This window comes from Streptomyces sp. NBC_00440 (assembly GCF_036014215.1).
GTDB lineage: Bacteria > Actinomycetota > Actinomycetes > Streptomycetales > Streptomycetaceae > Streptomyces.
In genome coordinates, this window is sequence record NZ_CP107922.1 from 115,344 (window position 1) to 172,117 (window position 56,774).

Genomic DNA, 56,774 nt, shown 5'->3' on the forward strand with positions numbered 1-56,774 from the left:
CCAAAGCCGACGTCGAGGATGGCCCGGTTCAGCCCGGCCTTGGCCGCCACGTTCCGCCCGGGCGAGTCCTGGGTACCGCGTGCGGAGCGGGTCATGTTCTTCACCCGCAGATCCTCCACCGCGACGTGCGCGAACTGGGTCACAAGCTGCTTCGTCAGCAGATGCTGCGTCGAGGCGCGCCGCTGCGCGACCAGCCCCGTCAGTCGCCGGACCTGGTCCCGGGCCTCCCGCCAGCCCGCGCTCTGACGGTGCACGGGCAAGCCTCGCACGTGGCGGCGGGCCATCCTCCGCTGCCACTTCGTCAGCTGGCGCACCGCGTTGTCCAGATGCCGCGGGTTGTCGAACCGGGTCAACGACACGACGGACTGAACGGTTCCGGCGGGAGGCTCAGACGCTCCCAGCAAGGCCACAACCAGGCCTCTGGGAAGCGGTCGGCGGGGATCGGTGGCCTGCCCGCGTCGACAGAGAGCGGGATCGCTGCCCTTACGACGTGCCCTCTTCTTCTATCGAACACCAGCCACTGGAGTCGCCGAACGCGTGTGTGGATAATGTGTGCACGGCGCGGCAAAAATGTGGGGGAAGGTATGGGGAAGGCAGAAGAGCGCAGCAACTTGTACCACCAGTTCCTCGGCCTGGCGGACCAGATCCATCGGCTCGTGAGTACGGTTCGAGCTCCGGGGCAGAGCGAGCCCGCCCGCTGGAAGCTCAGCGAGCCGGAGATGAAGACGGTGCTCCACCGCCGCGATTACGTCCTCGTCCCGGGCGCGATCCCCTCCACTGACACTCTCCGCGAGTGGAACGCCCACGCGGCCGCCGTACTGCGGGCTGCGGCCTCGATCCACCACTGAGATACATCCCCTCGCCAGGGAGACGGAGTAATTGGTATATCGGGCCCGCATCTGTGCTTAGACCGGCGCAGAACGTCCCGGTCGCGGCCTCAGGAACGAGGGCGACGTTCTCCTGTCACGCTGAGAGCAGCTGTACGGTCCCGTCGCCAAGAATGAGCAGTCCGGTGTTCCGTGAGGCTGCCTCATACCGGGCGTGCGGGATGCGGATGGCGGACTTCGTCAGGAGGTGGCCGATCTCCTCGGCGTTCGGAGAGCCCTTGCTGATGTCCCAGCCCAGGCATGGGTGCGGTTGTCCGGGCTGGGGCCACGTCCATGCAGGGTAGATATCTGACTTGTACCAAATGGACATCGCGCGCGTCATGATGGCGCTGCGCAGCGGAGTGCAGGCTCGTCGAGCCCACAGTTCAGCAAAGGGCTCCTCCATGGCCGTAACCTTGTCCTGTCGCCACAGCGGTTCCCGTCCGTCCCTGAGGTGCCAGCCGGTCTCACGGTTGAGAAGAACTCTCATTTCCTTCGTGGTCATCCAATCCCCGCACGAGGACTCAATGAGATCCAGGCGCGCCCCGGTTGGCCTGTGGATCAGGCGCAGCCGGCGCCTGTTGTGGTCGATCAAGCGCAGCCCGGGGATGCCGGACACGCGTTGACCGCTGTAGAGGACCGGCATGATGCGGGACGCGATCCGTGCGGCTGTGTTGGTGTGGATTTCCAGCGCCTCCGGCCGGGAAATGATGCAGTTCAGGTAGCCCTGAATCCCGGGCAGGCAGGGTGTTTCCGGGTGCTCTACGGGGTGGCGCAGACGTGCCGAGCTCATCAGACACGTGACGAGCAGGGCCTGGAAATTCTCCTGCATCGCATCGGCCGAGTCGAGTCGGATTCTTCCCGAGGCAGTTCGTGGCGCCATACGAGAATCGATGTAGAGGAACTCCCGGGCCGCGTGGCGCAGTTCCCGGTCATTCGTGTGCGGAGACATGAAAGCCAATCAGCGGCATGACTGCCCCGGGCAGCGGCCGACTGAGGACATGGCTCGCCGAGAGAGAAAGTAAGCGGAACTGGGCTTGCACCCTTGAGACAAACCGCCAGTCCGCCCGGGGCGGACCGCACGCCTTCGGGCTGTTCCAGCCCTTGGGGAAAACCGTAGCGCAACACGAGGAGGTGCACAGGCAACGACTCGCACGGCCAAGCAGCAGAGGCAGTAGACGGCGGGCGGAGTAGCTGACATCCACGGTGGGCCGCGCCCATCAGCTGCAGCCGGGGCCCGCACAGGGCGACTTGCAGAGAACCACCGGGAGGCGTCTTCACCGAGCCCGGAGATCACGGGCTGCAGGTCCCGCCCACCCGGATGCAACCGCCGTACCCAGCCGAACAACGCGCCCTGACCCGCGGTCAGGGGGTGAGGTCCAGGACCCGCACCGGTTCTCCGGCCCAGCGGTCGGGTGCGGTGGTGGCCACGATCGCCCCGTCCGGGCGGTCCGGGGTGGGCTGTGCCGCGTACTGGCTGTGCGCCGCAGCCCACGTCTCCTGCCGCGCCAGAGCGAGAGCGGCCCCGAGATCAAGATCAAGGACCGTGATGCCGGGCAGCGACGCCAGGTGCTCTGCGGTGCCGGGCCGGGCACGGTCGGCTTCGACGAGCGCGCACGCCGGGGCGTATAAGAACCAGCTCGCCTCGGCGTGAGCACGGTGGATCAGCCGGGACGCCAGGACATTGCCCTGGCCGGCCGCGGCCATCGCGGTGTCGTCGAGCACGATGTGCATGGCGTCGCTCACCGGCCGCTCACCTGTGCCAGGCGCCGGTCCAGCTCACCGTCCAGGTCGTGCTGCTCGGCCGTGGTCGGGGCGTAGCCGTTCCACTCCTGCAGCGCGGCAAGCGCCTGCTCGGCGCGCTCGGCCCGCTCGGCTGGGGTCAGCAGTGTCTCGGCGAGGCGGGCCAGGTACGCGCGCAGCGACAGCCCCTCCGCCGCTGCGATCGCGGCCAGCCGGTCTTTGGCTTCCTCGGGGATACGGACGTTGGCATCGGACATCGTCGTGCTCCTTCCCATCCCGCAAGGGTACGGGTACGTACCCGTACCCATTGGTCAACGGGCGCGAAAGCTGTGACCAGGGCCCCAGGCTTGTCACACGTGGAGGGGATTCTTCTGGAAGCCCTGCCGTGTGCAGGCGTGGGCTGGAACGCTGTCGAATGATTTCGTCGGCGTCGTTACCGGACCGGCCCTGTGTGCTGCCCAGCTTCCCGTCGTGGATCTCCGACGTGCAGTGGCTGGACCTCGTGCTCCTCGACCAGCTCGCCGGCGCCGCGGGAGACACGATCAAGGACGGCCCGCCGCTCCCCGATGCCCCGTATCAGACGGCTGCCGACGCCATCAACAACCTCGCCGCTGACCTCGATGAGCCACCCGCCACCGTCCAGGATTCCGTGTACCTGAAGGCAGTGCCCGCCTGGGAAGTCGACGCACTATGGCAGGTTCTCCTCGTCCTCCGCGAAGCCCAGGCTGATACCCCCGGCACCACCGGCCTGCGCGAACTCCTGGAAGAGATCGGCACCTACTCCAGTCCCACCCGATCCCCCAAGGAAGCCATCGCATCTCTCGAACGCGTACTGGCCGTCCTGCTGCTCGACATCCCCGCCGTACGGACGCTCGCCACCGCGCTCATCCTCAAGACCCCCTGGAACTCGGCGGCCGCAGCCGCGGCCGCGCAGATCCACCGCGCGTGGTCATCCGCCGGAATCCACCCCGGCCCGGCCGCCGGGACCTGACCGTGTCCGCCCGCGATCGTGACAGTCATGAGACCCGGCATAGAGGGGGCTGTGGTTCTTGACGGCGTTCGGGTGTCAGCGCGGGGGCGACCCGCGACCGCACCGGTAGGTCGGTGCGCAGCGCAGCGTCGACGCCAGTTCGAGCAGTGCGTCGGGGCGGGCGGTCAGGCAGTTGTAGAAGTCCTCCGGCGCCGGGATACGGCGGGTCACCGGAGTCAATGCGACGTTGGCTGCCGCCTACTGGTCTGCACTGCCTCCCAGCATGAGTCACAAAGCGTGCGGGCCCCCCACGCCGTAGCGGCAACAGTTCTCCCGGCGCGCGCACACGGGCCGACCTGCGCCGGGGCGCAGTCCAGCAACTGCGTCCTGCGGGGTGTGGGAGTGCTCATTCACTGGCCTTCCGCTTGTGTTGTCGGACGAGGCTCTGGTCCTGAGAGAACGACGAAGCGGTGGTACGCCTGGCCGCCTGCGGGACGGTTGGCCGAAATTCGCTGCACAAGATGGTTGAGATAGATGTAGAACAGAGGACGTGAAGCGTTGCACTACATGTGCAGCGCTCAAGATGGAATGAGGGATCACGTTGGCTCACGTCCGTCCACTCGCCAACGGCCTGCGCACTGACCACCCGGTGCCGGGTCTTCCGTTCGTCGACGACTCCCACATCCCCCTCGACGAGGGGCCCGAGGCCATCGAGGCTGTCGGCCGTCATGATGGCAGCGGCATGTGGGGCCGCTTCGACCACAACGCTGAGAACGGCGGCTGGCACGCCTTCACCACCGATCCGCTCCAGCACAGTCTGGGCTGGTCGGTGCGCTACCACCCCGATCACGGCCGGACCGTGCTGCTGATGAGCAACCGCGACACCTCCTTCCTGCACAGTCAGTGGTCCGGGGATCAGCTGCTGTTCCGTGCCGGCGGCTACTGGTGGGACGGTGCGACCTGGTACCGCCCGGGACAGGTCTGGGACCCGGTCGCACAGGAACACGAGCGGCGCAGGTCCCGTGCCGCCGTTACCGTCAGCGTCGCCGACATGCTCGACGGCCGGGCCGACCCCGCCCGCGCGTACGTCGGAAAGGTCACCACTTACGACTCCGAGGCCCCGGGCCCGGAGAACTGGCTGGACCACCTGGCGCTGTGGGTCGAGCACCGCCAGGAGCAGAACAGCGCGCTCCCGCTGGAGCGGTGCGTGGTCGACGTCGCCAGCCCCGAGCTGACCGGCGGCCAGCTGCTGGGCGCTCCGGAGATGGCGGAGCTCGGTGGTATCACCGCCTCCACGCTGCGGTCCTACATCTCGCGCGGCAACAGTGAGGTGCCCGACCCGCAGGCAGCGGTCAACGGCCGCGACCAGTGGGCGAAGGCGGTGGCCGACGACTGGGTGGAGGCACGCCAGCGCTCCCACGAAGGAATCACAGCCACCATGTCGGCCGGTGACCGCGACAACTTGTCGCCCGGCGCGGCCGAGGTACGCGACCGGTTCGCCGCCGACTTCCAGAGCACCCTGTGGGGGCGGCCGGACGTACGGAAGCGGTGGATCCTGCGCCAGCGCAACGAGGCATCCGTGCGCGAGGTCTCCGACGCGCTCGCGTGGAACGTCGCGGTCAGCATGGACCGGGTTCTGCCCACCGACATGCTGGGCCCGGTCGTCAGAGGCGCGGTGCTCAACAACTTCTCCGAGTCCGTCGAGCTCCGTGCGGCCAGCGCGAAGCGGCGGAAGGAGAAGCAGACGAAGGCGAGCTGGTGGCATCTCACCCTGACCATCCCGGTGGCGAAGATGCTGGACTGGTACATCCGCCACTACCCCAGCTCCGCCCACTGGCATATTGGCGAGATCATGCGTGAGGCCCGTGATCGGTGGGACGTCCCGCCCACGGCTACGCTCCGTACACTGCGTCAGGCCCTCGCTCTCGACGGTGAGCTGACCGACGAGCAGCGCGCGACGTACTTCGCGCTCCTCGCGCCTCGCGAGGACATCGACTGACGCGACGCAGGCCGCCCTGGAAGTGTCATGAGCGCGGAACCCGGCTCCCCGTACTCCGCGCTCATGGCGACAGCGGGGCCCCCAAAATCGTGCGGTCGCGCCCGCACATCTCCGAGATGATGGACGGATGATTGCCCAGATCTCGAACCGAAGAGTCCTCAATTTAGGTGAATCACCCGACTCGCCACGGGAACAGCTTGACTTCCCGCCGATCCTCAACGGCGTCGACTACCTGGCCAGCGTCGTGGATCTCCTGCGTGCCAATCAGGTAGGCCCGCGTGAACTGAAGTACGCGGTCATCCACCTCAATGCCGCCGCTGAGGTGCTCCTCAAAGCCCGGTTGCAGGACGAGCACTGGAGCCTCGTCTTCGACGATCCGCGCAAGGCCACCCGCAGGGCGTTCACATCTGGCACTTTCACCAGCTGCACGATGGCCGACGCCGTCACCCGGCTCCGGGAGATCGCTCACGTCGCCCTCACCGCCGACGAGCAGAACGTGCTCAAGCGCCTGGGGCAGGATCGCAACGCCCTCCAGCACTACGGTCTCACCCATAGCGCCCGCGCGGTGGAGTCCCGTACTGGGCAGGCCCTGGACTTCCTCGTCCGCTTCCTCAAGGAGGAACTGCTCTTCGGCGACCGGTATGAGGCAGGGCGGAACAACGCGGTTCCGTTGCGCCTGGTCATGGACATCTCGAAGGGGGTACAAGACATCAGCTCCTTCCGCACCGAACGCAGGAAGCGGCTCCGCGGCGCGCTCAAGGAAGTGACACGCCACACGCTCACCTGCCACGAATGCGGTGAACTGGCCCTCGTCGTCGGGGATCGCTGCTACTTCTGCGACTTTCCCATAGGGAGTTTCTCTCCGGAGCACGCGGCCGACATGGTGTTGTTCTTCGAGACCGTCACCCGGGGCGGGCCCGATCCGCAGACAGTCATCAGCCATTGCGTGCGCTGCCTGCGACGCGCCTGGGTTCCCGCCATCGCTACCGCCGCCGACAGCGCACCCCGCCCCTTCTGCTTCAGCTGCGCCGCGCCCGTCCCGGCCTGGACCGTGGCGCTGCGCCCGCCGGCGGTCCGGTGAGGCAGCGACGAATCGGGGTGATCTCGTGGGCGGCGAAGAAGGCGACGGCGCGGTGCCAGAACGTGACCGCGGTGACGGCCTTCTCGTCCTCCAGGGCCTCGGTGTACGCCAGGCGCGAGTAGTCGTCGAGTGTCGAATGCAGGTAGGTGTATCCGACCTTCCCGGCCCCCGGACCGGTGCCTTCGGAGGCGCGGGCGGCGTCGGCGCCGACGCCGTGCATGTGCAAGCCGCCTCCTCGTACTGCTCGGCGACAAGTACCACGGAGCCCCCGGCGGCGCCGTCCAGGGCGGCGCCTGCGGCGTCCGCTCCGAGCACGACCGCAAGCGCGGCCGCACCCAGTACGCCCCCAAGCGGCAAAGGATCACCACCAGCGTGCCGCACAAGTCGCTGTTCGGGCCCTGGCGGTACGCGATCGGCTGCGTCGACCGCCTCGGGCTCATCCACCGGGCCGAGATGATCTGGGACAAGCCCAACCCCATGCCCGAGTCCGTCGCCGACCGCGTCGTCCGCGCCCACGAGACCGTCTTCCACTTCACCCGCAGCCCGCAGTACTGGCACGACCCCGAGCACGCCCGCCTGCCCAGCGTGTGGACCGTGCCCACCACCCCGCTCAAGGTCCCGGCCGAGCTGGAGGACGCCCGGCACTTCGCGGCCATGCCTGCTGGACGCGGCTACCGCGCTCGTGGCAGCTTTCGCGCCGAGTCAAGACCCTGGGCTTCGCCTCGGGCAGACAGCCCGCGAAAGTCCCTGCTACTTCGGCGGAGTGCGCCCGGTAAGTGCCTGCCATCGCTCACTCGCTGCTTCCAGCTCAGCGAGGGCTGCCTTCCTTCGGGGGTCCCGGCCCTGACGGTCGAGGACCTGCGACAGATGCTCACGGGCCGCGTCCAGAGAAGCTGTGTCCTCCTTCGACGCGGCCAGTTCTTCCTGTGCCCGCGCGAGCCGCTCCTCCCGATGGGACCGGAAGACGTCCTCGTCCGCCACCGCGTTCTGGATCTCGACCGCGAAGTCACGTACCTGCTCCTCGTCGAAGGGCTTCGGCCCGTCTGCCACCCCATCGGCCGAAACCGGCAGCGGCAGATGCGGGTACTTCGCCCTATGCACCCTGCCATCCGGCTGGGTCAGGTAAATCGAATGGGTCTGCCGGCCTGACTCGAAACGGGCCGTAAGGCCAGCGAGCGGAATCGACCCGGCCCTCGAAGAGACCACCAGCGCGTGCTCGTGCAGTACGAGTTCACCGATCGGCTCCTTCAACCGCGGGCCCAGGCGCGGGGTTCGCAGAGCCGTGACCTTCTGCTCCAGCACACGTAGTCCCCGCTCGTGCTCGGCGCTCTCCGACCTCTCCCGCGCCCGCGCAGCGGCCACCAGCCTGCTGGACTCCTTCTCCACCCCTCGCACTTCCTGCCGTGCGCCGGCCAGGTCCGCGCGCTCCTCCGCGTAGCACGCGCTGAAAGCGAAAGCCCACCCTCCGGGATACCGGCTCCGCCGCCAGGCCACCAAAGACGCACTGCCCAGCAGTACAAGCGCAACGACACGCACGGCCTCCACCGAACCCCCTCCTCAGCCATCGTCTGTGGCACTCGCTCTGTCATACCGCCCCCGATCAAATGGCATGAGCAATTGAGCCAAGAGCACCAGCCGGAGGCCAGCTCACCGCTCAGTTGCCTTGCAGCCGTGTCAGCTCCATAGGTGGTGTTCGGCCCAGAGAGTCAGCAGGCCGGCTGCGCCGGTCCCGGCTCCATAGCACAGGCCGCGCAGCATGTGTCCTGCTATCGCTCGGCGTTGGGCATGAATCCAGCGGTACGTGCGTGTCGTACGGCTCGGCCGGCCGGGTAGCGCGGGCGGGTCGCGGTGTTGACCACGGGGGTCTCCTTCGGGATCTGGGCAGGACGGAACTGGCGCCGCGGTGATGAAGGTGTCAGTGGTGGGCGAACGGCGTGGGGAGAAGTTCCTTCGGCAGGTGATCGCGTGCCATGAAGGTGCGCAGTTCGTTGCTGTCGGCGATCTCCTGGGTGATGCCGGGCGACTGTTCGGCCGCGAGGGAGATCGGCCACGGCAAGTGCTGCTCCGAGGCGTAGCCGAGGGGTCGGCCTGCTGCTCGATGCGCGTGGCGAGCCGGCGCAGGAAGTCGGTCTTGTCGTGGGTGCTGAGCATGTCGCGGAGCACCTGCGCTTCGGCGCGCAGGGTTTCTTCGAGCATCAGGAATCCCCTTCCCCGGTTCGGGGAGATCCAGGAGAGCGTGCAGGGCCTTGATTCCGAGATGAATGTTGACTTTGGCGGCGCCCTTCGTGATGTCGAGACAGTCGGCGATCTCATCGGTGGTCATGCCCTCGATGTACTTGAGGCGGACACACTCCGCCTGCTTCGGGGAGCGCTCTTCGAGGCAGGCCCGTGCCCGGTCGAGCCGGTCGTACCCGCGCAGTTCCAGCAGATCGTCGCCGGTGGGCGTCCGGCTGAGCCCTGTCATCTCGACCGGCACTTCGTGTGCGGCGAGGCGGGCGCGGCGCCGGTAGTAGTCGATGCAGGAGGTTCGGACTATGGCCCGCGCGAGGGCCAGCGGGTTCGGATGCGCCTCGATGACGGTCCATTCGAGGTTCATTTTCAGTGCGGCGTCCATCACGGCCTCGTCGGCGTCGTGCAGGTTGCGCAGCCGGCCGATGGCCATGCGTATGAACTCATCCATGTTCTGGGCCAGGAAGTCTGTGAACTTCTCCGTCCTGCGGGGCCCTTGGGGAAGTCCGTCGGGTTCAGTCAATTCGTGGCCCTGCTCGTACGGTCCGGTCATCACGCCCCCCGGGCCGGGGGCCGGGTGACCGGGCGGTGGTGCCGGGGCGCGTTGCGCACAGCGGAGCTGGACTCAGCGCGAGCCTGCGAGGCGGTGCGGACGGTAAGGAACCTTCGTGTTCCGTTGCCCGCGGCGGTCAACCGGTAGGGCGCCGGGATGTACCAGCGTGTACCAGGCCCTGGAAAGCCTCACGGACTCCTCCTCTTCTTCCGGAGTACGCCCGGCGTGCGTCGTTGCGCGCCGGGCTCGTTGCATCCCCTACACCGATAGGAGGGCGCCCGGGAGTTAACCGTGGGACGAACATTCTCATCTGTTGAGTGATCAACCGACTACGTGCAGCCACATGACCAGCACCTCTACCACCGACCGTGACGCTAATCACACAGATTGCGTGCATGCCTGCCGTGCGGAGAGGGAGGCGCCTTCATCAACGGACCGCCGCGCCGATGTTGACCACCGCCGTCGAGGAGCACCTCGCAGCCGGACACCGGCCAGGCGACGGCTTCACTCACCGTTCAATGAAGACGACCTGCTGGTGCTCCGACCCGAACGAAGTGAATGCACCTCGACATCGAGGCGTCTGGCCCGTTGACCGGGCTGCGGAGTTCCTCCCGCGGGGGCACGGTGGAGGTATGGATGAGGCAACCAGGACGTTCCGGCCCGGCGAGAAGGTCCCCGTCAGCGGGATCTACGAATGCACCTGCGGCCAAGAGCACCGGGCGTTTACGAGCACCGACGTCAGAGGGCACACGTTCCCCCCGCCGCCATCGGGCTGCTCCGGGGCCGGCTGGAGCCTGAAGGCCCCCGCCCACAAGTAACCGGCGCCCGGAGTGGACCGGGATGCCTGCTCCCGCGTTCATTCGTACGCTGGAGGTCTCGGGGCCTGGCGTGGAGGTCTCCTATGCCCCGTCCCATCTGGACCGGAGCGGTCAGTTTCGGACTGGTTACGATCCCTGTTTCTGTTATGTCCGCAACGGAGGATCACCGGACCGCGTTCCACCAGTACCACCAGGAAGACATGGGCCGGGTCCGCTACGAAAAGGTCTGCTCTCTCGACGGCGAGGTCCTCGGCCCTTACGACATCGGGAAAGCCTACGAGGTGGCACGGGACCGGCTGGTGCCGATCACTGACGAGGAACTGGACCAGATGCCGCTGCCCACCGCGCAGGCCATCGAGATCGCGGCTTTCGTGCCGGCCGACAGCATCGATCCGATCCGGATCATGGACGGCTACTACCTCGCGGCGAAAGGCGCGGTCGCCGCCAAGCCCTACACCCTCCTGCGCCAGGCCCTGGAACGCTCGGAGAAGGTGGGCATCGCGAAATTTGCGTGGCACGGGCGGGAGCGCCTGGGCATGCTGCGGGTCGTGGACGACGTGATCGTGCTGCACTCAATGAAGTGGCCAGACGAGATCCGCCAGCCCGAGGACGTCGGTACCGCTCCTGACGCGGACGTGAGCGACGACGAGATCGACGCGGCCATCCAGCTCATGGAGACCATGGCCCAGGAAGACATCAGCTCATTCACCGACCGCTACGAAGAAGCGGTCCAGGAGCTGATCTCCGCCAAGGCCGAGCACCGCACCCCCGAGCCTGTCGAAGAGGCTCCCCGGGCCGCGAGCGTCGTGGACCTCATGGAGGCACTGAACGCCTCCGTCAGCGCCGCTCGAAACACCCGCGGCGAGGATGCGACCGTGCACGACATCAAGCACGCCCCCGCAAAAAAGACCAGCGCGAAGCAGAAGACCACGGCCAAGAAGACAGCGAAGAAATCAGCCGCCCGCAAGCCGAAAAGCGCCTGACACCAAAGCCATGCCACCCTCCTCGATGTCCGTGGTGTGGCTCAGCGGCCGAGCCGGACGGTGCGCCAGCGCCGCCCGCTGCGACTGATCATGCCGAGCTTCTCCATCTGCTTCAGCTGATACGCGACCGACCCCGTACTGGACAGCCCGACCTGCTTGCCCAGCTGCTGTACGGACGGACCCTCACCGTGCTCGGCGATCCACTCCCCGATCGCCCGCCGGATCTGAACCTGCCGCTCACTCGGCGGACGATTCCTCACGACACATCCGCCCTTCGCTCCGTCTCGCGGACCAGGCGGCGCAGCTCGAAGCGGGCTGCCGGCGACCGCCCAGGGCTCGTACGGAAGAAGGGGTGCTGCTCGATCCACAGGGACAGCCGCAGCAGACGCCGCCGCAGCGCTGTGGGATTCCGTGGGCGGGCAACGGACAGCTCCGCATACGTACGAGACCACTCACGCTGCGCCTGCACCAGTTCATCGGGGAAGGACTCCATCACGGAAATAGAGCACATGTTCGATTTGCTCGGCATGTCGCCACCACCACGGGCGACTCACGAGCGCCGGCCCAACCGTGGTGGCCGATGGGCCCGCCGAGCACGTCGACCCGACGCGGGGCGCCCGGTATGACCGTCCGCCGGAGCTACTCGGTGCGTCGGGTGCGGGTGACCATCCCGATCAAGGGATGCAACGGCCACAAGTCGCGCGCATCCACGCCGGCCGTGTTTTCACCCGGCCTTGCGTCGGAGAATAGTGCGGACCGTGTTGCGCGAGTGCCCGGACAGCTGGGAGATCTCCACCTCGCTCAGCCCGAGATCCTTGGCTTCAAGCACGAGGTCGTCACGTCTGGCGACCGCGTTCCGGTAGGCCGTGAGCCGATCCCGTACATCCGTCTCGCTGCGCTTCGGCTGCAGATACACGCTGGCGCTCGTCTCGACCGCCTGCGGGATGCGAAGTTGGGAAGCGTCCCTCCCGCTCTGGTTCATGCGGGGCAGAGTAGAGGGCGGGCCGCGCCACACCGAGGAGCGCCACGCATTGCCTGTGCAACCCTGCACACTCCTGTGCAATGTTGCACAGGAGGTGTTACTCCGTGCGAGTGACCGGAGGCGTGCGGCGCGCCTTCGATGCTTGAGTCGATTGCCCTGGTCTGCGACATCTGGTCCGTCAACCAACGAAACGACGGCGAGGTGCTGTGCGGCTGAACAGCACCGTGACGGACCACAGTTGTGTCCGTACGGTTCAGCCTCTCGTCCGCAGGAACGGAAGATCATTGCCCACACCACGCGTTGTTGCGGCCATCGATGTCGGCACCCATGCCATCGGTGGGGGCTGGGCTGTCATCTCGGCAGCTAACGACGACCCAGCAGGCCGAACGATCCATCTGGCGAACCAGTGGGAGGCACAGCCCGATCCAACCGCGAAGAACCTCTCGGCCGTCCTTCTGGACGCCGACGACGGGATGATCGCATGGGGATACCAGGCCCGCCTGCTCTGGCTCACCCGGGGGGCCGAGCTCAGTACTCAGGGCGCCCACTATCACCAGGGCTTCAAGATGGACCTGGGAGCCCAGGACGAGGCTGCGGCGCCCGTTGTGACGGTCCAGGACGAGCTATGCGCCGAGACCTCTTCGCTTCTGCAGGAGAGCCCTCGCACCGACCGCGTGACCCTGCACTTGATGACGATCCTCCTGCGCCAGGTCGTGAACGCGACGCTGGAGCAGATCAAGGCGAGCGGGTACGACGAGTACGACGTCCGCTGGACTCTGACCTGCCCCGCCTGCTTCACCGACTACCAGAAGTCCCTGCTGCGGGACGCAGGGAAGAACGCCGGCCTGCCCGCGGAGGACGGCCGGGTCCTGCTGTCGCTTGAGCCGGAAGCTGCCGCCCACTTCGCCCGGGTATCGGGTGTGCACGTGGTCGGGGACGGCAATGGGTCTGCCAGCGACCTCTTGACACCCGGAGCGCGCTTCATGGTGGTGGACTGCGGCGGAGGCACAGTCGACATCACCGCGTACCAGATCGACCCCGACGGCAAGATGGTCGAGATCGGGAAGTCACTCGGCGACCGCTTCGGTTCCGACTTCATCAACCGGGCTTTCGAGCGTGACCACCTCACGGAGTGCCTGGGCGGGCAGGCCACGCTCAACAACATCAAGGAGAAGTGCCCCGATGCGCTGCTCAACTTGATTGACCAGTGGGAGCGAGCCAAGGTCTCCGTCAAGCTCGATCAGGACGACGACATCAATCTGCAGATCCCCGCCGCGATCGACCGCGTGATGGGAGCAGCCGGCCGCCGCCACCTCGCCCGACGGCAGCCGAAGAAGAACACCACCAACATCGTTCTCACCCCGGTCCAGATCCACGCGCTCTTCGACACGGTTGTGCCGGGCACGCTCGACCTGATCGAAACCCAGCTCCAGGAGATGAACGCCACCCGCGGCGACAACAAGAACCCGGACGTCATCCTCCTCGTCGGCGGCTTCAGCAGCTCCCCCTACCTTCAGCAGGCAGTCAGGGAACGGTTCGGCGACCGCGCCAAGGTGATGGTCCCTCCGAACCCGGAGACCGCAGTACTCAACGGTGCCGTTCATTTCTGCTACGACCCCCAGGTCCGGGCGCGGCGTAGTCGGTTCACCTACGGAGCGAACTGTCACTTGCCGTTCAAGGAAGGGGTGGATCCGGAGGCCAAGCGCTATGTGTCCCCGCTAGGGAATGTGACCTGCCGGGATCGCTTCTCCGCCTTCGCTACGACCGGAGAGTCGATCAGCACCGAAGCCGAGGTCGTGCATGAGTACTGGCCTCTATCGCTTGACACCGATGTGCTTGAGCTCCGGCTCTATGCCACGCGCGATCCGGAACCGCGCTACGTCACGGACGACGGCTGCGATGAACTCGCAACCATCACTGTGGATCTTGCTTCCGTGCAGCGCTTCAAAGACCGCCGGGATCGGGCAGTGCGGCTGTTCATGAAGTTCGGCGAGACCGAAATCAAGGTACGTGCCGAGCTCGTCAACGGCGACCACGAGGTGGCCACGCAAATCCGGTTCCATTCCAACTACTGAGGGACCCATGAGAGACCTACCCACGTTCGTGGAACCTCGCGTCGAAGCCACGCCGCTGATGGCGGAGTGCGCCTGCTCGGACGGCCCTCTGGACGAGGCCTTGCAACGCGTCGAGGCCCTGGAACGGTCCATTGATGCGGGCCGGCAGGAGCACGCCAACATGAGCCAGCGCCTGGAGCGCCTGGAGCGCCAGCTAGGTGTCCTCCTCGCAGCCCGTACCGAAAGCCGCGCCGACCTCGCCGGAACCCAGCACACCGAACACCAAAAACTCTCCCGCCAGGCTCGGACGCTGGTCGAGCAAAACTTTGTCAACTTCGCGCGCCGCTACGCCGACAAGTGCCAGCAAGCCGTGAAACGTCCGGAGCGCGAGCGCATCCCGTACGTGATTGGTCTGCTCAGCAAACAGCTCTTTACCCAGGACCCGCAGCCGGGCAGGGCCATCCAGCGCAAGCTCCACCTGCCCGAAAATGATGGCGGCCACATCGAAGCCGCTGTCACGGCCCTGCGCGATACCTGCTCTGAACTGGCCACCAGCATCCACCGCGCCGGGCTGCGACACGCATGGGACTTCACCCACGAAGCAGGAACAGTGATCGTGCCCTCGAAGCAGGAAGTCTGGCCCACCTGCGATCCCGCACGTCCCATCGCCTTCGCGATGTCGCCGGCTTATGTCGTCGACGGCCGGGTGTACGGCCGCCAGTACGTCTACACGGTGTAGTACTGGTTCTGGGTCATCGAGCAGACTTGCTGGCTGACCCCGGGAGTTCGGCGTTCGACGGGAGCTGCTCGCTCCTGGCGTCGGCTTCCGTCGTTCTTACCGCAGGATGGTGGGACGCTCGGGTGCACCTTGTGTCTGGTAGCTGGTGATCAGGTCACCGAGGCCGAGCGGGTAGACGGTCTCCCGGGTGGAGTTGAGATCATCGATCGACCACCAGCGGGTGGCCGTGATGGTGTCGGGCTGCGTGGCCTGGGCCAGGTTCAGGTCGGCCTCCGTGAGACGGGCGATGTAGTACCGCTCGATCTGGCGGACGTCGCCGTCACCGACCTTGTGGTCCGTGGTGCGCTCGGCGAGCTGCGGACCGAGACGGACTCGCTCGCCGTCGACTCCGAGCTCCTCGCCGAGCTCGCGCCTCAGGGCCGCGGTGTGGCCCTCACCGCGGTCGAGAGAGCCGCCGGGCGTCGCCCAGAAACCGCCGTTCTCCTCGTAGCGCAGCAGGAGAACCCGCCCGTCGCCATCGAGGGCGATGACGCGGGCGGCGGGCCGCACAGGGAGCGTTGTCATGGGCCCAGTCTGGCAGCTGAGGCTCTTCTTCGTTCTCGGTCGGGTGCCTGGCCGTGCAGGATGCTCCTATTGATCGTCAAGCGTGAGCGGTCGCCCGAGCGAGGTACCTTCGCTCCATGACACTCACTCCCGACAGCGAGGTCCGTAGCCGCGACGAGTTGATCGCCTTCGTCCGAGAACTGCACCAGGACTACCTCCGCCGGGGGCACGAATGGGAGAACCAGAGCCTCGATCACTTCCTTGAAGCCCTCGCGGCGTGGATGGATGCCTCGCCGGGCTGGTACCGAAACTTCGGGAAGGAGCTTCCGGAAGGAGGGGATTGGACCTTCCTGGGCAGGGCCCTTCAGGCCGCCACCGTCTATGAGTGAATTCGCTCCTGAATCGGTCAGGCCGCGGTGAGCCAGTCCGGTCGCCGCCTGACCGGTGAGCCCCCCGCACGGCAGAGGCCAGCCGGGATGGGGAGGTTGGGTAAGGGAATTGGAATGGTGTGGTCTGGCTTAGTCAACGCGCGTAGCACGGGACGTGGTTGGGCGCTTTCCTGGTTTCCTCTTGTCCCCCCACAGACATCAGGAGATCTCCATGCGCCGTACCGCGCTGGGTCTGGCGGCTGTCGCCGCCGTTGTTGTTGGTTTCACCGCGGGTCCCGCTTCTGCGGACCCGCCCGGCCCTCCGTCCCTGGACACTGCCCGGGCTGAGCTCACCGCGCTGACTGTGGCCACGCCGCACTCGATGGACGGCTACTCCCGTGACGCTTTCGACGTCTGGGCCGGCCAGCCCGACGGGTGCACCACTCGCCAGGATGTCCTGTCCCGCGACGGGAAGGACGTGGTAGAGGGCTCGGACGGCTGCCAGCCGTCATCTGGTTCGTGGTACTCCGTGTACGACGACACCACGGTCACCGTCGTCGCCCAGGCCACCATCGACCACATGGTCCCCCTCGCCGAAGCCTGGCGCTCCGGCGCCGACAAGTGGACCGCTGACCAGCGCAAAGCCTTCGGTAACGACCTCAAGGACCAGCAGCTGTTCATCGCGTCGTCCTCCTCCAACAGCAGCAAAGGCGACTCAGGGCCCGCGGACTGGAAGCCAACGAACAAAGCTTTCTGGTGCACCTACGGCGAGGATTACACCCACATCAAGTCCGTCTTCAAGCTCACCACCACCGACACCGAGAAGACTGCGCTGACCTCAATGCTCAACACCTGCACCTCCTGACACGACCCATCAGACCTGGGCAGGGCGCAGCCGTGACGGCTGGCGCCCTGCCCAGGTCAGCCTCGGCGTGGGCAGCACGCCCGGCTTGGCCTCCATGACCTCCACGTCCGTACAGCCCAGGCGCTGCAACTTCTCCTTCTGGTCGCCAGCGGACGACTTGTGCCTGCACCGGATATGTGGCCGTGCGATTCGCTCGTTTTGGTCGGTTGCGGTGGGGGTCATCCGGCGCTTCCGGGGGATCGGTGTCCGAGGCGGCGGAGATCGGCGGAGCGGCTACCGGCGGGTTGGAGGTCTGCCCATGCGTCGAGCTGAGCGCCGGCAGTTCCGTCGCTGAGCACCCGCTCAGCGGGTGCGGTCGTGGGGGGCTGGTTGGCGGGGGTGGTGGTGGCGGTGGTGGTGTGGCCGAGGAGGTCGAGGGCTGCTTGCGGGCCGTGGTCGCGGCGCGCTGCCGCGACGACGTCCAGGTCCCAGACCATGTCCCCGACGACGATGCGGCGGGGGCCGCGTGCTTCGACGGTGCCACGGACCAGGAGCAGTCCGGAGTGGAAGATCGTGTGTGCGCACCTCTCGTGGGAGTTGTCGAAGAAGGCGAGGTCGACGAGGCCGGAGCCGTCTTCGAGGGTGACGAAGATGACCCGCTTCCCAGACGGGATGGGCGGTGTCTGCGTCGAGGCGCGCACGCCTGCCACCAGGACTTTCTGCCCGGGGACCATGGTCTGGAGGTGGGCTGCGTCGGTGGCGCCGAGTTCGCGCAGCAGCCGGTGATGGTGGTCCATCAGGTGCTGGAAGACGTCGATGGACAGGACGTCCAGCTCGGCGCTCATCCGCTCCCTGCTGGAGAGCTCCCGCAGGCCACTGGGCTCGGACGTGACGAGTTCGTCGCCGAGGGCGAGCTGTCCTTCTGTGGTGGTGCGGTTGTGGGCGTGGCGGTGCAGTTCGCCGGTCTGCAGGAGCAGGTCCCGGCGCGTCAAGGTCCCCTTCAGTTCGTCCAGGGCGCCGATGCGGATGAGGCGTTCGACGATCGGCAGTGCGGGGCGGGCGCGCTGCCAGAAGTCCTGCAGCGACGCGTAGGGCCGGTGGCCGGCGATCCGCGCCGCCTGCGCTTCGCTCATTCCCTTCACCGCGGACAGTGAGAGGCGTACGCCCCAGCCCTGGTCGGTGGCTTCGACGCGGTGCTGTACGTGGGAGTGGTTGATGTCGACGGGCAGGACGGGAACATCATGGCGGCGGGCGTCGGCGACAATGACCCGCACCGGCCACATGCCCGGGTCGTGTTCGAGCAGCCCCGCGTACAGGGCGGCGGGGTGGTGGGCCTTGAGCCACGCGGACTGCACCGCGGGCACCGCGAACGCCACCGCGTGCGCGCGGCAGAACCCGTACGCCCCGAACTCCTTGATCGTCGACCAGACTTCGTCGACGACTGCATCGTCGTACCCGCGGCCGCGGGCCGCGTTCCTGAACCACGTCTCTACGCCGGGCAGGCGCTCGGGGTCGGCCAAGGCGCGGCGTGCGACATCGCCCGCCGCCCGGTCGCAGCCAGTCATCTTCGCGAGGATCGCGATGATCTGCTCGTGCCAGATCACGACGCCTTTCGTGTCGTCGAGGATCGGGACGAGGTCGGGGTGCGGGTAGTGGGGGGCTGCGCCGTGGCGGGCGGCGATGAACCGTGCCGGCATCCCGCCCTTCACCGGGCCGGGCCGGAAGAGGCTGATGTCGGCGATGACGTCCTGCATGTGCCGCGGCTGGAGCCGGCCCACCAGGTCCATCTGGCCCGGCGACTCGATCTGGAAGCAGCCCAGGGTGTCGGAGCGGCGGATCATCTCGAACGTCGCCTCGTCGTCGAGGGGGACGTGGTCGGGGTTGTCCAGGTCGAGAAGCCGCCCGGTCGTCCGCTGCACCTCCCCCACTGCGTGGGCCATCGCGGACTGCATCCGCACCCCCAGCACATCCAGCTTCAGCAGGCCGCAGTCTTCGACGTCTTCCTTGTCGGCCTGGACCATCGGGTAGTCGCCGCCCGGGGTCGGCTGCACCGGCAGCCGGTCCAGCAGGGATGCATTGGACAGGATCACGCCGCACGGGTGCATCGCGTAGCCGCGCACGAGCGCGTCCAGTCCCTCCGCCAGCTCAAACAGCGGCCCGAACTCACCCGCCCGGGCCGACAGTTGCTTCAGCTCGGGCAGTTCGGCGAGCGCGGAGCGGATGTCACAGGCCCGGATATGCGGAAAGCTCTTCGCGATCATGTCGACCGTCTCCGGCGGAATCCCCAGCGCGCGCCCCGAATCGCGCAGGGCGTGACGGGCGCGGTAGGTCTCGGGCATGCCGGTGACCGCCACCCGCTCGGAGCCGAACCGTTTGAAGATGCGGTCGTAGACCTCCAGGCGGCGGGCGGACTCCACGTCGATGTCGATGTCCGGCAGCGACGTCCGCCGCTCGCTGAGGAACCGCTCGAACAACAACCGGTGCTCCAGCGGATTCGCCGTGGCCACCATGAGCGCGTGATTGACCATGGACCCTGCTCCCGATCCGCGGGCGGCTACGCGGATCCCCATGGCCCGCACGTCGGCGACGACCTGGGCGACCGCGAGGAAGTAGCCCTCGTAACCGAGCCGCCCGATGACGCCGAGCTCGTACTCCAGCTGCTCCACCGCCTCCCGATCGCGGCCCAGGCTCCGGGCGAGCATGCCAGCCTCGCAGCGACGGCGCAGAAGCCGCATCGCCCCACCCCTGGCCGGGTCCGCGCCGACCACGTGGGGTTCGGGGAAGTGGGCTTCGCCCATCCCCAGGTCCCGAACGGGGTCCACTTCGCACGATGCCGCGGTGGCATCGGTCTCGGCGAGCAGCGCCGCCGCCCGCTCGGGCCCGCATCCGGCGGCCTCGGCGACGCGGGCAGCCACCGCAGTCATCTCGGCCGTGCCCTTCAGCCAGCGCTCACCACCATCCAGCGCTCGGCGGTCGATCGGGCGCAGCAGGCGCGCCGCATCCAGCACGTCGGCCACACGGTGCTGGGCCGGATCCGCGTAGCGAACCGCGTTGGAGACAACGACCGGCACCTTGAGGCGGTCGCCGAGCTGCACGGTGCGCGCCGCCAGCCGCAGCGACCCCGCACCAGTGCCCGTACGCCCGAGATACACAGCCTCCAGCCGCAGCCCGGCCCCGGCGATCGCCCGCCACGGGGCGAGGAGCTGCTCGGCGAGATCCGGGCGCCCCGCCATGAGCGCGGCCACCGGCTCCGAGGACGGGCCGAGCAGCACCACCAGCCCGTCGCCCAGGTGCTCCTGCAGCACCGGCCAGGAAACCACCGGAACCCCGTCGGCCGGCCGGGCGTGCGCGGCCGAAACAATCCGGCACAGATGCGCCCACCCTGCCGCGGACTGCGCCAGCAGCGTCACCCTCCACCGCGCCTGGACCACATGCGCTCCCCCGCGCACCGGCGTCCGCGCACGCCCGGCACTGCCAGCGCCGGAAACGGGCTCGACCGCGATGTCCACACCGAACAGGGGCCGGATACCGGCAATGGTGGCTGCTTTCGCGAAGCGGACGGTGCCGGCGACGGTGTCCCGGTCGGTCAGCGCGAGCGTGGTCACCCCCCGCTCGGCCGCCCGGCGCACCAAGTCGTGAGGGAGAGAGGCGCCGTAGCGGGCGGAGTACCCCGAAGCGACATGGAGCTGGACCGACCCGGGCATCCCGGCCACCTCCGATCACATAAGACACGATTCAAGCCACATGGCTCGATCCATCTCCAATATATCGAACATAAATCGAACGATGCGAATTGTCCGGCGTCGGCCACAGTCACCCGGATCTGCTTTGAATCGGCGCCCGGGGTGGCCTGTGAGTGCTGCAGCTGCTCGCGGGTAACTTGAGCGGTCGCTGCCTGCGATAGTTCTGCGGGTGAGCACAAGCGAGATGTCTGACGTCGAGTACGCCTTCGTGCTCAATGCGACCGAGATGGACATCCTTCCCGGAGTCCGGGGAGATCTGAAGGAACCCTTGGCATCCGGCCCGGCGGAGGACTTGGTGCCCTTCCTCCTCGCTCTCGTCGACCGTGGAATGGTCGAGGTCTGCCGGTACATCCCTTGGACCACGCCAGGCGGTACTGCCGGCTACCAGCCGGGCCCCCCGATCTCGCGCGAGGACCTTCCGGATGTGCTTGCCGCAGCCGAGGAATGGGAGTACCCGGACGACTTCGAGTGGCTGGGCAAGCTCACCCTGGTACAAACAGAGAGCTGTCGTCGGGGCCGCTGAGAGGCAAGCGTTAATCGAGGTTGAGTAGCTGTACTCAAGCTGGGCAGAGCACTCCGCAGGATGATGTGCCCATGCTCCCTTGGGTCATAGACATCTTCGTGGCGGCCTGGATCACCATGCTCGATGTCCTGGTACTTGCCGGTTACTGGCTTGCGGAAGGCATCAAGCAGTGGGCCTCAGAGCGACGCACCCTTGCGCCAACGGCCCGCCTCTGGCTGGTCCTGACTATCGCGCCTGCCGGGTTTGCCGCAGTCGGCTTCGGGTTCTACCGGGCAGATCTACTGGTGACCGCCACTTCTCAGATCGTGATGGCCGCAGCGGTCCTGCTCGTTCTGCTGCTGGGGCTCGGCACCGAATGTGCGCGTTGGGTTGCCCGAGGGGCCGAGCGGCACCGACTTCGACGTGAACGCCGCCGACTACGAAGTTCGTGAGACACAGGCGGCACCAGACGACAACCCCACTTTCAACGGCGCCCGCTCAGCTGACCCGGCGGCGACGTCACGGACCGGCGGGCAACGCGACGCGAGCCGCAGGAACGGCGAGCCATCGCCTGAGCCGTATATACGACCTATCCACGGACGAGTGATCACCTGGGCGGAACGCCCAACCCGGCCCCTCCGCAGCCGATATCAACAATCCGTGATCAAGAACCTGATGCGCGGCCTCGCGGCCGCCGCCCTTCTTTCCCTGCCCCTCGCTGCCGCCGCGCCCGCACCGGCCGCCAGCCTCCCCCTCCCCCATGCTGCGCCCGCTGCGGTGACCATGTCGCTCACCGACGGGATCGCCGAACTGCCCGTAGCGGCCGAGCACCGTGAGGGGTACGAGCGGACGAAGTTCAAGCACTGGGTCGACGCCGACCACAACGGCTGCAACACGAGGGCCGAAGTCCTGATCGCCGAATCGCGCACGAAGCCGGTCATCGAAGCGGGCTGCAAGATCGCCTCGGGCACCTGGTACTCGTACTACGACGGCGTGACCGTCACTGCCCCCGGCGGCCTCGACATCGACCACATGGTCCCCCTCGCCGAAGCCTGGGACTCCGGCGCCTCAAACTGGACGGCCGCCCGACGCCAGGCGTACGCCAATGACCTCGACGCCCCCCGCAGCCTGGTGGCCGTCAGCGCGAAGGCCAACCGGTCCAAGAGCGACCAGGACGTCACCGACTGGCTGCCGCCACTGGCCGATGCCCGCTGCCAGTACGCCTCCGACTGGACCTCCACGAAACTCCGCTGGGGCCTGAGCATCGACAGCGCCGAGCGCACCGCACTGGAGCACATCGCGTCCGGCTGTGGACACACGAACGTCGAGTACGAGACCGCCCTCCCCTAGTTCTCCACCCGCGGGTGCTGAGTGCCCGTCGGCGGACGGGCACTCAGCACCGCAGCCCGGCCCGTCGCGTTGAGTATGAACGGGGGGAGCAGCGGTGGCGGGCTCGGTGCGCCGGCCCTCATGAGACTGAGCGCTCGAATTGGCCCGTGAGCACTTCACGTGGCCCCGCCTGCGCTGTCGAGCTGGCCCGTCCATTCCCGCAAGGTCAGTGAACTCCCCTGGATTCGTCGTGCCTCTCGGGGTGGGCGAGGTACTGATGGGCCCTGCTCGCCCTGCCGTAGAAGGCAGTCGCTTGAGACTCATCAGATGCTCGCTTCCGCAACTCATTTAGGGTATCGATGTGAATATCAAATAGTCCAAGAATGCGACGGGGGCTGGCGTAAATTTACCTGGACACGGCATGCGTGTCGTCTGCCGATTGAGCTAGTAGCATCTGTATCCGTGACTACAAAGACGGCGCCGGTCCGTGACCGCATCAGAAATGTTTTGGAGTCGGCTCGAACCTCCGAGCCCTATCCGGTCTGGATGACTTGGCGGTCCCTGGCCATTCGGGTATATGGATATAGCCGCCCGTCAAAAAGCGACATCTATAACATTCGGCGCGTCGCTGAAAAGATGCATGACGTTGACCTGCTGCGCTTCGCGAAAAGGCAGACACACGCAGGCGCCCGCCTTCATCCAACTCCTGAGGAAGCCTGGCTTCAGAGCCACATCGTCGATGTATACGCGGCCACGATGGACGGAGTCGATTACCGCGCCTACTGTCCCCCAAATGAGGAGCAGGTGCTGGAGGCTTTTTGGCACGGTTGCCGCCAGCAGGAGGACATTCGAGTCAACCTGTGCAGGGTTGTGGAGATTGTCAATAAACGCTGCCGCACAACGTTTGATCCATCCGAAGTGGCGTGGTGGAGGGTGGGACTGGAAGAGCATCGGAAGCAGCTAAGGAAGGATGAAGTGACCAAGCTGCATACTGCTCTGGTTGCAGCTCTGGTAAAGAAAGAACAGCAGGAGATTGAAGCGCGCCTGGTTACCCTGGGCCCTTATCGAGTCGATCCAGAGAAAACGCCTCAATGCCCTTGCTGTCGTCAGGAGCTGCCAACTGGGCTGCCCCTTGCTCGGCAACCAACAGCTCAGCAGGAAATGACGGCTGAGCCACGGCAGCCCAGGCCGCAGCTTGCGGGGGAACTGGTCGGCTAGGGCCGAACGCCCAGTGTATCGGGTCACAGACAACGAAATGGATATCACCGGATTCTGGCCAGAGCTCTTCATCGCGCAGGGGACTCCACGTTGCGGCAACGTCCGATGGCGATCTGGAGTATCCGCGGCGATGCCGTCGAGCCACTGCGGTTCGTGTCCCGCCCGGCCAGGCAGATGTCTGCTCGCCGTTCGCGTGGACTTGGGTCCGGGTTCTGGTGTCGGTGCCGAGCATGAGCACACTGTCGGTGAAGGGTGGGCCCGGCTCCCCTTCCGGGGACGCATTCATGAGGCCCCCGGCCAGCCGTCACAGCTCTGGGGGCCTCGTGCCCATGACGCTCTCCCGATCCCATCGTCGTTGCCTTGCTCGGCAACTGACCGGAATCTGGCATGACGACCACGGTGGACTTCTCATCCACTGCTTCGGGCATCCGTAACCGACGCAGCCGGAAGCGGAAGCTGACCGCGAGCAGGATGTTCGTCAGCAACCACCGGGCCTCCCACCAGACCGCGACCGTCCGCGCAGGAGTGCCGTGGACGCTGCACCCGGCCTTCTCTGTGTAGCCCGCGTCGGCGCTGCGGTCGAGTTCCGTGCGAATGACAAAGCCGCAGCCGCAGCCGCGGTCGCGGCCCGTCGGTCCGCGGGACGCTCCCGAAGCGCTACCCCCTAGTGCACACTTTTGTACACTGGTGAGCATGACGGAGACGACGTACTCGATCGTGGAAGCCCGCGCGCGGCTGGGCGCCATCGCCCGCGAGGTCAGCGCCACCCGCGAACCGGCTGCCATCACCGACCACGGCCACACCATCGCCATACTGGTCAGTCCCGCCGACGCCCTAGAACTGCAGGAGATGCGCGCGCTCGCCGCCTACCGCGCCCGCCAGGCCCGCGGCGAGAGCGTCGGCGTTCCGCATGACGAGGCCTACCGCCGCGTGTTCGGCGATGAGGCGTGAGCTACGAAGTCATCTGGGAGCCCGAGGCACTCGCTCAGGCCGAGCGCTTCGCCAAAGACGATCCCCACGGAGTCCGTCAGGTGTTCGCCGCCGTCGACCGCCTCGGCGAAGAGCCCAGACCTGAGGGCGCGTTCGGCAGCACCGACGTGCTGCGCATCCACGTCGGCATCTACCGCGTGATGTACGAGATCAACGACCAGCAGGTCCGCGTCAGCGTTATCCATCTCGGCCGTCTGCGCTGACGGCAGCCTCTCCCGCTGCTGCCGGGCCGACGATCCTGAGGCCGGTACCACCGCCGCAGGTCGTCGGGCGACCGCCGGGCTCCGTGCTTTGGGCAAGGTGATGCCCTGGGGCCTGTGCAGCTTGCCCTGGGCGCAATGTCCAGAGCACGGATCCCGTCTCCGCCAGCCATTCGTTCGCCAGCACGTGTCGCACGATGAAGCAGTGCAGAGCGAGCGCTTCAGCTCCCAGCCGAAGCCCGAGCATGGTTGGCTGTATGAAGGGCCGTGTCCGTGCTCGGTGCGAACTCAGCGACCCCGCGCTGATGGACGTGACGGCGTGCCCGCCCCGTCAGGACGGTCTGTGGGTGGGCCGCGCCCCGGACTGGCGGTGGGCCGCAGCCCACGCCGTGACAGGGACCATGGCAGAACGGGGAGACCGGCTCCTCTACGCTCACCGGCATGACGCTGAACCAGGAAGAATGCGAACTTCTCCGCCTGATCTCGCTGGCGGCCGAACCCGTCGCCATGTCGGACTTCTTCCACGGCATCCACCCGCCGAACTTCCCCCGTAGTGCCGCCGACGATGACCCGGACCGGGAGGCGTGGGTCGAACTCCAGTTGGGCCTGTACAGGGCTTCCATCTCCCTGTGGAAGGCCGACCTCGTCCGTATCGTGCAGCCGGCCAACGGCGAGCGACCCGACCTTGTCGAGATCACCGACACCGGCCGGACCGCGCTGGCGTAAGTTCATCAGCCGCACCCGTGGATAGGTGGCCGACCGGGCGGGCACCACCGCCCTTCCTGGCAACTGCGACGGGGCTGCATGAGCCGGCTCCTCGGCGGCTGGACCGCGACCAGGGCCTGGCGCGCGAGGCCCTGGTCGTTCGGCTCGCTCACCACCGGCAGCACGGCTGGGAGGGAAGCCCGGCCCATTGCGCTCACGCCCCTCCTTTCGGGCTTCCCGGGACTCAGGCCCGCTTCCAGGCGTGGACGATTTCCTGCTGGTCCGAGGGGGAGGGCGGCATGGAGGTGCTGCGGTGGCTGGAGCCGGTGTCGGCGGCCGACAGGCTTTATCAGCGGTCGACCGGCGCGGGGTAGAGCTCCGCGAGCTGGTTGAGCAGCCGCGCGTACGCCTCACGGTCCGGACCGCGCGGCTCGGTCTTGTTTTTGCTGGACTCCCAGACGCTGACGGTCGCACGGCGCACCTTCAGGGCACCCGCCACCTGCTCCAGTGTCAGGCCGTGTGCGACCCGCAACCGTTTGCGCTCCTCCGGCGGCGGGAGCACAGACGCGACCAGTGCGTCGACAGCGTCGAACAACTCGGACATGAGACACCTCCTGGCCGATACTCTACATAGATCGTACTAATCGCGTACGGATGCCGCACATATCGCGTACGAATGTTATGTTGACCTTGAGTTGGCGGACATTTTGAGGCAGGACCCGGCGGAGCGAGCGCGATCAGGGGGGTTGTTGGTGAAGGACGCGGATGTCGAACCGGTCGTGCTGAGCCAGGAGCAGCACGACGAGATCCTGACGTCCCAGATCCTGCCGAGCTGGACCAAGGGCGCTGTCCGGCAAGAGCAGCCCGTGGTGCTGGTGGTCGCCGGGCCGCCGGGCAGCGGCAAGTCCACGCTCATCACGCTTCTGATGGCGGTCCTCCATCAGCGTGGCGGGGCGGTGCTGGTCGGACGGGATCTCTACAAATCGGATCATCCCCAGTACGCCGCTCTCCTGAAGGCTGACGAGCGCACCGCTGGGGTGCGGGTCCGGCCGGACGTGCTGCGCTGGCAGGCCGAGGTCGAGGATTTTGTGCGTCTCAACCGGTTCGACGCGGTGGTGGAAACCCCGTTGGCCGACCCGGATGAGGCCAGGGCGATGGCCCTCGCCTACCGGGCTGCCGGATGCCGCGTCGAAGTGGTGGTCCTGGCCGAGGCACACGCTGTGCTCCAGCTGAGCGTCCTGGACCGCTTCCTGGCCAGCGAGGAAGGCACCGGCCGGTACATCTCCTGGGACAACCTCGACCAGTGCGTCAAGGGACTTCCCCAGTCGCTCGCGGTCATCGAAGCCGAGCACCTCGCCCACCGGATCATGGTGGTACGGCGCGACCTCCAGGTGCTGTACAGCAACGAGCTGACCGAGGACGGAACGTGGCGGACCTCGCCGGTTGCGGACCAGACGCATTCCGCGGAACTGGCCCGGCCCTGGACGGCTCCCGAGACCTGGCAGTTCCGCCGCCAAGTCTGCGGCGTCGAACAGAAGGCGCATCCGCTGGTTAGCTCCCCGGAGCGGCACCTTGCGGTGGTCGGCGGACTGGAGCGCGCCGGTGCGCTGGCCGAGCCGGTGCGCCGCATCGCCCAGCCCCTCGCGGTGCCGCCCGGAGTCGACTACCACCGGCTGTCCGCCGACGAGCACCGCTTCGTCTTCGACGAGCTGATCGTCCCGATGTACCTGAGCAACATCACCGCCCAGGACCAGCCGGTGACGCTGTATGTGATGGGCCCGCAAGGAGCGGGAAAGACTCACACCGCGCGCATGCTGCGCCGCGCATTGCGTCACCGCAGGCCCACCCGGATCGAGGGCGGGATGTTCAAGGCGGTGCATCCCGACTACCGCCGGCTCCTTGCCGAGCATCCGCGCACGGCCTCCGCCCGGATCAGGGCCGACTACCGGGCCTGGCAGGAACAGGCCGAAGCCCGCGTACGAGAGTGCCGCGGCGACCTGGTTATTGAGATCGCCCCGGACAGTGTCGGCCACTTCCTGACCAGTGCCCGCCGTGACCACCGTACGGGCCGCCGGGTGGAGTTGATCGTGCTGGGAGTGCGTGCTGCGGACAGCCGGCTGGGCACCGCGACCCGGTGCGCCGGGGTGGCCCGCATCGGCGGGACACCCCGGTTCACGTCAGCTGCCGCCCACAGCGTGACCTTCAACGTGGTCGTCGACGCCGTCCGCGCGGCCGAGCAGGAACCGCACACCGTGAGCTCCATCTCCGTCATCGGCAGAGATCTGACGGCCAGCTACCGCAACGAACGCACTGCCGGCGGCGCGTGGGCGTCCCGGCCCCGGGCCGGGGACGTGCTGGTGGCGGGCCAGCATCGCCCGTACACGGTGACCGAAGCGGCCGAGTTCCTCACCACCCTGCACAGAGTGCAGGGCGAGCTGCCGCAGTACCGGTCGGATCTGGTCGAGATCGCAGCCCTCGCCTGGCCGCTGATGCCCACCCACCTGCAACCGCGCATCCTCGCCTCGACCATCACCCCGGCGGCACTGCCCGTGCCCGTCCAGCAGGGCCCTGGCTACTGGCCCTTGAGCTCCTGGGCGCGGGCCGCGTAGCGGGCAGCGATCGCGTCCACCTCGTCGGGGGCGGCGTCTTCCAGGGCAAGCTGATCGGCAGCGCACGCGGCCAGCTCGGATTTCAGAAGCTCCAGGCGCGCGGGGTCGGGCACGGCTGCGCGCCGCTCCTTCATGACCTGCTCCGAGTACCAGCTGCTCACGTCCTGCACCAGCTGCTCGACGGCCTCAGGGTTCACGTTCTCAGACAAAGGGGTGTCCTTCGGGTATGGGGATCATGAGGCGTCATTGTCTCTGGCCAGGCCCTCGGCAGCCGGGGAGCCGTGGAGCGGAAAGGACGTGGAGCGGAAGGAGCTCGAAGCCGGGGCGGCGACAGTCGGCCGTGGCCGGAAGCCGGTCCGCCACCGGCTATTCCCGGTCGGCGTCCCCGCGAGTGATGCCACCGCAGCTCGGTGCGGCATAGGTTGGCCTCCAGTCGATCATCAGTGGGGGGACCGTCGTGGCCGACGACCTGCGCGCGCTTTTCAGCTCCAATGACGCCTCGTCTTTCGACACCGACGAGGCGTTCACCGACCGCGGTCACCAGTGGGCGGTCGTGGCGGCCGCGGTCGAGGAGCATCTGCGGCACCTGGCCGACCCGGCGTTCAACGTCGAGGACCTGGAACGGCCGCGCACCAATGTGGTGGTGTTCCACGGTGTGGGCGGCGTCGGCAAAACGACGCTGATGCGCAAGCTGGACGCCGCGCTCACCACCGATGACGCCCGACCGCCCCAGTGGGGCGCCCCGGCCTGGACGCGGACGCTGCTGCCGATCCGGATCGACCTGGCCCGCTCCGCGTCGACCGGCGCGGACTTCGAGCGGGTGATCCTGACGATCCGTCTCGCCCTCGCCGGGGCGCTGGGGCGCCCGCTGCCTTCGTTCGATGTGGCCCTGCGCCAGTACTGGGAAGTCACCCACCCCGGCGAGCCGTTGGACGAGTACATCCGGCGTACTGGCCTGACGGGCAAATTTTCCGCCATGCTGCCCCAGCAGATGCAGTCCGCCGTGAGCGAGATCGCCGGCGCACTGGAGCTCCCCGGGCTGGTGGGATCTGCCGCCGGACAGGTCACCGCGGCCCTGGTCAAGGCGCTGCGCACGCGCCGCGAGCACGCGGTGGCCCTGGCCGGCGCCTCGCGTACCGCGGCCCTGCTGGAGGCCACCGCGGACCTGGAGGCCCTCTCCTACTATCCGCACCTGCTGGCCTGGGATCTCAGCCGCCTGCCCGCGAAGAAGAGCGTGGTCCCGGTCGTTCTTCTGGACACCTGGGAGGACACCGCCGACCGCCACCGCGACCTGGAGCGGCTGCTGCAGCGGCTGGTCTGGCTCCTGCCCAGCGCCCTCTTCGTGATCAGCGGCCGCAACCGGCTGCAGTGGGGCGACCCCGCGCTGCACGGCCAGCTCGACTGGACCGGGCCCTCTGCCTGGCCAGGCCTGGACGTCCCACTCCAGGCGGTCCCGCATCCCCGAACCGCTGTTCCGGGCGGGCGGCAGCACCTGATCGGCGACCTGTCTGCCGAGGACTGCGATGCCCACCTCGCCCGCCGCCTGGTGAAAGACGGACAGCCGCTCATCAGCCCGGCCATCCGTACCGTGATCGCCGCCCGCTCCCACGGTCTTCCCCTTCACCTCGACCTCGCTGTCAGCCGCTTCCTGGAGATCCGGCGTACCGGCCGCACCCCGGTCCCGGACGACTTCGACCACACCTTCCCCGGCCTTCTGGCCCGTGTCCTGTCCGACCTCAGCCCGGAGGAGCGGCACGTCCTGCGCAGCGTCTCGCTGCTCGACGCCTTCGACCTCGACCTGGCCACCCGCGCCGCCGGCTACACCCACCAGGCCCCCGCCCGGCGCCTCATCGACCGGCCGCTCATCACCGACAACCCGTACGCCCTGTGGCCCCACCACCTGCACGCCGCGATCCGTACGGCAGTCCACGACGACGACCACAGCGAGGACCGCTGGGCACCGGCCGAATGGCACCAGGCCGCAGCCCGCGCCCTGGACGCGCTCGGCGACCAGTGGAGGAACACCGTCTCCCTCGGGCCCAGCCGGATGCTCCTCGTCGCGTGTCTGCGCCAGGGCCTGCGGCTGGCCCGCGACCACCGGCTCACCGACCCGGGCTGGCTGACCGACGCCGCCTTCGCCTACACCAGCGACTCGGTCTGGGAGCCCCTCGCCCCGCCCGCACCGGCCACGCCCTCCGGACCGGGCGGAAGCGATCCGGGACTGGATACCCCGGCCGATGCCCTGGCCGAGCTGCTCACCGCGATCGCCCGCCGCCAGCGCGAGCACCGAGCACGCACCATCGAACGCCTCACTGCGGTCCTGGACGCCGGCCTGCTACCCGCCGAGCTCACCGAGATGGCCCTGTACTACCGGGCCAAGGCGAACAAGGACCTCGACCGCACCGCTGCAGCCCGCGCCGGGATGCAGCAGGTGGCGGACGCCGACGGGCGGCTCGCCCCCCAGGCCCGACGCGGCCTGGCCAACCTCGCTCGCCTCAGCGGGGACTTCCCAACCGCTATGGCCGCCGTCCCCACCCTGGGCTGGAAAGGCCGCCACCACCGCGTCCTCGGTGACATCCACTGGCCCCACGGCAACATCGAACAGGCCGTCACCGCCTTCGAAGCCGCACGCGCCGAGGCCGAACAGCACGACGCCGTAGGCGAGCGAGCCATGACACAAGTCCGCCTCGCCCTGGTGACATCCTTCGCCGATCCCGCCCGTGCCGACGACGAGCTCGCGCTCGCCCATCAGCTCCTCGACGGCCTCGACCAGCGCGCCAACACCCTCCTCGCCCAGATCGCCGCTCTGATCAAGGACGCCGGAACCGACTGCAGCCTCGTCGACCGGGCTCACGCCCTGCAGGCCGAGGCCACCACCGCCGGACTGCCCTATCTGAACCGGTACCTGGAGCTCGGCCTCGCCCTCCACCACGCCGTACTCGGCGCGACAGACGACCTGGCCGCCACCATCGGCCGGCTCCACGAAGTCACCAGCGCCGGTGACTTCGGCTTCTTCACCGACATCGCCTACTTCATGGCCGATCTGCCGCTCCCCGACTCCGGCTCCCAAGTCCGATGGCTCGACAGTGAACAGGCCACCCGAGGACGGTGGCGCGAGCTCGTCACTGCCCGCCGCAACCACCTGCACGCCACACCGTGACCCCGGCGCCACTGTCGTCACCTTGATGCCCTCAGATGGCCGGTCCCTCGACCTCGCCCCGCGCCGTCCAGGTCTTGAGTACACGCCGGCACCCGTCGGCCTCTTCGATCAGCTGGATCGCCACATGCGGGTCGCTGCCGTAAAGGCCGACCCAATCCCGGTAATTGCGCCGCGCGGTGGAGCCGTCGGACCAGTCGCCCTCGACGGCTGGACCATCCGCCTCGAACTGCAGGATGACGATGTGCCTGGTCCCCACGCTGTGCTCCTCACCTCGGAGGTCTCTCCAAGATCTCGCACGGCGACCTTCGGAACCGTCTCATCACAGCCGCTCCCGGTAGTACGCCGCCATCTCGGCCTTCCGCTCGGCGCGATAGGCCTCCTGCTTCACGGCCTGCTGCTCGTCGATGTGGGTCACTCGCTGCCAGCGGGCGGTGTCGTACCCCTCGAAGTCCTGCCACTGCTCCAGGACCCGACACAGCTCGTTCCAGCGTTCCTTCCGGGCGTGCAGCATCAAGGCGGAGCCGTCGTCCACATCGAAGACCTTCTGCGCGGCGTAGAAGGCGGAGAACGTCGCGGCGTCCAGAGCCTTCGCGAATCGACGCTCGGCGGGGCTGCTGTCGGGGCTGCACATCGTCCCGCTGATCTGCTTGGTGAGGAAGGCACACATCGCGTCGACGTCGGCGAGGGTGACATCGACGGCGTACTGAACCGCGTCGACGGTTGGGGTGGGGGTCACGGGCCGGGTCCGTTTCGCCTCGGGAGCCGGTCGCGGGATCACCGGTCTCATGTCCTGTTTTGTCGCATCGGAGAGGTTATCCGATGCGAGGGGCGGCGGAAGCCCTTGAAGGGCTCAACGACCGCGACGGAGCAGTGATCATCCTCGGCCAGGAACTCCACGTCCTCGACTTTGGGTTCGGAGGTGGCACCGTGGCCGATCGATTGGTTGCGTGATGCCGGTGCGCTGCTGGCGGCATGGCGGCGGGGTGTTGCATGGGGTGGCTGCCAGACTGGGCCGGGCATTGCATCGCCCTGTAAGGAGAAGCTCCGCCGTGTCGGTCTCTTTTCGTCTGACCTGTTGCCTCTGCCGCCGCGACATTCCCCTCGCCCAGGATGTCCGCGAGCTGGACGCAGAGTGGCAGCGCCGATTCCCCGACATGCTTGGAACCCTCGCATGTGAGCGATGCGCGGAACACACGTACTGGAGCTGCGAGAAGACCGGCTTGAGAGAGTACGTCGAGGGTCACATCCCTACATCCGACGGTAACTGCTTCGACGCGTGGAGCCACGTCGGACGATCGGGCACTCACCGGGCAATGGTGCTGAGCTGCCCACAGCCGGCGCTGCTTCAGGGAGCCGAGCCGTATCTACGTAGCGTTGCGAACCACGGGCGCGTCCGCTCCGAGATCGTCACTGCAGTGCGCGCGGCCCTGCGGGAGTGGGAAGCGCAACACGGACGCGCTCACACCAGACAGGCGATGTCGGTCTGACCTGCCGTGTCAGCGGGGATCAGTGGTGGCGGCGCAGCCGCCGAACAATTTCGCGTAGGTCAAGCCGGCCACGCCGCGAAGGCAGCTCACCGCGAGCCGAAGCCCCTGGAGAGCGGGGAGGGCGGCGAGACCAAGGGCCGGGTTCACGCTCCCGCAGCACCCAGTTCCGCAGGCTGCCCCTGCTGATGCCAAGGTCAGCGGCGATTCCCTTGTAGGTCGCCCCGGGCGTGGACTCGTACAAGGCCACGGCATCGGCCTTGAACTCGTCCGAGTAGTCCTTCATCGCCATCGGCGGTCTTCTCGCTTCCTCCGGATCAAGCAGATCCAGTATCAGCGTGTCCACCACTCAGGGGGAGGCTCCCCCCTCCCAGCGTCCGACTACGAGGCATGTCAGTGACACGAGAGATCCTTTCCGTGTGACGAACCAGGATGACTACCGTATTGCCGCTCAGGCTCTCCAAGGGCAATTGCCTGACCCACGTTCCGTGATCGAGTGCACGGACTGGACCGCGCTGGAGCATGCCTACGGAAAGGCGCAGGACACGCCCCTTCGCCTGCTCCAGCTCTTGGAGGAGGACCCGGAGGTTCAAGCGGGAGCGCTGGGACTGCTGGACATGTCCGTTCTGCACCAGGAGTCCTTGTACAGCGCGACGGCGCCAGCCGCACTGTACGTGGCCGCGGTGTTGAACGACCCCCGCACTCTGGCCCGCCACGAGAACTTCTCCACCTGGGATGGCCGACCCCGGCCGCTGCGTGCCGCCTTGCTGGAATGGCTGGGTCAGATCGCGGATTCGGCGGCGTACGGCGAGACGACCGACGAGGAGGACGGCAACGATCCGGGTGTCACCGATGCGGTCCGCGCAATCCGCAGCACGATCCACGACGCCGTCTCCACCCACCTCCTGGCCCAGGACCCCACCGTCCGAGCCGCCGCCCTCAACGCCACCGCCGCGCTCCTTCAATCTCCCGCGCTGGCCGGTCGAATCTCCGGAACCACCCAGACTCTTCGGCGGCTGCTCGCCGAGAGCACCGACCGGCGTGAGCGCGCCACCATCGTCTTGACCATCGGCGCCTGGGGGACGGACACCGCAAGCTGGCTCGCGGATCCCGACCCCGCCATCCGTGCCTGCGCCGCTCTGTCACCGGGATGCGCTGGCAACACCAAGGCGACGAGGACGATCCTCCGTGCTCTGCGCGAACCCGAGGCCATCGACTCCTGGTTCCTCGAACCCACGGCCGCCGACCCTTGGGCCGGGGAACCGCTTCCGTACATCGAAGGCCGCCTACGGCACGCCCTTCTGTCCACGGCCATCGAACGCGCTGCCGACTTCGAGGAACTCCTGCTGGCCGCCATGGCTTCCGTACCGTTCTGCAGCAATCTCACCATCGCCGAAGACTGGGGACCGCTACTCGCCGCGGCATTCCCTTCCGGCTATGACCAAGGTGCCACGCTCAGTCCAGCCCAGCACCGCTACCTGAGCGCTCTCGCCGATCGCGACGTGTGCTGGCGATACACCCACCTCGTCACCTCGTGGTTCAACGACGTCGGCCTTCCCTCAGACCAAAACGCCATCAAAGCACTCCTAACCGGGTCGCACCCACACCGGTAACAACGTCGGCGCAGACCCCTCAAGCACCAGCACCAGCACCAGGCAGGACGCCGAGGAGCCGGTCAACGGCCAGTTCGCCGCGGCCCGCAGGACCGCAGACCAGCTACCCCAACCCTTCGGCGACGCGGTGCATGCCTGGATCGACGTTCTGACCGGACAGGGCAGCAAGCCGAGCCTGCCCAGAGCCCCGGCGACCATCAACCGATACGTCCGCGACGTCGCTCCCGCCCTGCGGGACTGGCATGCGGCCGGCCTGGGCGATCCGAGGGAGATCACCAAGGACCACATTGAGGACGTCCTCAAGCCGCGGCGAGGAACGGCGGCTCGGAACATCCATGTCGGACTCCGGTCGATGTTCCGCGCGCTGAAGCGGGAGCGTCTGATCTTCCGAGACCCTGCCCGCACTGTCGTCCTGACCGTTGCGCGGCATCTGCCGGCTCCCCTGCCCTCCGATCGCCTGCGCGGTCTGCTCCACAGGGTTCCCGGTGCCCGCGACAAACTCATCGTCGCCCTGGCGGCGGTTCACGCCCTGCCCGCGGGGCAGATCCGCTGCTTGCGGCTGGAGGATCTCGACCGGGCCCGCGGTCAGTTGCGGGTCCGCCGCCAGGGCCGTATGGATCACGTGGTCTATCTCGACGAACTCACCATGAACCTGGCAACTGCCTGGATCATCGAGCGCACTGAACGCTGGCCGGACTGCACCAGCCCCTACCTGATCGTCAGCAGACAGACCGCGGTCAACGACCTGCATCCACTGGTCAGCGTCGAAGTCGTCAAAACCCCGTTCCAGCGCGGCGGCGTCAACGCGGACAAACTCCGCCAGGACAGGATCTTCGACGAGGCCCGCCACACGGCCGACCCCGTCCGACTGGTGCGCGTCTTCGGACTCTCCAACGAGACCGCGACCAGATATGTCCAGGCAGCCCACCCTGGCCGGAGGACCGATCCGATTCAGGCGTGATCAACCGCAGACTAGGTGTGCTGTCTCATGACATTGGTGCCAGGGAACCGCGATCGGTGACATGGGGGCCCTCCTGGGGGAGGACGACGAAGATCCCGGACCCAGCAGGATTCTCCACGGATGATGTACGGACGCGATCTGCCCACTCAGGTGGCCAGCGTGTGCTGCTGTCCCAGCGAATCCCTACGAGATTGGCCTCACCAAGACTCACAGTGGTGAGGTCAGCGCCGACGAAGTCACTTGCCGCGGACCGCAGGTTGGCACCGGCTCGGATGAGCCCGCTCCAGAGGCCGCGGTCGGAAGCGAGGGCGACGGCAAGGCCGACTTCAACGCCGAAGGCGGGGGCGCTAGCAAGAGTGAGGGCGCGGTCGAGGCCACGGGCGAAATCGACGTCGAGGGCGTACCCAAGTTCGACGGCGAGGTCGCGGACGCGGTCGCTGGCGAGGTCGCGGACGTCTTCGCGGGTGCGGTTGTGTGCGCGGGAGGGGGCAAGGTCGCTGGCGCGGTCGCGGGCGCGGTCGACAAGTTGGACGAGGTCGCGGGCGAGATCGCGTTCGCGCGCAGGGTCGCGGACGGAAGCGATGTTGTGGGCGACGTCGGGGGCGCGGTCGTCAACGCGCCCAAGCATGCGATCAAGTTCGCTAGCGATGTCGCGGGCGCGTGCGCGGTCGCGGTCACGGGTGAGCTCGCTGAGGAGTTTGCGGGCAAGGTCGTCAAGGCGCCAAAGCATGCGATCAAGTTCGCTGACAAGGGCGCGCTGGCGGGAGGAGGAGAGAAAGCTCTCGAGTTCGCGGGCGTCGGATCTAGCTACTAGCAGGTCCATGGTGAATTCGCGGAGGTCACCTTCGGTGGGGGCGCCATCGATGGGGATGCGATCGCGGGCGTCATCGAGGATGCGGGCGAGTCTGGCGCTGAGGCCGCGGGCGCGCTCGGTGGCAGGGGCGGCGTCAACGCGGGCAGCCGAATCCAGCAAATCTGAGAGCCTCTGAAGGTCTCCACGATGCCGGAGCCGGCCCTGGAGAGACACGGCCTTCCATTGAGTCGTTACTTCAACCAACCTCCGCCCCGACGTGCCGTCCTGGGCTGAATCAGCCTGGGACGCGCCGCGAGAGGGAACACCAAGGCTGCCCGGCACAGTCGACAAGCCGGAAGCTTTCAGGGGTGGCCTGAGTCCTGGCGAGCGACGTGAAAATACGGCCAGGACGCGGCCCACGAAGGACGCGGCAGGAATCGTCATGCCACACCACCTCCGCCCGTCGGATCCTGCTGCGCGACAACGCCCGTGTCCGGCTTTGGGTCCCCTGCTGAAGGACTACCCGTCTGGGGCTCCTGCAGAGCACCATTCGGCTGCCCAGGGCCAGGCTGCTGCGCGTTTTGATGGAGGGCCTGCGCTTGCTGTTGCGCCTCCTCCACCACACCGCCCAAAGCAGCCCGCCCCACACTCTTAACCATCAACGGCACGAGCGTGCTGACCTGCTGGACAGCAGACAGCGAGCCCAGTCCGACGAGGAAGGCCACCAGCGGATTCGTGCTTTGCGGATAGGTGGCTGCGACGGCACCGGTCAGGGCCCCGCTGACGAGCAGCCGCAGCACCCCGGCGAACCAATATGCTTTCCAGCCGGGTGCCGGCAAGCGCTCCTCGCCGGGCCGCACGTCAGCTCTGCGCTGGGGCGGATCGACAGTGTCCGACTGTACGTTCCACGGCATCTGGCGGTGCCACTTGATGGCCTTGATGACGTCAACGGCCTCCATGCAGGCGCCGCCAGCCGCTCCCACCGCCGCCGCCGTGAACCAATCCATGGTCCAAGACTAGGGAGAATCGTGCACCAGGGAAGTAGTTCCGCGTATCCAACGTGCTGAGACAGCACAACTAGGTGAAACCCGGAGACGCCATGACCATCCGGGACCTACCCTTCCGGCATGACAGAGAGTGAGCCGCTGCCCGTTGTCAGCGCTTCCGGGGAAGTTATACGACGCGAGCCGGCCCAGGTCGCCCTTGACGGCCTTCGGAACTTCCAGGACCTGATCCTGAGCCGCCTCGGCGGCCTGGGGCTGCCGACCGAGGACGTCTTGGTCGCCCTTAACCAGCGGCATGCCCTGCTGCAGACCACCGAGCACGCCCTCGCCGGTCTGAATGATGAACAGCGGGCGAGGTCGGCATACATCGCAAAGATGATCATGGCCGGCTCTGTCGGACTGTTCGATGCGGCGCTGAACTACCTCTGGGACGAGACGGTCATCGAGCTGCGGAAGCGCGTGATCGGCTACGACCTTTCCTACTTCTATGCCGTCGCAGAGAAGAGCGAGAACCGTCGCAAGGAGCTGAAGACCGCCGACGACCTGGTCAAGCTCGACGACTCCAAGCTCCTCAGCGGGGCCCGTGAGATCGGGCTCATCAGCGATGTCGGCTACCACCAGGTCGACCACATCCGGTTCATGCGCAACTACGCCAGCGCGGCCCACCCCAACCAGGTGTCGCTGACGGGCCTTCAGCTAGCCGACTGGCTGGAAACGTGCATCCGGGAGGTCATCACCCTCCCGCACAACAATGTGGTCGCCGAGATCAAGAAGCTGGTGGTCAACGTCCAGGCCGCGAGGCTGGACAGCACCTATCTGGCGCAGACGGCGGTGTTCTTCAAGGAGCTCCCGACCGAGAAGGCTGACACCCTGGCCATCGGACTCTTCGGGGTCTACACCGCCATCAGCGCCGAGCCGCACACGCGCGACAACATCCGCGACCTCTGGCCGAAGCTCTGGCCCTACATCTCCGACGACACTCGATTCTGGGCCGGCACCCGCCTCGGACGCTTCCTGGCCGATGCCGACCATGCGCAAGCCGCCCTCGCTCGGCAACTCATTGACCTTGCTCAGGGGGGGAGTTACCTCCCCGAAGCGGTCAAGGTCTCCGAGATGGCCGAGGTGATCGAGGAGCTCATGGATGTGCACCTCGCCGTGAACAACTTCTACAACGAACCGCGAGTAGCCCGGCGACTGGCCGAACTCGTGGGACAGCACGGGTCTGTCCCGGCCAACCTTGTCCGCCAGTACGTCAAGACCGTGGTCACGGTGTTCCTCACCAACGGCAACGGCCCAGTGTTCGCGGCCGAGCCGATCTACCTCGATCTGATCGGCCGATTCGACCCGCAGCAGGCTTCACTCGCCCTCCGATCGTTCGCCAATGCTGAGATCTCAAGCCAGCTGCAGCGTCTTCTGTCTCGGGCGAAGTGGGGCGAACTTCTGAACGTGCTCGACGTCAAGATCACCGGACGTCCGGAGCGGGAACTCCTCCAGGCGATCCGCGAGTTCCCGGGCACCCCGGACAAGCTCCTCCTGGCATCCGGCATCAAGCGTCACCTCGACGCAGTGCCCAACTGAGCCCAGAACCCCAGAACGGCCACGAACCCGCTGCAGACTGCCAGTCATAGCAGTCCTATCGCGGTGAGTTCGTGGCCGTTCTACTTCCGGAATCCGCGAACCCGTCGGTTTCAACGGGCTCCGTCGCTGATCGGGGCACCGGGACTGACGAGGGTGTCCATCAGCTTCTTGCCGGTGGCCGCGTCGATCACCGCGATCTCGACGATCCGGCCGTACAGGTCGGTGGTCTCGGTGTCGAGGATGACCGCGCGGCCCGGCTGGATCAGCTCCAGCGCCTCGCGAGTGATCGCGCCCCAGGCCGGGCACAGCGTGATCCCCGCCGCGTAGGTGCCGGCCTCCTGGTCGTCGGCCAGCTCCCGGCGCACGGTGTCGGCGGTCGGCAGGTCCTCGTTCCGTTCCCAGTCCAGCTCCCAGCAGCCGGAGTACGGCGAGTTCCAGGCCCAGACGGTGACGCCGTGCCGGTCCGCGAGGCCCTGCGCGAAGGCCCGGACGGCGGCGGCCCGGGTCGGGGCGAGCTTGGCGTACTCCCGCAGCGGGGACGGCGTCCCCTTGGTCAGGCCGCGGACGGCCTCCCAGTCGACGCCGGGCAGCTCCAGGAGCGCGCGGACGTCGCCGAGCCGGTAGAGCGAGACCGTTACCGTACGGTGGCGGCCGACCTCCCTCTCGTAGGTCTGCGCCGGGCGGATCCATCCGGCGGCCTCCACGTACTTCCAGTCGCTCGCCCGGATCTCCAGCACGTCCGTGGCGGCGTACTTCGCGGTGACGTACTGCTCGCCGTCGGCCTCGGCGGCCATCGTGTCCAGGTCGGTGATGAGGTACCGGCCGCCGCGCCCGGTGGTGATGCGGCCCTCCTCGCCCATGCGCACGAGGTCGCTCCAGTGCCACCCGATCCGTTCGGCGGCCGCGTCCCGGGCCAGGCTCGCCGCCTCCCACGCCACCCGCTCGGCGACGACCGCGTGCACCAGCTCGGTGTCGAGCTCGCGCGCGGCCGCCGTGGAGTACATCGGCCACCCCTTGTAGTGGTCGACCACCTCCAGGTGCTCCTGGGCGACGAGTTCGGCGACGTCATCGGGGGTGACCGGCTGGCCGGTGTGCTGGCCGAGCAGCCCAGCGATCCGGGTGGCCCCCAGAGCCTCCGGCACGTACGGCTCCTGCTGCGGGACCGCCGCGGTGGTCCTCTCGGTGGTCGCCGGGGTCTCAGTCGTGGTGTCCGTCATGCCTGTGCCTCCGTGGTCTCGTTCGTGGTGGGAAGGGTCCGCCGGTCGGCGGGCAAGATGAGCTTGAGGAAGTCCATGCGGCAGCCGTGACCGCTGATGTCGACGTGGGCGTCCGTCACCTCGTACGGCGCGCTGCCCGGCTGCTCGATCCGGGCTGAGCTTGCTCTTTAACCTTTGGCGGAGCCTCAGTGGCACCGGTAGATTCTCCGCGGTGACCTTGATGGAGACGCAGGGCCTCACGTCGATGACCGACGAGGCGCAATTACGTTGGATGGCGCTGGGGGACACGACTCGGCGGCCGGCCGTGGTCATGCTGCATGGCGGTCCGGGTCTGCCGGACTATCTGGGCGATGTCGCCCCCATGGTCGCGGACCTCGCGCCTGTGTATCGGTACGACCAGCGAGGCACGGGTCAATCCTCGTGGCGGGGGCGCCACTGCTTCGCCCGGCATGTGGACGATCTCGTCGAGTTGCTCGACGCATGGGACGTGCCCAGAGCTGTGCTGATCGGGCATTCCTACGGTACTGACCTGGCGAGCCGGTTCTGCCTGACGCACCCGGACCGGGTTGCCGCGATGCTTCTAATGTGCGGGCCGTTCGTCGGTGATTGGCGTACCGGGGACCGAGCGGAGCGAGGCCGCCTCATGTCCGCAGCGCAGCAGGAGCGGCTCCACGCATTGGAGGAGTTGCCGCACCGCACGGAGGAGCAGGAAGTCGAGCTGCTCACACTGGCCTGGTTCACCGACCACGCCGATCCCGAACGCGGGTGGCACTGGGCCACGCAGGGCGCCCGGCAGCGTCGCCCCGTCAACTGGGCTATGAACAGCGAGCTCGGCAAGGAAGGCCGCGCGGACCCGCTCGATGAGCATCTTGCCGAGCTCCGCGCATGCCTGCCCGCGCAGGCGGAGCTCCTCGGTGGGGCCGACGACCCCCGTCCTGTGTCGGCCCTTGGAGCACTCGCGCTCAGGCTCGATCTTCCGCTGACCCGCGTCGAAGACGCTGGGCACGAGCCCTGGTTGGAGCAGCCCAACACCGTGCGTGCGCACCTTCGGCGATTCGTGCAAGCCACGGTGGGCTCATAGGGCTTCGACCGGATTGCCGGCCAGCCTCATCCCCGGCTGTCGGCACTGCGGCAGGGCCGGTCTCGAAATGGTCCTCGAACTAGTGTTCCGAGTCAGGAATTCCGCGTATATGTGTAGGCTTGTTATATGGCGCGGATGGGGCGGCCGAAGGCCGAGTTGACTCTGTCGGATGAGGAACGGGCCGCACTTGAGGAGTGGGTGCGGCGCCGTTCCACGCCGCAGGCGTGGGCATTGCGGTGCCGGATCATCCTGGCCTGCGCCGAAGGCACCTCCAACAAGGACGTGGCTACTCAACTCGGTTCCACACCACAGGCGGTGGGCCGCTGGCGGGCCCGATTCGTGCAATATCGAATCGCAGGTCTGGGTGACATGCCACGTCCGGGTGGCCCCAGGACGGTGACGGACGACCAGGTCGCCGCGGTCGTCACCAGGACGCTGGAATCCACCCCGAAGAACGCGACACACTGGTCGACGCGGTCGATGGCGAAAGAGATGGGTCTGTCCCAGTCGTCGGTGTCCCGGATCTGGCGGGCGTTCGGCCTGCAGCCACATCGCTCGGAGACCTTCAAACTGTCAACCGATCCGTACTTCGTCGACAAGGTCCACGACGTCGTCGGTCTCTACTTGGACCCGCCCGAACGGGCGTTGGTGTTCTGCGTGGATGAGAAGTCGCAGATCCAGGCCCTGGATCGGTCGCAGCCGGTGCTGCCGATGATGCCCGGTGTTCCCGAGCGGGCGACCCATGACTACGTCCGCGCCGGCACCACCACGCTGTTCGCCGCACTCGAGGTGGCCACCGGCAAGGTGATCAGCTCCCTGCACCGCAGGCACCGGGCCGAGGAATTCAAGAAGTTCCTAGTCAAGCTCGACAAAGAGGTGCCTGGCGACCTGGAAGTCCACCTCGTCTGTGACAACTACGCCACCCACAAGACACCCGCCATCAAGAAGTGGCTGCTGGCCCACCCCCGGTTCCACCTGCACTTCACACCAACCGGCTCGTCCTGGCTCAACCTCGTCGAGCGATGGTTCGCCGAACTCACCAACAAGCAGATACGGCGAGGCGTCCACAAATCCGTCCACGCCCTTGAGAAGGACATCCGCAACTGGATCGCCACCTGGAACACCGACCCAAAGCCCTACATCTGGACGAAGACCGCAGACGAAATCCTCGAACGCCTCGCCAGCTATCTGAACAGAATTCCTGACTCAGAACACTAGGGCGTGTTTGAGAACGCTTCCTGCTCGGCGCCAGCTGGGAGGCCGAAGACACGAGTCACGCAGGTGTCGAGCAGAGAGCCGAAAGCCCCTGCCGACTTCACTGCTGGCGTAGGAAGCGTGCCCGCGTCGTCCAGGCTCGCGATGTAGTCGATGTCCGCCCACCCGCCGCAGTAGAGGACGACCAGGAGTTCCGCCTCGTGCGGGCCGTGCATATGGATGCCGAGCGAGTCGGGGGCAGTCACTTTGGACCTGTTCGTTTCAAGCTGATACGGCCACGCCGACGACGCATCGCGCCAGGTCAGTGGTGCGCAAGTGAGTCCTGCGGCTTGCCAGACGGGCCGTCGGTCCGTGAGGGCAGCGGCGGCCTCGTCGAGGTCTATCACCCGGTCCATGCGGTGATGATCCCGTATCCGGGTAATGCATGGTCACAGGGACTGTCGTATGAGGGTGAGCTGGACCGTCGCTTCGTAGCGGACGGCGAGCTTGTCATAGCGGGTCGCGACGCCCCGGGCCTGCTTGAGGAGGCCGATCCGGCATTCGACCTTGTGCCTGCGCGCGTACGTCTCGCGGTCGAATCCAGGTGGACGGCCTCCCGCGCTGCCGCGCCGGATCCGGTGTCCGGCCTGGTCACGCTTCTCCGGGATGGTGTGCGGGATCCGCCGCCGACGCAGGTACTCGCGGATCGCGCGGGAGGAGTACGCCCGGTCCGCGAGAACGTAGTCGGGGCGGACCCGGGGGCGCCCGCCGCCCAGTCTGGGCATGCGGATGCGGTTCATGACTTCATAGAACACCGGGGCGTCGGACCGCTGTCCGGCGGTGATCACCGTGGCCAGGACGTGGGAGGAGGCGTCGACGGCGAGGTGGAGTTTGATCGTCACCCGTGCGAGGGCGCGCCCAGTACGCCGGTGACTTAAGGCCCGTCACATGGCGAGGAGTGCCCAACGGCGGCGGCCGCCGTGCTCCTGATCCGTATCAACCCCGCACGACACCACGCCCAGCACCGCCAGCTCGTGGAGCAGCGTGTCGTCGGTCGGTGCCTGGTGCTGGTGTGAGAGAACCATGACCAGGGCGTGCTCGTCCTGGTCGGCGAGGTGGACACTGATCCTGGGCCCCTCGTCGACCGCGGCGGTCATCAGAGCGGTCACCACCCGGTCCAGGGCTGCCCGGTCAGGCCGGTAGCCCCACTCCCCCAGCTGCCCGGCAACCAGTCGACAGGCTTTCGCAGGCGCCCACGGCTGGGCTTCCAAGGCCCAGTTCGCACCTCGCCGGTTCGCCATCGTCACCACCGGACGGCCACGCCCCGCAACCGCCGTCCCCGCGCCGAGCGGCCCGTAGGAGCGCACCGGTTCACGCTGCGGGCGCGGCGGCTCCACGGGCTTCTTCGGCGGCGGCGGGGTCTTCGGCGGATACGACGGCGGGGCCGGGCTCTCACCGGTGTGCAGCGGTGTAGTCGTCACAACAGCCTCCCCGAGACAGTAGCCAGGCCGGTACAGCCCGTGAGCCCATCGTAGGGACCGGCTAGTCCAATGGGTCCCCACTCGTCAAATACTTCTCCACCCGCGGGTGCTGAGCGCCCGTCGGCGGACGGGCGCTCAGCACCGCAGCCCCCGGCCCGTCGCGGTGAGTGTGAACGGGGGGGAGCAGCGGTGGCGGGCGCGGTGCGCCTGCCCTCAGAGGACTTTTGAGTGTTTGAAGACGGTGGTGTGTGAGATACCCAGGTCTTCGGCGATCGTTTGTGCGGATTCCCCGGCGCGGCGGCGTTCGGTGATGAGCTCATCGGGAAGGTCGAGGGGGCGCTGTCCGACGGCCCGGTTCACACCGGCTTCGGTCAGGCGGGCCGCGATGGTGTGCCGGCTGACTCCGAGTTCCTGGGCGATCTGCTGGATCTCCTGGCGTTCCTCAAGGTAGCGCCGGGCGATCTCCTGATTGCTGAGCGGGAGTTCTTTGCGGCTGCCCCTTCGGGGGATGTGGTGCCGGCACAGGATCCGGAACACGGTGCGCTCATTCATCCCGTGGGCGTCGGCCAGCGCCCTGGCAGATTCGCCGTCCTGGTAACGGCTGATGACGTCCTGCACTCGCTGCTCCGCACCGGGATGAACGGGCCGCCGGCTGGGCGGTGTGCGCGCCGGGGGGACCGCGGGAGCGGCCAAGCGTGCTGCAGGGAACGCGGCGGCCCGGTTGCGGGCTCCGGCTTCGGTCATGAGCTGCAGAGTAGGACAGCCAGGAGGGGTTGGCGAGAGGCAACGGCGCGCGCCGACCGACCTCAGCGGGACGGGATTTCATGGTTCCGCTCGCTCCCCGTGGCGCGGCTGCGGGCTGCGGGGCGGGGCACATGGCGGGTGCTGTCAGGGACTGGTCGGAGACTTTCCGTGATAGTCCGTGGTCACGGAATCAGGGATGTTTCTGTCCGTCGAGGGGCGGGAGGAGACCGGCGTTTCGGATGGGGTCCGAGGACTAGGGTGGGGGCTTCCCACGACCTGCCCGGAGGTGCCTGCCCGGTGGCTGACAGCTTTGTTCACCTGCACAATCACACGGAATATTCGATGCTCGACGGGGCCCAGCGGCTGGGTCCGATGTTCGAGGAGGTCGCGCGTCAGAGCATGCCGGCGATCGCGATGAGCGATCACGGCAACATGTTCGGGGCCTACGAGTTCCAGCAGGTGGCGAAGAAGCATCCGGGCGTGAAGCCGATCATCGGGATCGAGGCGTACGTCGCCCCCTCGTCCCGGCGCTCCCGGAAGCAGGAGTTCTGGGGGCCCGGTGGTGTGCGGGCCATGTCGGACGACGGCGAAGGGTCAAAGGACGTCTCGGGCGGCGGCCGCTTCACCCACATGACGATGTGGGCGCAGAACGTCCAGGGTCTGCGGAACCTGTTCTACATGTCGACCGAGGCCTCCTACACGGGCCAGTTCCCGTCCGGGAAGCCGCGGATGGACATGGAGCTGATCTCCGAGCACGCCGAGGGGATCATCGCGACGACCGGCTGCCCCTCGGGTGCGATCCAGACCCGGCTGCGCCTGAACCAGTACGACGAGGCCCGCAAAGTCGCCTCCGAGTACCAGGACATCCTCGGCAAGGAGAACTACTTCCTGGAACTGATGGACCACGGCCTGGACCTGGAGCGCAACGTCCGCACCGACCTGCTGCGCCTGGCGAAGGACCTGGACATCCCGCTGCTGGCCACCAACGACGCCCACTACGTCCTGGAGGAGCACGCGGACGCGCACGACAACCTCCTGTGCATCGGGGTCGGCAAGAACAAGGACGACCCGGACCGGTTCCGGTTCAGCGGCAGCGGCTACTACCTCAAGACCGCGGCCGAGATGCGCAATCTGTTCTCCGAGCTTCCCGAAGCATGCGACAACACCCTGCTCATCGCGGAGCGCATCGAGTCCTACGAAGAGGTCTTCGCCCCCGAAGACGAGATGCCGCAGTTCCCGGACGTCCCCGAGGGCGAGACCCAGGAGTCGTGGCTGCGCAAGGACGTCCTCAAGGGCTTGGAGATGCGCTACGGCTCCCCGATCCCTGACCAGGTCATGGAACGGTTCGAGACCGAGATGACGGTCATCGGCCCGATGGGCTTCTCCTCCTACTTCCTCGTCGTCGCGGACATCGTCCAGCACGCCCGCGACAACAAGATCCCCGTCGGTCCCGGCCGTGGATCGGCGACCGGCTCGATCGTCGCCTACGCCACCCGCATCACCGAGCTGTGCCCCCTGGAGCATGGCCTGCTCTTCGAGCGGTTCCTGAATCCCGAGCGCATCAACCCGCCCGACGTCGACCTCGACTTCGACGACCGCCAGCGCGACGCGATGGTGCGCTACGTCGTCGAGAAGTACGGGGACGAGTTCACGGCGATGGTGAACACCTTCGGCAAGCTGAAGGCCAAGAACGCGATCAAGGACACCTCGCGGATCCTCGGCTACCCCTTCTCGCACGGCGAGCGGATCACCAAGGCTCTGCCGCCGGACGTGATGGGCAAGTCGATCCCGATCTCCGGGATCTTCGACTCCTCGCACCCGCGCAACGGTGAGGCCGGCGAAATCCGCGGCCTCTACGAGAACGAACCGGACGTCAAGAAGGTCGTCGACGGCGCCAAAGGCGTCGAGGGCCTGATCCGGGGCACCGGCGTCCACGCGGCCGCCGTCATCCTCTCCAAGACACGGCTCACCGACCGGATCCCGCTCCACATGCGCGCCAAGGACGGCGTGAAGATCACCGGCTTCGACTACCCCTCGTGTGAGGACATGGGGCTGGTCAAGATGGACTTCCTGGGCCTGAGGAACCTGGGCGTCATCGATCACGCGATCCAGAACATCCGCGAGAACCGCGGGGTCAACCTGACGACCGACACCGTTCCCCTCGACGGCTCCCAGGCCATCCCCCTGGACGACAAAACCACCTTCGATCTCCTGGCCCGCGGCGACACCTTCGGCGTCTTCCAGCTCGACGGCGGCGGCATGCGCACCCTCCTCAAGCTCATGGAACCCTCCCGCTTCGAAGACATCGCAGCCGCCCTCGCCCTCTACCGCCCCGGCCCCATGGCAGCCAACGCCCACACCAACTACGCGCACCGCAAAACCGGCCGCCAGGAAATCGCCCCGATCCACCCCGAACTCAAGGACGCCCTCGAACCGATCCTCGGCAACACCTTCCACCTGCTCGTCTACCAAGAGCAGATCATGGCCATCGCCCGGGAACTCGCCGGATACACCCTGGGCGGCGCCGACCTGCTGCGCCGGGCGATGGGCAAGAAGAAGCCCGAGGTGCTGGCCGCCGAATGGGACAAATTCCATGCCGGCATGCAGGGAAACCAATACTCCGAAGAGTCCATCAAGGCCCTGTGGGACGTCATGCTTCCCTTCTCGGGATACGCGTTCAACAAGTCCCACACCGCCGGATACGGGCTCGTCTCCTACTGGACCGCCTATCTCAAGGCCAACTACCCGGCCGAGTACATGGCCGCCCTCCTGACCTCCGTCGGCGACGACAAGGACAAGGCCGCGATCTACCTGGCCGACGCCCGCAAGCTCGGCGTCCAGGTTCTGCAGCCGGACATCAACGAGTCCGTCGCGAACTTCACCGCCATCGGCGACGACGTCCGCTTCGGTCTGCGCTCGGTCCGCAACGTCGGCGACAACGTCATTGAGTCCCTCGTCGCCAGCCGCAAGGCCAAAGGCAAATTCGTCTCCTTCGCCGACTTCCTCGACAAGGCGGACCTGCCGGCACTGAACAAACGCGCCGTCGAGTCCCTCATCAAGGCCGGGTCCTTCGACTCGCTCCACCACTCCCGCAAGGGCCTGTGCGCGATCCACGAACCCGCCATTGCCTCCGTCATCCCGGTCAAGAAAGCAGCCGCCTTCGGCCAGGACGACCTCTTCGCCGACCTCGGCGCAGGCAACAGCGAAGAGCCGGTGCTCGGGCTGGACTTCCCCGTCGCGGAAGGTGAATGGCCCAGGAAACAGCTCCTGGCCAGCGAGCGCGAGATGCTCGGCCTGTACGTCTCCGCACACCCCCTGGACGGCACCGAGCACATCCTCTCCCGACACCGCGACACCACGATCAGCGAACTCCTGGGATCCGGGCGCACCGAAGGCGTCGTGCGCCTGTCCGGCCTGATCACCGGTGTCGACCGCCGCATGACCAAACAGAGCAGCCCGTGGGCGATCGTCACCCTCGCCGACCGGGACGGTGAGATGGAAGTCTTGTACTTTCCCGCCTCCTACAACCTCGTCCAGCACGCACTGATCGAGGACAGCGTGGTCTCCGTCGAGGGCAGGCTCAACGACAGGGACGGGGCGGTCAGCATCTTCGGCCAGGAGCTCCAGGTCCTGGACGTGTCCTCCGCCGAACACGGCGGCCGGCCCCCCGTCCAGCTGTCGTTCCTCTCCCACAAGGTGAACGAGCCCACCGTCAGGAAACTCAAGAGCATCCTGTCCGCACACAAGGGCGAGAGCCCTGTACGCCTGCAGATCCGCGCCCCGCAGAAAACCGTCGTCTACGAACTGGGCTTCGAAGTCGACCCGACGTCCGTCGCCTCCGACATCAAGGGCACCTTCGGCCCCGGCGTATGGATGGGCGTCGCCTAGAGGAAGCCCGGGCACCGTCTTCGGGTCGCGGCCCGTCGGGAATGGATGATTCCCCTCACGTAGTGCCCGCCCACCCACACCACGGTCACCGCCGCCGCCACCCCGACACCCTCTGACTCTTGATTGGTTGCACTCAGTTGTCGGGAGTGACCTTGGGTGACGGTACCCGAGCGTTGTCAGACCCTCCCCGTACCGTTATGAGTCCTACTCGTGGCGGCTGTGGGGAGTACCAATGGACGACGACCTCCAGATCGACAGCGACGAAGACCTCTACCGCAACCCTGTCTACTACGAACCGGCCGGCCGGAACCTCGACCTGGACCGGGCAGACCTAGGCGTCCCGCACGGCCAGGGTCTCCTCGACGTCCTCATCCGTATGCGCGGCCGTGTGCCCGTCGACAAGCGAGGCCTCATCTGCCCCGACTGCCGGGACCTCCGCGGCCGGCGCGTCTCCATGTACCTCGTCCAGCGCGACAACGTGTGGCTCGCCTCTCACTACCGGAAGCCCGGGGAGAAACCCATCAGTCACGAGTCCGACGAGCACCTCGCCCGAAAGGAACGCGTCGCGAAGGACTCCGAAGACCACGGTTTCCCCGCCGAGATTGAGTCTCAGACTCCCGACGGGAACGCGCGCCTCGATGTGCGCATCACCGGCGCCAACGGCATCGTCCTGGGCTACGAACCGCAGCTGAGCGCCCAGACCGCCCGCGGAATGCGTGCACGGGAAGGGTTTCGTCGGCGTGGCGGTATCCAGTCGGTCTGGGACTTCGCCGACCCTGACCACTCAGGCATCGGCACCGTGCCCTACGTCCGCACCCCTAACCTGCCGGCCTCCGTCATTCGCGTGCAGAAGAACCCGATCGCGATCCGGGATGGCAACTTCGTCTTGGAGGAGGGCCAGTGCACTCAGAGCGGTGCGCTTACCCGGTGCCCGGACAAGCCCTATAACCCGGAGAACCCCACCGACGCCGGATACTGCGGAGGCTGGCACCGCCTCCTCGTCCCCGCCCACCAGTCGAGCGCCTTCACCGGAGAAGGCGGCTTGACCCTCACCCGGTTCATCGTCGAAGCCGCGGCCGGCGAGCGGATCCCGTTTCAGCGAGGGGGTCACCACGGGTGGCTCCCCGCGCAGCAGTGGCAGAAGTACCTCGACGCGAACGGGCCCAGCCCGGATAAGAAAGAGAGTCAGGCAGCGGTACGGCACGGTGATCGGCGCGACAAGTGCACCGAGGACCGCCCGGCCTCGGATGTACGACCCAAGCCGACGCAGAAACGCGGAAGCCGCTCGATCGTCCTCGAGTCCCGCCCCCGGGATTCCGAGGCAGCGCGAGTGCCGGTCGACGCGTCCGGAAGGGCGATCCCCCTCTGTCGCTTCGGCTGCGGTCAGCCCGCAAGCCTCCCCGGTCCCGAAGGACTGCCCGAGCACTTCTCGTGCCGCAGGAAGCACGAGGCGTGATCTACAGGCTGCCGCTGGCATGCCCTTCCCATCGTGTAGACCCCGGTGCGGCGCCGCGCTGTGTCCATCCAGATGGGCGACCCGTTTGACCAACTCGCCGTCATGTTCGCCCGGTGATCCCGTTCACCTCCAGGACCACCCCACGGGCCTGACCAGGAACCCACACACGTCCTGATCTGCCCCGCTATGCGATTGGATGGGCCCTCTTCAGTTCATCCGGTCCAAGCGCGATTCAGGACGCACGATGCCCGTCGTGGAACGCTGGTGAGCCCAGCGGCGCCCGGGAGGAGCTGGCTGGCCCCCGTTTCAGCACAGGAGGTGCCGCCCCGGAGTGCTGAAGGGATCGTCGCCGGTGTGACCGGGTCGCCGGCTCGCGATGTCGCGCCTGCCACAGCTCGTCGGTCCGGCTGTTCACGCCACGGGTCGACCGCTACAGCCAGATCGCCGTCCGGACCAACCGGTACTCGGTCCCGACCCGTCTGATCGGCAAGCGGGTACGCGTCGTTCTGCACGCCTCCCACCTGGTGGTTAACGACCGGAACGTCGAAGTCGCCCGGCACAAGAGGCTGATCGCGAAGGGCAGCTGCCGACTGGACCTGGACCACTACCTCGAAGCCCTCATCCGCAAGCCCGGCGCCTTCCCCGGCGCCACGGCACTCGAACAGGCCCGGTCCGCAGGCAAATTCACCCCGGTCCACGACGCCTGGTGGGCACAGGCCCGCAAGATCCACGGCGAGCGAGACGGCACCCGGGCACTGATCGAGGTTGGGACCGCCCCGGCGGCCGTTGCATTCCAGGACCTCCTGGAGTGGCACAAAATCCGGACGAGCCTAGTTGTCGATGAACTCCCCACCCGGGCCTCATTACGCTGCGTATGTTGAGCTCAGCACCCAGGCAACTAGAAGCAGAACGAGGCAGCTATGGCTGACGCTGACGCGCAAAAGAGACACATCCACTACCCCCCAGTCCCAAACGGAATCGACTACCTGCGCGATGTCATCGACCGACTCGCCCGTGAAAGTGGCGAGCCGAGCGAGCGTGACCTCAAGTACGCCGTCCTCCACCTCCAAGCGGCCGCCGAAGTGCTTCTCAAGGCCCGCCTGCGTGAGGAGCACTGGAGCCTTGTCATCTCAAAGGCCGAGAAGACGAACCGTAAGAAGTTCGAGAAGGGTGAGTTCGAAAGCGCCACCAACAACGAGACCGTCCGTCGCCTCGTCGAAGCCGTCGGCCTCGACATCAGTGCGGACGACAAGAAGACGCTGCTCGACCTAGCGACCACTCGGAACCAGCTCCAGCACTGGGGCATCACCGAAGAGGCCAACGCCGTACTCACACGTGCAGCCGACGTGCTCGACTTCCTGATCCGCTTCCTGGACCAGCACCTCCTGCCCGACCTCGACGCCGACGACGAGGCCGCCATTGCGGACGATCTGGAAGAGATCCGGACCGGATTGACGCGCATAGCGAGCTACGTCACCAGCCGCATGGAGCGGCTCAAGGAGAACGACCTCAAAGGACACGAAGACCGAACTGTTTCCTGTCCTGACTGCCAGCAGTTGGCCTTGATCGTCGATGGAGACACGAACAGCTGTCTTTTCTGTCCCCGCGACTGGACAGACCCGCTAGAGCTGGCCAGCACGTACGACAACGCCTTCGGTTACTCCCCGGCACCCGGAGACCCCTACGAGGACACCCTCGTGGACTGCCCGGACTGCGACACGCCAACGCTCGTCCTGGAAGCCGAGACAGTCACCAGCGGCGGATCGGTCCCCCTCTGCTTCAACTGCGCTGAAGTACAGGACGACCTGCAGGACTGCATGCAGTGCGGGCGGCTCTACAGGCCTACGGACGAGGAAAGTATCTGCTCCGAATGCTTCGCTGGCCTGGCTGAGTGAGAAGCGCCTCTCGCGTGATACCCCGGGAGTCAAGGGGGCGGTGGGCCATAGACCCTCTGCCGTACAGCCAGCGCAGCGGTCCGGCCGGCGGCGTCTCCCAATAGGCCTGGAAGCACTGCTCGCCGGGGTGTGTCCCGGCCTGCACACTCCTCCCGCACGTGCCTTCCCGGTGGTTGCAGGAGTTGGACAGCAAACCGCCGTATCAAGTGCTGCCGATGCCGCATAACCATCCCCCTTGCCCAGGACGTCAACGAACTGAACGCGGAGTGGCAGCGGCGTTTCTCCCAAAATGGTGGGGACCCTCGCCTGCTCTCGGTGCGCCGAGGACACACACTGGCGCTGCACCACGTCCAGCGCCACGGCCACGGCCCGCGCCTGCGCGTCCTGGTCGCGGCCCACTGTGACGAGAACCCGGACGCTCCATGGCCGGACGAGTGGCTGAGCGGCGCCGTGCAGCGCCTGGCGGACGAGGGCTGGCTGCACCTCGACGACGGAAACCGCTGGTACCGCACCCGCCCGGGAATCACCTACCAGCGCCGCATCGCCCGTGAGCAGATCCCGGCAGCGGGCCAACTGACGACACCTCCGGCGCAGAAGACCAACCAGCAAACAGCCGCCCAACCGCCGCTGCGGGCACGCCGATCATCCGTACCCAGCGACACCCAAGACGACCGGCTGAGCAGCTTGTGGCTGATCCCTGGCGCGGAGGCAGTGCTGGGACCCCGCCCTCGCTGAGTCCCGGCAGCGGGCAGTCGCCTGCGATCGAAGCAGTGTCCCGTTCAACCGGACCTGGGCTCGGGCGCGCCTGGGCGGCGGTACCCATTGGTGACCAGTGCCCAGTCAGCCACAGCTGTTTCTGGGCCGTGACCCATTACTTGGGCGCCCGCACCGCACGCTGTCAGGTGAAGGAGCTGGGTCCGCTCTGGGACGTTCCAGGGCGAGGATGAAGGCCTGGACGCCCTGCGCGGCCGCCGGCCGCCTCCGGCCGAGGCGTGTTGGGTGTCGTGTTGACGAGATACGCGTGTACGCCAAGCGGGTGAGGCAGCGGTGACCGCCCGCGCAAGGATCTGTTGAACGCTGCATGCCGTCCTCACGCCGCCGCCATTCACCGCGGCCACCAGTCGTCAACCGCCCCCACGCCCCGCTGACCTGCGAGTTCGCCGCCGACCCGGCCATGTGCCATCACGCCTACCAGGTCGCAATCGACTTCGGCTTTGTGGCTGTCGACGCGATCTCCGACCTCCTCCCCCAGGGGGAGTCCCTCGCCTTGGCCAAGCGCATGGGGTTCTGCGACTGCGGCCGACTCACCATTGATGACAACGACCTCACCCGCAGCGCCCTGAGCACCGTGGCAGCCGCCAACATGACCGCCTGCCAGGCCCTGGTACTCGCCGCGACCGACTACGCCCACCGAACTTTCGGATGTGCCGGGCTCAGCGCCCTGATCCACGAGCTCGCCGAAGGCCACAGGGCGACCTTCGAGCCCCCCGCCCTGACAGCGCTCCTGGGCCGCGTCCATACGGCCCACCAGGCAGAACATGGCCACGCCGGTCACAGCCGAGTCCCCGACGCGGTGATGTGGCCGAGCACCGCCGCATCCTCTATGCCCGAGCTCATCCTGCATTCCTGACCCTCCCGACCGTGCCGTGTGCTGCGCCGGGAGCCACGGCCGCAGCACACGGGATCTTCCCCGCACACCATGCCGGCGCTGACCCCGGGCGGGCCGGGAAACACAGAAGCCTGCGGGATCGGTCGAGGTGGAGGACGACCGCATCATGCCCGGGGGACCGCCCCGACGTCAGCCGGTTGGGCAGCACCCGACGGGGGCGTCACGCGCTCCCGGACGGGGCGAGACGAGCCCACCACACCCGCAGCAGCATCGGCGGGTGGCTGCGCAACGCCAGAAGCGCGGCCCACAGCCGTCGCACCAGAGGAATTTGGCGGGTATCGGCCAGGTCCTGCTTCCAGGCCGCGACCGCGACGCGGCGGCCGCAGTGGCGTGCGGCCTCGCGGTCACAGGCCAGCTCAGTCCACCACTGGTAGCCGATGCCGACGGCGGTGAGGACGGCCAGAACGAGGAGGGCCTGGGCTAGCGGCAGGAGCCCGGCGCACAGCACGATCAGGGCGGCGCGGAGCGTCGTGGTGCCCAGGCGGGCCCGTGCATCATTGCGGCGAAGGTGCGCAAGCTCGTGCTCCAGGATGTAGGGCAGGACGTTGCTGCGGTCGGGAAACAGCCAGAAGTACCCCAGGTCGACATGACCGCCGCGTCCGGAGCGGGTCGATGCCGCTTCGTGCCACAGGCCGATCCGACCGCCGGTCACGGCCAGCGAGACGTGCTCCAGGTCTGATGCGCGGATGAAGTCCTGCACCCGGTCCTCGACTTGGCGCATCTGTCCGACCATGAACTCAGTGTCCGGGTCGATCGGGCCGCCCCTGTGCACCGGGCCGTCGGGGCGCAGGCGGGCGTGCCAGGTCATGTCTTGGCTCACCAGACCGGACCAGATCGCATTGCTCAGAGACAAGCCGGCCAGGAACCACCAGATCGCGGCGGTAATGACCGCGGCCGCCACGACGCCGCCGACAGCGGGCGGATGCTGCCAGCACACGGCCGCTACCCCGCATGCCATCACCGTCAGCGTGGCTCGTGCCAACCACCCGTACGACACCTTCTCCAAGCCCATGGTATGGACCGTACCGGCAGGGCTGTCACCTCGTGACGGATCGCTCTCCCGTGCAACCCTGCAATGTGTGTACCTGCTGGAATGCCGTGTGAGGCGCACAGTCGGCGGAGTTGCTGCGGGTCAGAACGCCATGGAGGCCCGCGACTTCGGGATCTCTACTGACCGGGCCTGCCTGGAGATCGAGCACGTCTTATACGACGCCGCCGTGCTGCGGCACACGATCACCGTCGACTTCAGCGGCCAGCCGTGCGTCATCCGGCACGCGCCCACCCCCGAGGAGCTCGCGCGCCCCGAGGAGCCGGCCCTACCCCCGGCCCTTCCTGCCGATCGGCGGATCGAGCCGGCGCGGACGGTCGGTGCCGGCCGCGCTCTTCCCGTACGGGGTCGCCCTGTGGTCATCCGGCTCCCTCTTCGGGAGCCTGATGCTGCACCTGGCTTCGAGCCGTGATCCGTGCCCGCTTGGTCTCCTCGCGCTGCTGCAAGGTGCCCTGGCGCTCCTGAGACTCGATCTCCAGGCGCTTGGTCTCCGCGTCCAGTGCGTTCCTTCTCCGCTGAGTAGTGGCCTCGATCTGCGCCTTCGCGATGGCCGCGGCCGCCGTGAAGCTGGCTGCCACCGTGCCTCCCGTGATCAGTTCGTCAAAGATCGCCGGCTCGGAAGAGCGTTGGACGGCTGCCCGGGCGGACTCGACGCTGGTGTCCAGGTCGGGAAGAGGACGCGCGGGGAGTTGGAATTGGGGGCAGACGAAACCAGGCTCGGGGCTGGCGAAGTCGAAGCCGAAGCCGAAGTCGAAGCCGCACGCTTCGCAGTACCGGCCCGTTCGCGTCGTGGCGCAGTCCGGGCAGAAGCCATCCGGGCCGTCGTCGGCCCCAGGTGGCCGCTTCGGCACCTGCGGCTCGGGCGGCGATGGCATCGTCACACCGCACTCATCGCAAAAGTCATCTGAGAGTGACCGGTGGCCAGTTGGGCACGTGGGCATATCAGCAGGGTAGCCCCGGCACGCAGCGAGAACCGCGGGCTTCAGTGTGAACGTCCCCTCGGCTCCATCGCCGAGTTCGAGCACGCCCCTCCTTGAAAGCCGGCCTCCTCGGCTCGGGCCCGGAGCAGCGCGGCGGCCTCGCTCGCCGCAACCTGGCGGCGACGCTGGACGCGGACCGGGCCCATCGGAGCCGGTGCATCATCCGGCACCGCGGGCGGCTCGGGGAAGGCCCTGCAGCTGAGCTCGCGCATCGCCCTGTTCTGCCGCTCCACCCCCTCCGCGATGCCCGGGGCCATCCGTGGCGGCGGCACGGCCTGGCCGTGCGCCTCGATCGCACGGCGATATCCGTCCGGCGGAGTCCGGCGCTGCACCGGCACGGCGGGCGCCGCCGGTTGTGGAGCCGCGGCAACCGACACGGCCGGGCCGGCCTTCGTGGGCGCCAGGACGTGTAGGGAGCGGACGTTCGCGCCGGGCACATGATGCCTGGAACGGGCGGCGGGTGTCTGGGGCGGCCGCCGGCACCCCGGGATCGCGGGACGGATACGGCCGGGTGTCGGGGTTACGCGGGGCTGTCGGTGCCGTCCGGGGTGTCAGCGTTCAGTTCGGTGTGCTGCGGGGTGAGGTGCTTGTACTGGTCCGGGGTGGGCGGCAGCGCCGCGTGGTCCGTCTCCGCGGCTTTTGTCTCGGCGTACTTATCGGTGTCGGCCGTACGACTTCGACGGCCGGCCTGGTCGGTGAGCCGGTGCCGGATCTCGGCTGTCCTCGGGGCGGCCCAAATCTGGACGAGGTGCTCTTCCAGGACCGTGTCGCCCTCATCCGCGTAGATATCGCCGGCGGCGGCTGCCGCGTCCCGGCCGCGTGCGTGGACCCGGAACCTCCACCACTGGTGCTCCTCCGGATCTCCGAGGAGGGGCACCTCGTCCAGGTCGTCGGAGAGGGGATCGCCCACCAGGGGGCCCTCGGCCGGGAAGTACAGACTGACCTCGACGACCTCGTCCCAGCCTTCGCAGTCCAGCGGCGGCTCGACGCCGGTCACATCGAAAACGACATCGACGTCGCCATAGGAGGTACCGGTCAGGACCGAGGCGTAGGTCGATTCGTCATTGACACGGACCAACCCATTACCTTCGAGCCTGTCGTCGATGTCCTGCTCCGGTGCCTCGGCATCCGTGTCGAACATGACGTACTGATGATGCGAAACCCGTACTCGGCTTGGCCCCTGAACCGCCATCACTCCCCGATCCTCCACCTCGGACACCATGCTGCGGTCCCACACACCCGAACCGGTGAGTGGGACCGCAGCATGAAACACGCGCGTCGCGTCAGACCGCGACCCAGAAGCCATCCTTGTCCATGACGCGCTCCTGCTTGTAGAAGCCGATGATCCGGCCCCCCTGCTTGTCCTGTTCCGTGGCCGGGACCATGGCAATGCCACGGCTGGCTGCCGGCAGCGCCGTGCCGCCTTCGTAGGTCCTGGCGAACGGGTACTCATCGCAGGA

The 56,774-nt window shown here is 67.5% G+C and carries 57 protein-coding genes and 3 pseudogenes (2 of these 60 cut by a window edge); 30 read left to right on the forward strand and 30 right to left on the reverse strand.

Annotated elements, in window-relative coordinates:
• A protein-coding gene (locus tag OHB13_RS37870) for a transposase (protein ID WP_328380577.1) crosses the window boundary here: on the reverse strand, positions 1–353 show its 5' portion. It extends 25 nt beyond the left edge of the window; the window shows 353 of its 378 coding nt (coding positions 1–353); it begins with the start codon at positions 351–353; its stop codon lies beyond the left edge, outside the window.
• Between the two features lie 231 nt (positions 354–584).
• Here OHB13_RS37870 and OHB13_RS37875 point away from each other — a divergent pair, with 231 nt between their 5' ends.
• A complete protein-coding gene (locus OHB13_RS37875; RefSeq protein ID WP_328380578.1) occupies positions 585–848 on the forward strand; it encodes a hypothetical protein in 264 nt (87 codons plus the stop codon).
• Between the two features lie 115 nt (positions 849–963).
• Here the strand turns inward: OHB13_RS37875 and OHB13_RS37880 are convergent, their stop codons facing one another.
• From OHB13_RS37880 to OHB13_RS37890, 3 genes are all read right to left on the reverse strand, one after another.
• Positions 964–1,818 carry a hypothetical protein gene (locus OHB13_RS37880; protein ID WP_328380579.1) on the reverse strand — a complete coding sequence of 285 codons (855 nt, stop codon included), beginning with the start codon at positions 1,816–1,818 and terminating at the stop codon, positions 964–966.
• Between the two features lie 413 nt (positions 1,819–2,231).
• On the reverse strand, positions 2,232–2,600 hold the full coding sequence (locus OHB13_RS37885; RefSeq protein WP_327299535.1) for a hypothetical protein: 369 nt from the start codon (positions 2,598–2,600) through the stop codon (positions 2,232–2,234).
• Between the two features lie 8 nt (positions 2,601–2,608).
• Positions 2,609–2,866 carry a hypothetical protein gene (locus OHB13_RS37890; protein WP_328380581.1) on the reverse strand — a complete coding sequence of 86 codons (258 nt, stop codon included), beginning with the start codon at positions 2,864–2,866 and terminating at the stop codon, positions 2,609–2,611.
• Between the two features lie 194 nt (positions 2,867–3,060).
• Here OHB13_RS37890 and OHB13_RS37895 point away from each other — a divergent pair, with 194 nt between their 5' ends.
• Positions 3,061–3,600, forward strand: coding sequence for a hypothetical protein (locus OHB13_RS37895; protein WP_328380582.1), 540 nt, complete (start codon positions 3,061–3,063; stop codon positions 3,598–3,600).
• A 75-nt stretch (positions 3,601–3,675) separates the two neighbouring features.
• Here OHB13_RS37895 and OHB13_RS37900 read toward each other — a convergent pair whose 3' ends face one another.
• The gene (locus OHB13_RS37900) at positions 3,676–3,810 is read right to left on the reverse strand and encodes a hypothetical protein (protein ID WP_328380583.1); all 135 of its coding nucleotides are present in this window, start codon (positions 3,808–3,810) and stop codon (positions 3,676–3,678) included.
• Positions 3,811–4,180: 370 nt separating this feature from the next.
• On the opposite strand from OHB13_RS37900, the gene OHB13_RS37905 reads away from it, so the two are divergent.
• Positions 4,181–5,578: a hypothetical protein gene (locus tag OHB13_RS37905; RefSeq protein WP_328380584.1), complete on the forward strand. Its 1,398-nt coding sequence runs from the start codon at positions 4,181–4,183 to the stop codon at positions 5,576–5,578.
• A 127-nt stretch (positions 5,579–5,705) separates the two neighbouring features.
• Complete coding sequence (locus OHB13_RS37910; protein ID WP_328380585.1) at positions 5,706–6,659, forward strand: hypothetical protein; 954 nt, start codon at positions 5,706–5,708, stop codon at positions 6,657–6,659.
• Here OHB13_RS37910 and OHB13_RS37915 read toward each other — a convergent pair.
• The 3 genes and pseudogenes from OHB13_RS37915 to OHB13_RS37925 all read right to left on the reverse strand — a co-directional run.
• Positions 6,655–6,894 (reverse strand): annotated as a pseudogene (locus OHB13_RS37915) (IS481 family transposase); the annotation flags it as partial. The gene OHB13_RS37910 and the pseudogene OHB13_RS37915 sit on opposite strands and share 5 nt — an antisense overlap.
• Positions 6,895–7,409: 515 nt before the next feature.
• Positions 7,410–8,045, reverse strand: a complete 636-nt coding sequence (locus tag OHB13_RS37920; RefSeq protein ID WP_328380586.1) for a hypothetical protein — start codon at positions 8,043–8,045, stop codon at positions 7,410–7,412.
• A gap of 529 nt (positions 8,046–8,574) precedes the next feature.
• Positions 8,575–9,441, reverse strand: coding sequence for an RNA polymerase sigma factor (locus OHB13_RS37925; protein ID WP_328380587.1), 867 nt, complete (start codon positions 9,439–9,441; stop codon positions 8,575–8,577).
• A 901-nt stretch (positions 9,442–10,342) separates the two neighbouring features.
• On the opposite strand from OHB13_RS37925, the gene ku reads away from it, so the two are divergent.
• Entirely contained in the window at positions 10,343–11,242 is a 900-nt protein-coding gene (ku, locus tag OHB13_RS37930) for a non-homologous end joining protein Ku (protein ID WP_328380588.1), read from the forward strand.
• Positions 11,243–11,283: 41 nt separating this feature from the next.
• Here the strand turns inward: ku and OHB13_RS37935 are convergent, their stop codons facing one another.
• The 3 genes from OHB13_RS37935 to OHB13_RS37945 form a co-directional block, all read right to left on the reverse strand.
• Positions 11,284–11,502: a LexA family protein gene (locus OHB13_RS37935; protein WP_328380589.1), complete on the reverse strand. Its 219-nt coding sequence runs from the start codon at positions 11,500–11,502 to the stop codon at positions 11,284–11,286.
• A complete protein-coding gene (locus OHB13_RS37940) occupies positions 11,499–11,771 on the reverse strand; it encodes a hypothetical protein (protein ID WP_328380590.1) in 273 nt (90 codons plus the stop codon). The genes OHB13_RS37935 and OHB13_RS37940 overlap by 4 nt, the downstream gene beginning before the upstream one ends.
• A gap of 195 nt (positions 11,772–11,966) precedes the next feature.
• Positions 11,967–12,224: a hypothetical protein gene (locus tag OHB13_RS37945; RefSeq protein ID WP_328380591.1), complete on the reverse strand. Its 258-nt coding sequence runs from the start codon at positions 12,222–12,224 to the stop codon at positions 11,967–11,969.
• A gap of 284 nt (positions 12,225–12,508) precedes the next feature.
• Between OHB13_RS37945 and OHB13_RS37950 the strand changes: the two genes are divergently transcribed.
• Complete coding sequence (locus OHB13_RS37950; RefSeq protein WP_328380592.1) at positions 12,509–14,299, forward strand: Hsp70 family protein; 1,791 nt, start codon at positions 12,509–12,511, stop codon at positions 14,297–14,299.
• A gap of 28 nt (positions 14,300–14,327) precedes the next feature.
• Positions 14,328–15,017, forward strand: coding sequence for a hypothetical protein (locus OHB13_RS37955; RefSeq protein WP_328380593.1), 690 nt, complete (start codon positions 14,328–14,330; stop codon positions 15,015–15,017).
• A gap of 96 nt (positions 15,018–15,113) precedes the next feature.
• Here the strand turns inward: OHB13_RS37955 and OHB13_RS37960 are convergent, their stop codons facing one another.
• Positions 15,114–15,581 carry an NUDIX hydrolase gene (locus OHB13_RS37960; protein ID WP_328380594.1) on the reverse strand — a complete coding sequence of 156 codons (468 nt, stop codon included), beginning with the start codon at positions 15,579–15,581 and terminating at the stop codon, positions 15,114–15,116.
• Between the two features lie 116 nt (positions 15,582–15,697).
• Here OHB13_RS37960 and OHB13_RS37965 point away from each other — a divergent pair, with 116 nt between their 5' ends.
• Positions 15,698–15,949, forward strand: a complete 252-nt coding sequence (locus tag OHB13_RS37965) for a DUF7660 family protein (protein WP_328380595.1) — start codon at positions 15,698–15,700, stop codon at positions 15,947–15,949.
• Positions 15,950–16,160: 211 nt separating this feature from the next.
• Positions 16,161–16,793 carry a GmrSD restriction endonuclease domain-containing protein gene (locus tag OHB13_RS37970; RefSeq protein ID WP_328380596.1) on the forward strand — a complete coding sequence of 211 codons (633 nt, stop codon included), beginning with the start codon at positions 16,161–16,163 and terminating at the stop codon, positions 16,791–16,793.
• A gap of 9 nt (positions 16,794–16,802) precedes the next feature.
• Here OHB13_RS37970 and OHB13_RS37975 read toward each other — a convergent pair whose 3' ends face one another.
• Complete coding sequence (locus OHB13_RS37975; protein ID WP_328380597.1) at positions 16,803–17,015, reverse strand: hypothetical protein; 213 nt, start codon at positions 17,013–17,015, stop codon at positions 16,803–16,805.
• Positions 17,012–20,476: a DNA polymerase III subunit alpha gene (locus OHB13_RS37980; protein ID WP_328380599.1), complete on the reverse strand. Its 3,465-nt coding sequence runs from the start codon at positions 20,474–20,476 to the stop codon at positions 17,012–17,014. The genes OHB13_RS37975 and OHB13_RS37980 overlap by 4 nt, the downstream gene beginning before the upstream one ends.
• Before the next feature lie 208 nt (positions 20,477–20,684).
• Between OHB13_RS37980 and OHB13_RS37985 the strand changes: the two genes are divergently transcribed.
• The 8 genes from OHB13_RS37985 to OHB13_RS38020 all read left to right on the forward strand — a co-directional run bounded on the left by OHB13_RS37985 (position 20,685) and on the right by OHB13_RS38020 (position 25,480).
• Positions 20,685–21,038 carry a hypothetical protein gene (locus tag OHB13_RS37985; protein WP_328380601.1) on the forward strand — a complete coding sequence of 118 codons (354 nt, stop codon included), beginning with the start codon at positions 20,685–20,687 and terminating at the stop codon, positions 21,036–21,038.
• A gap of 71 nt (positions 21,039–21,109) precedes the next feature.
• Complete coding sequence (locus OHB13_RS37990) at positions 21,110–21,469, forward strand: hypothetical protein (RefSeq protein WP_328380602.1); 360 nt, start codon at positions 21,110–21,112, stop codon at positions 21,467–21,469.
• Positions 21,470–21,677: 208 nt separating this feature from the next.
• Entirely contained in the window at positions 21,678–22,367 is a 690-nt protein-coding gene (locus OHB13_RS37995; protein WP_328380604.1) for an HNH endonuclease family protein, read from the forward strand.
• A 441-nt stretch (positions 22,368–22,808) separates the two neighbouring features.
• Positions 22,809–23,564, forward strand: coding sequence for a hypothetical protein (locus OHB13_RS38000; RefSeq protein WP_328380606.1), 756 nt, complete (start codon positions 22,809–22,811; stop codon positions 23,562–23,564).
• A gap of 387 nt (positions 23,565–23,951) precedes the next feature.
• Positions 23,952–24,125 (forward strand): hypothetical protein, encoded by a 174-nt coding sequence (locus OHB13_RS38005; RefSeq protein WP_328335848.1) that lies wholly within the window; start codon positions 23,952–23,954, stop codon positions 24,123–24,125.
• A gap of 132 nt (positions 24,126–24,257) precedes the next feature.
• Positions 24,258–24,515, forward strand: a complete 258-nt coding sequence (locus tag OHB13_RS38010) for a type II toxin-antitoxin system Phd/YefM family antitoxin (RefSeq protein ID WP_328335847.1) — start codon at positions 24,258–24,260, stop codon at positions 24,513–24,515.
• Complete coding sequence (locus OHB13_RS38015) at positions 24,512–24,757, forward strand: type II toxin-antitoxin system RelE family toxin (protein WP_328335846.1); 246 nt, start codon at positions 24,512–24,514, stop codon at positions 24,755–24,757. Before OHB13_RS38010 ends, OHB13_RS38015 begins: the two co-directional genes overlap by 4 nt.
• A gap of 438 nt (positions 24,758–25,195) precedes the next feature.
• Positions 25,196–25,480 carry a hypothetical protein gene (locus OHB13_RS38020; protein ID WP_328380609.1) on the forward strand — a complete coding sequence of 95 codons (285 nt, stop codon included), beginning with the start codon at positions 25,196–25,198 and terminating at the stop codon, positions 25,478–25,480.
• A 328-nt stretch (positions 25,481–25,808) separates the two neighbouring features.
• On the opposite strand, the gene OHB13_RS38025 is transcribed toward OHB13_RS38020, so the two are convergent.
• Positions 25,809–26,063: a helix-turn-helix domain-containing protein gene (locus OHB13_RS38025; RefSeq protein ID WP_443063010.1), complete on the reverse strand. Its 255-nt coding sequence runs from the start codon at positions 26,061–26,063 to the stop codon at positions 25,809–25,811.
• Positions 26,064–26,211: 148 nt separating this feature from the next.
• Here OHB13_RS38025 and OHB13_RS38030 point away from each other — a divergent pair, with 148 nt between their 5' ends.
• The gene (locus OHB13_RS38030) at positions 26,212–28,068 is read left to right on the forward strand and encodes a zeta toxin family protein (protein WP_328380610.1); all 1,857 of its coding nucleotides are present in this window, start codon (positions 26,212–26,214) and stop codon (positions 28,066–28,068) included.
• Here OHB13_RS38030 and OHB13_RS38035 read toward each other — a convergent pair.
• Positions 28,032–28,277, reverse strand: coding sequence for a hypothetical protein (locus OHB13_RS38035; protein WP_328380612.1), 246 nt, complete (start codon positions 28,275–28,277; stop codon positions 28,032–28,034). The two genes, OHB13_RS38030 and OHB13_RS38035, sit on opposite strands and share 37 nt — an antisense overlap.
• Positions 28,278–28,525: 248 nt before the next feature.
• Here OHB13_RS38035 and OHB13_RS38040 point away from each other — a divergent pair, with 248 nt between their 5' ends.
• On the forward strand, positions 28,526–31,228 hold the full coding sequence (locus OHB13_RS38040) for an ATP/GTP-binding protein (RefSeq protein WP_328380614.1): 2,703 nt from the start codon (positions 28,526–28,528) through the stop codon (positions 31,226–31,228).
• A gap of 31 nt (positions 31,229–31,259) precedes the next feature.
• Here OHB13_RS38040 and OHB13_RS38045 read toward each other — a convergent pair whose 3' ends face one another.
• From OHB13_RS38045 to OHB13_RS38055, 3 genes and pseudogenes are all read right to left on the reverse strand, one after another.
• A complete protein-coding gene (locus OHB13_RS38045) occupies positions 31,260–31,484 on the reverse strand; it encodes a hypothetical protein (protein WP_328380615.1) in 225 nt (74 codons plus the stop codon).
• Between the two features lie 63 nt (positions 31,485–31,547).
• A complete protein-coding gene (locus OHB13_RS38050) occupies positions 31,548–31,964 on the reverse strand; it encodes a hypothetical protein (protein ID WP_328380617.1) in 417 nt (138 codons plus the stop codon).
• A gap of 910 nt (positions 31,965–32,874) precedes the next feature.
• Positions 32,875–33,004: pseudogene (locus OHB13_RS38055) on the reverse strand (transposase); the annotation flags it as partial.
• Positions 33,005–33,131: 127 nt separating this feature from the next.
• Here OHB13_RS38055 and OHB13_RS38060 point away from each other — a divergent pair.
• Together OHB13_RS38060 and OHB13_RS38065 are read left to right on the forward strand one after the other, a co-directional pair.
• Positions 33,132–34,325, forward strand: coding sequence for a HEAT repeat domain-containing protein (locus tag OHB13_RS38060; RefSeq protein WP_328380619.1), 1,194 nt, complete (start codon positions 33,132–33,134; stop codon positions 34,323–34,325).
• Between the two features lie 127 nt (positions 34,326–34,452).
• Positions 34,453–35,286, forward strand: a complete 834-nt coding sequence (locus OHB13_RS38065) for a site-specific integrase (protein WP_328380621.1) — start codon at positions 34,453–34,455, stop codon at positions 35,284–35,286.
• 25 nt (positions 35,287–35,311) lie between these two features.
• Here the strand turns inward: OHB13_RS38065 and OHB13_RS38070 are convergent, their stop codons facing one another.
• Positions 35,312–36,313 carry a hypothetical protein gene (locus OHB13_RS38070; protein WP_328380623.1) on the reverse strand — a complete coding sequence of 334 codons (1,002 nt, stop codon included), beginning with the start codon at positions 36,311–36,313 and terminating at the stop codon, positions 35,312–35,314.
• A gap of 206 nt (positions 36,314–36,519) precedes the next feature.
• Positions 36,520–37,086, reverse strand: a complete 567-nt coding sequence (locus tag OHB13_RS38075) for a hypothetical protein (RefSeq protein ID WP_328380625.1) — start codon at positions 37,084–37,086, stop codon at positions 36,520–36,522.
• Between the two features lie 120 nt (positions 37,087–37,206).
• On the opposite strand from OHB13_RS38075, the gene OHB13_RS38080 reads away from it, so the two are divergent.
• Positions 37,207–38,661, forward strand: coding sequence for a hypothetical protein (locus tag OHB13_RS38080; RefSeq protein WP_328380627.1), 1,455 nt, complete (start codon positions 37,207–37,209; stop codon positions 38,659–38,661).
• Positions 38,662–38,771: 110 nt separating this feature from the next.
• On the opposite strand, the gene OHB13_RS38085 is transcribed toward OHB13_RS38080, so the two are convergent.
• Positions 38,772–39,878 carry a hypothetical protein gene (locus tag OHB13_RS38085; protein WP_328380629.1) on the reverse strand — a complete coding sequence of 369 codons (1,107 nt, stop codon included), beginning with the start codon at positions 39,876–39,878 and terminating at the stop codon, positions 38,772–38,774.
• Between the two features lie 220 nt (positions 39,879–40,098).
• Between OHB13_RS38085 and OHB13_RS38090 the strand changes: the two genes are divergently transcribed.
• Both OHB13_RS38090 and OHB13_RS38095 read left to right on the forward strand, forming a co-directional pair.
• Positions 40,099–40,959 (forward strand): alpha/beta fold hydrolase, encoded by an 861-nt coding sequence (locus OHB13_RS38090; protein WP_328380792.1) that lies wholly within the window; start codon positions 40,099–40,101, stop codon positions 40,957–40,959.
• Between the two features lie 135 nt (positions 40,960–41,094).
• On the forward strand, positions 41,095–42,177 hold the full coding sequence (locus OHB13_RS38095) for an IS630 family transposase (protein ID WP_327299484.1): 1,083 nt from the start codon (positions 41,095–41,097) through the stop codon (positions 42,175–42,177).
• Here OHB13_RS38095 and OHB13_RS38100 read toward each other — a convergent pair.
• The 4 genes from OHB13_RS38100 to OHB13_RS38115 form a co-directional block, all read right to left on the reverse strand.
• Positions 42,174–42,419, reverse strand: coding sequence for a hypothetical protein (locus tag OHB13_RS38100; RefSeq protein ID WP_328335841.1), 246 nt, complete (start codon positions 42,417–42,419; stop codon positions 42,174–42,176). The two genes, OHB13_RS38095 and OHB13_RS38100, sit on opposite strands and share 4 nt — an antisense overlap.
• 183 nt (positions 42,420–42,602) lie before the next feature.
• Complete coding sequence (locus OHB13_RS38105) at positions 42,603–43,055, reverse strand: transposase (RefSeq protein ID WP_328380632.1); 453 nt, start codon at positions 43,053–43,055, stop codon at positions 42,603–42,605.
• A 42-nt stretch (positions 43,056–43,097) separates the two neighbouring features.
• Positions 43,098–43,634 (reverse strand): hypothetical protein, encoded by a 537-nt coding sequence (locus OHB13_RS38110; RefSeq protein ID WP_328380633.1) that lies wholly within the window; start codon positions 43,632–43,634, stop codon positions 43,098–43,100.
• Positions 43,635–43,847: 213 nt separating this feature from the next.
• A complete protein-coding gene (locus OHB13_RS38115) occupies positions 43,848–44,252 on the reverse strand; it encodes a hypothetical protein (RefSeq protein ID WP_328380635.1) in 405 nt (134 codons plus the stop codon).
• 423 nt (positions 44,253–44,675) lie between these two features.
• Between OHB13_RS38115 and dnaE the strand changes: the two genes are divergently transcribed.
• The 6 genes and pseudogenes from dnaE (at position 44,676) to OHB13_RS38145 (ending at position 53,247) form a co-directional block, all read left to right on the forward strand.
• On the forward strand, positions 44,676–48,266 hold the full coding sequence (gene dnaE, locus OHB13_RS38120; protein WP_328380636.1) for a DNA polymerase III subunit alpha: 3,591 nt from the start codon (positions 44,676–44,678) through the stop codon (positions 48,264–48,266).
• A 232-nt stretch (positions 48,267–48,498) separates the two neighbouring features.
• The gene (locus OHB13_RS38125; RefSeq protein ID WP_328380638.1) at positions 48,499–49,722 is read left to right on the forward strand and encodes a hypothetical protein; all 1,224 of its coding nucleotides are present in this window, start codon (positions 48,499–48,501) and stop codon (positions 49,720–49,722) included.
• Between the two features lie 404 nt (positions 49,723–50,126).
• Positions 50,127–50,489: pseudogene (locus tag OHB13_RS38130) on the forward strand (Mu transposase domain-containing protein); the annotation flags it as partial.
• Between the two features lie 153 nt (positions 50,490–50,642).
• Positions 50,643–51,617 carry a hypothetical protein gene (locus OHB13_RS38135; protein WP_328380640.1) on the forward strand — a complete coding sequence of 325 codons (975 nt, stop codon included), beginning with the start codon at positions 50,643–50,645 and terminating at the stop codon, positions 51,615–51,617.
• Positions 51,618–51,932: 315 nt separating this feature from the next.
• Positions 51,933–52,352: a hypothetical protein gene (locus OHB13_RS38140; protein WP_328380642.1), complete on the forward strand. Its 420-nt coding sequence runs from the start codon at positions 51,933–51,935 to the stop codon at positions 52,350–52,352.
• 346 nt (positions 52,353–52,698) lie between these two features.
• The gene (locus tag OHB13_RS38145; protein ID WP_328380644.1) at positions 52,699–53,247 is read left to right on the forward strand and encodes a hypothetical protein; all 549 of its coding nucleotides are present in this window, start codon (positions 52,699–52,701) and stop codon (positions 53,245–53,247) included.
• A 199-nt stretch (positions 53,248–53,446) separates the two neighbouring features.
• Here OHB13_RS38145 and OHB13_RS38150 read toward each other — a convergent pair whose 3' ends face one another.
• The 4 genes from OHB13_RS38150 to OHB13_RS38165 form a co-directional block, all read right to left on the reverse strand.
• Positions 53,447–54,298: a hypothetical protein gene (locus OHB13_RS38150; RefSeq protein ID WP_328380646.1), complete on the reverse strand. Its 852-nt coding sequence runs from the start codon at positions 54,296–54,298 to the stop codon at positions 53,447–53,449.
• A gap of 395 nt (positions 54,299–54,693) precedes the next feature.
• A complete protein-coding gene (locus OHB13_RS38155; RefSeq protein ID WP_328380647.1) occupies positions 54,694–55,215 on the reverse strand; it encodes a hypothetical protein in 522 nt (173 codons plus the stop codon).
• Between the two features lie 619 nt (positions 55,216–55,834).
• Positions 55,835–56,455, reverse strand: a complete 621-nt coding sequence (locus OHB13_RS38160; protein ID WP_328380649.1) for a hypothetical protein — start codon at positions 56,453–56,455, stop codon at positions 55,835–55,837.
• Positions 56,456–56,597: 142 nt separating this feature from the next.
• On the reverse strand, positions 56,598–56,774 hold the final stretch of the coding sequence (locus tag OHB13_RS38165; protein WP_328380650.1) for a NucA/NucB deoxyribonuclease domain-containing protein. It continues 732 nt past the right edge of the window; only the last 177 of its 909 coding nucleotides appear in the window; the start codon falls outside the window, past its right edge; its stop codon occupies positions 56,598–56,600.

Bases quoted from the DNA above. Each gene is read 5' to 3' on its own strand.
- OHB13_RS37875 (WP_328380578.1), top strand. From the start codon at position 585: ATGGGGAAGGCAGAAGAGCGCAGCAACTTGTACCACCAGTTCCTCGGC.
- OHB13_RS37880 (WP_328380579.1), bottom strand. From the start codon at position 1,818: ATGTCTCCGCACACGAATGACCGGGAACTGCGCCACGCGGCCCGGGAG.
- OHB13_RS37885 (WP_327299535.1), bottom strand. From the start codon at position 2,600: ATGCACATCGTGCTCGACGACACCGCGATGGCCGCGGCCGGCCAGGGC.
- OHB13_RS37890 (WP_328380581.1), bottom strand. From the start codon at position 2,866: ATGTCCGATGCCAACGTCCGTATCCCCGAGGAAGCCAAAGACCGGCTG.
- OHB13_RS37910 (WP_328380585.1), top strand. From the start codon at position 5,706: ATGATTGCCCAGATCTCGAACCGAAGAGTCCTCAATTTAGGTGAATCA.
- OHB13_RS37925 (WP_328380587.1), bottom strand. From the start codon at position 9,441: ATGACCGGACCGTACGAGCAGGGCCACGAATTGACTGAACCCGACGGA.
- ku (WP_328380588.1), top strand. From the start codon at position 10,343: ATGCCCCGTCCCATCTGGACCGGAGCGGTCAGTTTCGGACTGGTTACG.
- OHB13_RS37940 (WP_328380590.1), bottom strand. From the start codon at position 11,771: ATGCCGAGCAAATCGAACATGTGCTCTATTTCCGTGATGGAGTCCTTC.
- OHB13_RS37945 (WP_328380591.1), bottom strand. From the start codon at position 12,224: ATGAACCAGAGCGGGAGGGACGCTTCCCAACTTCGCATCCCGCAGGCG.
- OHB13_RS37960 (WP_328380594.1), bottom strand. From the start codon at position 15,581: ATGACAACGCTCCCTGTGCGGCCCGCCGCCCGCGTCATCGCCCTCGAT.
- OHB13_RS37965 (WP_328380595.1), top strand. From the start codon at position 15,698: ATGACACTCACTCCCGACAGCGAGGTCCGTAGCCGCGACGAGTTGATC.
- OHB13_RS37970 (WP_328380596.1), top strand. From the start codon at position 16,161: ATGCGCCGTACCGCGCTGGGTCTGGCGGCTGTCGCCGCCGTTGTTGTT.
- OHB13_RS37975 (WP_328380597.1), bottom strand. From the start codon at position 17,015: ATGACCCCCACCGCAACCGACCAAAACGAGCGAATCGCACGGCCACAT.
- OHB13_RS37980 (WP_328380599.1), bottom strand. From the start codon at position 20,476: ATGCCCGGGTCGGTCCAGCTCCATGTCGCTTCGGGGTACTCCGCCCGC.
- OHB13_RS37990 (WP_328380602.1), top strand. From the start codon at position 21,110: ATGCTCCCTTGGGTCATAGACATCTTCGTGGCGGCCTGGATCACCATG.
- OHB13_RS38005 (WP_328335848.1), top strand. From the start codon at position 23,952: ATGACGACCACGGTGGACTTCTCATCCACTGCTTCGGGCATCCGTAAC.
- OHB13_RS38010 (WP_328335847.1), top strand. From the start codon at position 24,258: ATGACGGAGACGACGTACTCGATCGTGGAAGCCCGCGCGCGGCTGGGC.
- OHB13_RS38020 (WP_328380609.1), top strand. From the start codon at position 25,196: ATGACGCTGAACCAGGAAGAATGCGAACTTCTCCGCCTGATCTCGCTG.
- OHB13_RS38025 (WP_443063010.1), bottom strand. From the start codon at position 26,063: ATGTCCGAGTTGTTCGACGCTGTCGACGCACTGGTCGCGTCTGTGCTC.
- OHB13_RS38075 (WP_328380625.1), bottom strand. From the start codon at position 37,086: ATGGATTGGTTCACGGCGGCGGCGGTGGGAGCGGCTGGCGGCGCCTGC.
- OHB13_RS38080 (WP_328380627.1), top strand. From the start codon at position 37,207: ATGACAGAGAGTGAGCCGCTGCCCGTTGTCAGCGCTTCCGGGGAAGTT.
- OHB13_RS38085 (WP_328380629.1), bottom strand. From the start codon at position 39,878: ATGACGGACACCACGACTGAGACCCCGGCGACCACCGAGAGGACCACC.
- OHB13_RS38090 (WP_328380792.1), top strand. From the start codon at position 40,099: ATGGAGACGCAGGGCCTCACGTCGATGACCGACGAGGCGCAATTACGT.
- OHB13_RS38095 (WP_327299484.1), top strand. From the start codon at position 41,095: ATGGGGCGGCCGAAGGCCGAGTTGACTCTGTCGGATGAGGAACGGGCC.
- OHB13_RS38125 (WP_328380638.1), top strand. From the start codon at position 48,499: ATGGACGACGACCTCCAGATCGACAGCGACGAAGACCTCTACCGCAAC.
- OHB13_RS38135 (WP_328380640.1), top strand. From the start codon at position 50,643: ATGGCTGACGCTGACGCGCAAAAGAGACACATCCACTACCCCCCAGTC.
- OHB13_RS38145 (WP_328380644.1), top strand. From the start codon at position 52,699: ATGCCGTCCTCACGCCGCCGCCATTCACCGCGGCCACCAGTCGTCAAC.
- OHB13_RS38150 (WP_328380646.1), bottom strand. From the start codon at position 54,298: ATGGGCTTGGAGAAGGTGTCGTACGGGTGGTTGGCACGAGCCACGCTG.
- OHB13_RS38160 (WP_328380649.1), bottom strand. From the start codon at position 56,455: ATGTTCGACACGGATGCCGAGGCACCGGAGCAGGACATCGACGACAGG.